A 57671-nucleotide genomic window follows, 5' to 3' on the forward strand; every position below is an offset into this window, starting at 1 on the left:
CCGGTCCGATCACGGTCGTCACGTTCCTCATCGTGGGCCTGTCCCTGATGGGGCTGACGTTCGGTCCGATGGGGGCCCTGCTGCCGGAGCTCTTCCCGACGAACGTCCGCTACACCGGTTCGGCGATCGCGTACAACGTCGCGTCGATCCTCGGTGCCTCGCTCGCGCCGACGATCGCCCTGGCCCTGTGGAAGCCGGACGGGAACATCTTCCTCGTCGGCCTGTACCTCTCCATCGCCGCGGTGGTGACGCTCGTCGCTCTCCTGTTCATGCGGGAGACCAAGAGCGCCGCCCTCGACGAGGCGGACCGGTCCGGCGCGCCGGACGCTGCCCCCGCGGACGTCCGCGGCTAGGCAGGTCACGCCGGACGGGAGGCACGGTGCCAGCTGGCACCGTGCCTCCCGTCCGTCATGCGTCACCCACCGCACGTTCCTGCCCATCGCACCCGACCTGGGTTGCCGTTTCGCGCGTAGGGGGCCGGAAGATCCGACCTCCTACGCGCGATTCGTCATCCGATGCGCGATTCGTCATCCCACGCGCGGATCGGCCCCGCCCACCCTGTCCGTCAACTCAGGTTGACACTTGTCGGTGCGTCAATGTAGGTTGACAGCCATGGATCGACCGACCATCACGAGCCTCGCCGCGGGAGCCTCCGGAGACGATCCGTTCTCCGCCCTCGCCAGTGTGCGCGAGCTCCGACGTGAGCTCGAACGGACCGAGGAACTCGCTGCCCGCCGCGCCCGGAACGCCGGCGCCTCGTGGCAGGAGATCGCGACGCTCCTCGGCGTCAGCCGACAGGCAGTGCACAAGAAGTACGGCAGAAACTAGGACCACGATGAGCTCCCCCTTCGCACGACCCAAGAAGACCGACGGCCCCCGCGCCAGCTTCGGCCGACTGCTGGGCTACCTGTTCGAGAACAAGCCGGCGATGGTCGTGATCATCGTGCTGAGCATCCTCGGCGCGGGTGCGTCCCTCGCCCAACCGCTCCTCGTGAACCAGGTGGTCACCGCGGTGCAGCACGGCAACACGCTGAGCATGCTCGTGTGGGCCCTCGTCGCCCTCGTGCTCGTCTCCGGGGTGCTCAACGGCGTCCAGCACTTCCTGCTCCAGCGTGCGGGTGAGGGTGTGGTCCTCTCCACGCGCCGCAAGCTCATCGCACGCATCCTCAACCTGCCGATCTCCGAGTTCGACACGCGTCGCACCGGCGACCTGGTGTCCCGCGTCGGCAGCGACACCACGCTGCTCCGCGCAGTGCTCACGCAGGGGCTCATCGAGTCGATCGGCGGTGCGCTCACCTTCATCGGCGCGGTCATCGCGATGGCGATCATCGACCCGCTCCTGCTCGGCATCACCGTCGTCATCGTGCTCGTCGCCATCGTCGTCGTCGGCGGCCTGAGCCGACGCATCCGCATCGCGTCGAAGAAGGCGCAGGAGAAGGTCGGCGACCTGACCGCAGCGGTCGAGCGCGGCATCGGTGCCGTTCGGACGATCCGCGCGGCCGGCGCCACCGAACGCGAGGTGCGCGAGGTCGACTCGCACGCGACCGAGGCGTACAAGCGCGGCCTCGACATCGCCAAGATGTCGGCGTTCGTCGTGCCGGTCGCGAGCATCGTCATGCAGGTGGCGTTCATCGCCGTGCTCGGCGTCGGTGGCGCGCAGGTCGCCGCGGGCACGATCACGATCGCGACGCTCATCACGTTCATCCTGCTGCTGTTCATGATGATCATGCCGCTCGGCCAGGCCATGGGTGCGGTCGTCGCCGTCGCCCAGGCGCTCGGTGCCCTCGGGCGCATCGAGGAGATCCTGCACCTGCCGACCGAGGCCCAGGACGACGGTGCGGTCCGTGTCGCCGCCGCCGTCGAGACCGACGACGCCATCACCTTCGAGCACGTGTCGTTCCACTACCGCGGTTCCGCAGACGCCTCCGGCCCCGACGGCGCGGTCGCGTCCGCCGAGACGACGGGCCAGCCAGGAGGCACGACTCGCCTTCCCGACGCCGCCGCCGACGAGCAGGCGGTCCTGCACGACGTCTCCTTCCGGGTGCCGCGCGGCTCGCGGGTCGCCCTGGTGGGCCCGTCGGGCGCCGGCAAGTCCACGACCCTCGCGCTCATCGAACGCTTCTACGACCCGACCGACGGGGTGATCCGGCTCGGTGGCGTCGACGTCCGCGGGCTCGACCGCGCCGAGCTCCGCGCCCAGATCGGGTACGTCGAGCAGGACGCCCCGGTGCTGGCCGGCACGATCCGCGCGAACCTGCTGCTCGGGTCGCCGAACGCCACCGAGGACGACTGCACCCGTGTGCTCGAGGCGGTGAACCTCGGCGAGGTCCTGCACCGCGACCCGCGTGGGCTCGACGCGCAGGTCGGCGAGGACGGCGTGATGCTGTCCGGTGGCGAGCGCCAGCGTCTGGCGATCGCCCGCGCACTGCTCGCGGCACCCCCGATCCTGCTGCTGGACGAGTCGACGTCCTCGCTCGACGGGGTGAACGAGCAGAAGATGCGGCTCGCGATCGACGCCGTCGCCGAGGACCGGACGCTCCTCGTCATCGCGCACCGGCTCTCCACCGTGGTGGACTCGGACGTCATCGTCGTGCTCGAGCACGGGCGGGTCGTCGGGGTCGGGACCCACTCCGAGCTCGTCGAGTCGACGCCGCTGTACCGCGACCTGGCGAAGCACCAGCTGCTCGTCTGACCGGCAGGAGCCCTACGCGGCGAAGGGGTCCGGGGTCAGGACGTAGACGGTCTCGAGGTACTCCTCGATGCCCTCGTGCGAGCCCTCACGGCCGAGCCCGGAGGACTTCACGCCGCCGAAGGGGAACGCCGCGTTCGACACGACCCCGGTGTTCAGGCCGAGCATCCCCGTCTCGAGGCGCTCCGCCAACCGCTGACCCCGGGCGAAGTCCGTCGTGTACGCGTACGCGATGAGCCCGAACTCGGTGTCGTTCGCGAGCCGGATGCCCGCTTCTTCGGTGTCGAACCGGGTGATCGAGACGACCGGCCCGAAGATCTCCGTGGTGAGGATGTCCGAACCCGGCTGCACGTCGTCGAGCACCGTCGGCGCGTAGTACGTGCCGGGCCGGTCCACGCGCTGCCCACCGGTGACGAGCCGGGCACCGCGGCTGACGGCGTCGTCGACGAGCCGTTCGGCCTTGTCCACCGCGCGGTCGTCGATGAGCGGCCCCATCGTGGTGCCGTCCTCGCTCCCCCGGCCGATGCGCAGTTCCTCGACCTTCGCGGTGAGCGCCGCGGTGAAGGCGTCCGCGATGCCCTCCTGCACGAAGAACCGGTTCGCGGCGGTGCAGGCCTCGCCCACGTTCCGGAACTTCGCGAGCATCGCGGCCGCGACCGCGGTGTCGAGGTCGGCGTCGTCGAAGACCAGGAGCGGGGCGTTGCCGCCGAGTTCCATGCTCGTCTTCAGGACGTTGTCCGCGGCTTGCTTGAGGAGCGCCGACCCGACCGGGGTCGAGCCCGTGAAGGTCAGCTTCCGCAGCCGTCGGTCGGTGATGATCGGTTCGGACAGGCCCTTCGCGTCGAGCGACGGCACGACGTTGAGGACGCCGTCGGGCAGCCCGGCGCGACGGAAGAGCTCGACCAGGAAGAGGGTCGTCAGCGGGGTGAGCTCGGCGGGCTTCACGACGACCGTGCACCCGGCGGCCAGTGCCGGGCCGATCTTCCGGGTCGCCATCGCCAGCGGGAAGTTCCACGGCGTGATCGCGTAGACCGGGCCGACCGGGCGCTTCAGGACGATGGCGCGGCCGGTGCCCTCCGGGTTCGTGCGGTAGTCCCCGTGGATGCGCACGGCTTCTTCCGAGAACCAGCGGAGGAACTCGCCGCCGTAGGTGACCTCGCCGCGGGCCTCGGCGAGCGGCTTCCCCATCTCGAGCGTCATGAGCGCCGCGAGGTCGTCGGCGTGCTCCCGGACCAGGTCGAACGCCCGGCGCAGCAGGTCGGAGCGCTGCCGGGGCGGGGTCGCCGCCCAGTCGTCCTGCGCGGCGACCGCGGCGTCGAGGGCCGCGATGCCGTCCTCGGGGGTGGCGTCGGCGACCTCGGCGAGGACCTCGCCCGTGGAGGGGTCCCGCACCGGGAACGTCCCGCCACCGGAGGCCGCTCGCCAGCTGCCGCCGATGAACAACCCGGTCGGCACCCCGGCGACGGAGACGTTGTCGTCCGCGACGATGGTGGTCGGTCCGGTGGTCGCGGCGTCCGTCGTGCTGGTGTCGGTCACAGGACTGCTCCTCCGGGGTTCGCGAGCCCCTCGTCCATGTCGCTCGTGCCGATGTGCCCGCCGGCCGTCCGCACCTCGTCGAGGGCGTGCTCGCTGCGCTCCGGGTCCACACCGGCGACCAGGTCGTCGAGGACCTCGACGGCGTACCCGGCGGTGAGTGCGTCGAGCGCCGAGGCGCGCACGCAGTGGTCGGTCGCGAGGCCCACGACGTCGACGGACGTCACGTGGTGCTCGTCGAGGACGTCGGGCAGCGGCACGCCGCCCTCGGTCCGGCCCTGGAAGGCCGAGTAGTCCGGCGTGCCCTGCCCCTTGAAGACGTGCACGTCGATCGGCGCGGTGTCGAGGTCGGGGTGGTAGTCCGCCCCGGGCGTGCCGGCGACGCAGTGCACCGGCCACGTCGTCACGAAGTCCGGCGCAGCGGCACCGGCGAAGTGGCCACCGTTGTCGTCGTCGCCGTGGTGCCAGTCGCGCGACGCGACGATGAGGTCGTACTCGTCGGCGTGCCGGCCGAGGAACGCGGAGATGCGCCGCGCGATCGCCGCTCCCCCGGTGACGGGGAGGGCACCGCCTTCGGTGAAGTCGTTCTGGACGTCGACGATGAGGAGTGCCCTGGCCATGGGGCCATCCAACACCCCGCGGATCAGGACCCGGTGAGCTTGCTCCCGCACGAGTAGGTCGCCGCGGTCACCCGGTCGAGTGCCGGCAGCGCGGCGGCCCGCGGGGACCCGATGGCGTAGAACGCGAACGTCAGACGTGAGCCGTCGGCGGCGTCGATGTAGCCGCCGAGCGTGTTCGCGCTGTCGATCCACCCGGTCTTCGCGTGCACCTTCCCGCGCGCGACCGCGTTCGCCCCGGTGAAGCGGCTGGCGAGCGTGCCGGACTGCCCGGACACGGGGAGCGCGTTCGCGAGCGTGCCGAGGCCCTTCGCGCCCGCGGCGACCTGCACCATGAGGTGGGCGACGAAGTTCGGCGACACCGCGTTCGCGGCGCTCTCGCCCGAACCGTCCTTGATGACGATGCCGGCCGGGTCGACCCCGTACGAGCCGAGCGCCTTCTGGTACACCGACGTCAGCGAGGCGGCGGACCCGTCCGAGCCGGACTGCTTCGACGACAGCCGGGCGAGCATCTCGGCGAGGGTGTTGTCGGAGTTCGGGATCATCTGGCCGATGAGCGTCGACACCGGCTGCGACGACACGGTCGCGATGGTGTCCGAGCTCGTCGTGGCGCGCTTGACGATCTGCGCGTTCGCGGCCCCGGCGACACCGGCGTTCGCCAGTGCCGTGCGGAAGAGGCTGCCCGCACGACCGACCGGGTCGGTGGAGCGCGGCGAGGTGGCGGCACCGGGGTTCGCCCGGTCGCCGTCGACCATCAGCGCGGTGACGTTCGGCTGGTACCCGATCGTCCGCTCGCTGACGGGCCAGGTCGGGTCCCAGGCGTCCGCGTCGTTCCAGTACGTGTCGTCCGTGACGATCGTGGTGACCGGGGTGTCACCGAGCTTCGCCTTCACCTGTTGGGCGAGCTGGCCGAGCGTGGGTGCGCCCGGGTAGACCGTGGCCCCGCCGGCCGAGAGCGTGGCGTCCCCGTGGCCGACGAGCGCGATCGCACCCCCGGACTCCTTCGTCACCGTGGTCGGGATCCGGTACCCGCCGCCGACGACGGCCAACGCCGTCGCCGTCGTCAGGGTCTTCATGACGCTGCCGGTCTGCGCGGCCTTGTCACCGTTCCGCGAGAACAGCACCTGGCCCGTCTTCGCGTTCATCACGTAGCCCTCGAAGGCCCCGAGGCCGCTGGCCGAAGCGGCGGCGTCGATCGTGCACGTGCGGAGGGCTGACGGCCCGGCGGCGTTCTCCGGCACCGCGCGTCCGCTCGGGGTCGGCGTGCTCGACGGCGTCGCGGTGGTCGGCGACGCGCTCGGGCGCACCGACCGGGTCGGGTCGGCGACCGCCGAGGCGGACGACCGGGGCGCGGGCATCGTCGCCGCGGCCACCGCGACGGCACCGCCGGAACCGAGCACGAGCACGGTGGCGAGGCCACCGGCGATCCACGGCACCGGACGACGGGCGGCGGAGGCACGGACGGCGGCGAGCGCGTGGCGGACGCGGTCCGCGACGGAGCGCGACGGAGGCTGGTGGTCGGACATCGCGAACGATCCTACGGAACTGCGGGAGGAGCCTCCAGGCCGTCTTCCTGATCCGTCGTGACGGGACGCTCGTCGGCGGCGTACCGCACGCCCACCTGACGACGTGCCTCGTCCATGAGCGCCATGATCGCGATGGTCTCCTCCGGGTCCATCGGCCCGCCCTCGTGGTTGCCGGACGTCACCATCGACTCGAACGCGCGGACCTCGTGCGCGTAGCCGGTCAGCTCCTCGCGGCCGTCGTACTCCTCCACCACGACGCCGTCCCGGTCGCGGACCCGCCACGTCGTCGGCGTGTACCAGGTCGCGTCGAGGTCGATGCGCCCGTCCTCGCCGATCACCGACGCGGTGTTCGGGCTGCGCAGGTCGAGCCCGAAGTGGATCATCGACTGCGAGCCGCCCGGGTGGGTGAGGACCAGGCCCATCTGGGTGTCCACGCCCTGGTCGCTCAGCGTGCCGGCGGCGAGGACCGACGTCGGCACGCCGAGCACGTCGACCGCGAACGAGATCGGGTAGACGCCGAGGTCGAGGATCGCGCCGCCGCCGAGCGCCGGGTCGTTGAGCCGGTGGTGCGGGTCGGCGGGCAACGCCTGGTGGTGGGTGGCCTCGACGACACGAACGCGTCCGATGCGGCCCTCGGCGACGAGCTCGCGGATCATCGACATCTGCGGGAGGAAGCGGGTCCACATCGCCTCCATCACGGCGACGTCCGCCCGGCGGGCCGCGTCGACCACCCGCCGTGCCTCGTCGGCCGTGATCGTGAACGCCTTCTCGACGAGGACGTGCTTGCCGGCCTCGATCGCGAGCAGGGCGTCGTCGGCGTGACGGGAGTGCGGGGTCGCGACGTAGACCGCGTCGACCTCCGGATCGGCGACGAGCTCCTCGTACGAGCCGTACGACCGAGGGATGCCGAACTCGGCGGCGAACGCCTGTGCCCGGTCGGCCGTGCGGCTGCCGACCGCGACGAACTCCACCCCGGCGGGGACGCAGTCGCCCACGAAGGAGCGTGCGATGCCGCCCGTGCCGATGACTCCCCAGCGAACCGTCATGCGTCCTGTCTACCAGTGCCGCGAGCAGCCACGCCGCTGTCCTCCTGCAGCACTTTGGTATGGACTCCACGGACGATTGCCAGCTAGCGTGCTCCCAGGTCCCCCGAACAGGGGTGACCGTTCCCCCGAGATCCGCCCAGCAGAAAGCGATCAGGTCTCCATGCGCCGATCCGTCCTGTCCGTCGTCGCCACGAGCGCGGCGATCGTCCTCACCTCCACCCTCGTCGGCGTGAGCCCGGCGAACGCACACGGATGGGGCGCACCGGGTCACTCCCCCGGCCACTCCGCCGATGCCCGTCTGACGCCGCGGACGCACTTCACGATGGCGGCCGACGGCTCCTCGGGTGCGACGCAGGGCGGGGAGGGCATCCCGAACATCGACTCCGTGAAGAAGACCATCGCCACCTACTACGGCGACCCCGGCACCGGACTCGCGAACCGCACCGACTCCCCCTACATCCGTGAGATGCGCTCGATCGTCGCCCGGCAGTCCGCCGGCCTGCAGCGCATCCACGACCAGGCCGTCCGGCACGGCGAGAAGCCCGCCATCGTCCTCGACGCCGACGACACCACGCTGTGGACGTACGACATGGAGGTCGCGGACATGCACTTCGTCTTCGACCCCGCCCGCCAGGACGAATGGGTGCAGGACGAACGCTTCCCCGCGACCCCGTCGATGGTGGGCTTCGTCAACCGGGCTCAGGCGATGGGCTTCACGGTCTTCGGCCTCACCGGCCGGAACGACGACCAGAAGGCGGCCACCGTTCAGAACCTGACGAAGGTCGGGTACACCGCCTTCACGCAGGACCGCTTCTTCACGAAGTGGACCGGGGTCGGCGCGTCCCAGCAGCCGTCGTACATCACCTGCGCCACGGCGAAGTGCACCACCGTCGAGTACAAGGCACTGACCCGGAAGCACATCGAGCAGGACCTCGGCTATGACATCACGCTCAACATCGGTGACCAGTGGAGCGACCTGCAGGGCGGGTACGCCGACCGGTCCCTGAAGCTGCCGAACCCCACCTACTACCTGCCCTCCGCGGACCTGCCCGGCGTCTCCGAGCCCCGGCTGTCCCCGCGGACGCAGTTCACGATGGCGGCCGACGGTTCGTCCGGCGCGACCCAGAGCGGTGAGGGCATCCCGAACATCGACTCCGTGAAGTCGACCATCGCGACCTACTACGGCGACCCCGGCACCGGTCTCGCGAACCGCACCGACTCCCCGTACATCCGCGAGATGCGCTCGATCGTGTCGCGCCAGGCGCCCGTCATCGCCGCGCAGTGCGCCGTCGGACGGAAGCTCCACCGCAACCCGGCGATCGTCCTCGACGCCGACGACACCACCCTGTGGACGTACGACATGGAGGTCGCGGACATGCACTTCGTCTTCGACCCTGCCCGCCAGGACGAATGGGTGCAGGACCAGCGCTTCCCCGCCACCCCGTCGATGACCTCGCTCGTGTCCGTCGCCCAGCGCTCCGGCTGCACCGTCATCGGGCTCACCGGCCGCAACGACGACCAGAAGACCGCCACGATCGCGAACCTCGTCAAGGTCGGGTACCCGCAGTTCACCGCGACGAAGAACGGCACCCAGACGTACTACACGAAGTGGACCGGGGTCGGCGCATCGCAACAGCCGTCGTACATCACCTGCGCCACCGCGAAGTGCACCACCGTCGAGTACAAGTCGCAGACCCGCGCACACATCGAGTCCCGCTCGGGTGGCCGGTACGACGTGGTCGCGAACGTCGGCGACCAGTTCAGCGACCTGCTCGGTGGGTCGGCGGACCGCAGCATCAAGCTGCCGAACCCGACGTACTACCTGCCCTGAGCGGCCGGCTCCGGCCCGAACGGGAAACGGCCCCGATGCCCACACTGGTGGGGATCGGGGCCGTTCGCGGAGCCGCCTGTCGGAATCGAACCGACGACCTATTCATTACGAGTGAATCGCTCTACCGACTGAGCTAAGGCGGCGGACGCCCCGGTCAGACCGGAGCGGCACGGGTCACGACTATACAGGTTCAGACGAGAGAACGCGAAACGAGCGCGTCGAGGTCGGCGAAGGACCGCTCGAGCTCGTCGACCAGGTGCGTGTCGCTGTCACCGTCCGACCACTCCCACCACGCGTGCCGCAACGTCGCGAGGGCGACGAGGGACGCGAGCCGCGCGCGACGGCGCAGCGTGGTCGGGTCGGTCCCGAGCACCGGGTCCGTCCCGAGCACCGGTTCGGCGTCCGGTCCGGACAGGCGTTCCACCACGGCCCGTTCGACCTCGGCCTGGAACTCCTTCATCGACTCCATCCGACGGCTGAACAGCTCCGGCGCCGCACGGAGCACCTGCTGCCGCTCCTCGATGAGCCCGCGTTCCTCGATGAGTTCGCGGGTCGAGTGGACGAGCAGCGTACCGAGGTCCGCGAGGAGGTCGCCCTTCGGTCCCCCGGCCACGAACGCCGCACGGGCGGCGTCGTCGGGCAGGGTCGGGTCCTCGCCGAGGATCGCGCCCTCCTTGTTCGGGAAGTAGTTGAAGAACGTGCGCGGGGACACGTCGGCGCGGCGCGAGATCTCGTCGACCGTCACGGCCTGCAGGCCGTCCTCGATCGCGATGCGGAGCGCCGCCTGCTGGATCGCGAGTCGGGTGGCGCGGCGCTTCCGCTCGCGCAGGCCGGGTTCTGCGTCGGACATGTCGCGATTGTCCCACGCGGAGCCGCGGATCGGCGGGCGTCGCGCCTGCCGATGACCAGGCCTGGAGGCGCGGGTCGGCTCCGGAACGCACGCTCGGTCACGACGTGGTGGCGACCAGGGCGTCGGTGCGGCCGAGCCGGGCGTCACCGGCGCGCGGTCAGCGGCTCGCGCGGGCGACCGTGACGAGCAGCGCCTCGAGCGCGAGGAGCGCCGCCACGTTCGCCGCGATCCGCTGACGGGCGAGGGCGATCGCATCGAGGACCTCGAGCGCGGCCGCCGGCGTCACCGACTGCAGCGCGTGGTCGAGGTGCTCCCGCATGGCGAGGTTGACCGGTTCGGCCGGTGCGCCGAGCCCGAGCAGCAGCAGGTCGCGGTACAGCGAGGAGACGTCGACCAGGATGCGGTCGAGGCCGTCCCGCAGACTCCGCGTCGCCCGGCGCTTCTGGTCGTCCTCGAGGGCACGGAGCTGCGACCGGAGTGCCGGTGGGACCGTGCCGCCCGGCTCCACCCCGAGGGACCGCAGTGCCGCGTCGCGCTCTTCGGAGTCGCGCTGCTCGGTGATGGCCTTGGCGTCCTCGTCGGCGACGGCGAGCAGGTCGGCGGCAGCCATCACGGCATCGCCCACGGTGCGCACGCCGAGCACGGTCGTCAGGGTCCGGCGCCGGCGATCGCGGGCGTCCGGGCTGGTGGCGAGGCGCTGGGCCATGCCGATGTGGCTCTGCGCCTGCCGTGCGGCGTCCATCGCGAGGACCCGGTCGACCCCGGTGCGGGCGACCAGCAGGTCGGCGACGGACTCGATGCCCGGCACCCGGAGGCGCACGGAACGGACGCGGGACCGGATCGTCGGCAGCAGGTCCGCCTCGCTCGGAGCGCAGAGGATCCACACCGTGCGCTCCGGCGGTTCCTCGAGCGCCTTGAGCAACAGGTTCGAGGTGCGCTCGGTCATCCGGTCGGCGTCCTCGATGACGACGACGCGGTACCGGCCCACCGAGGGCGAGAAGTGCGACGAGGTCACGAGCTGCCGGATCTCGTCGATGGTGATGATGACCCGCTGCGTCGTGAGGACCGACACGTCCGGGTGGGTCTTCGCGGTGATCTGCCGCAGCGTGTGGTCGTCGTCCGGTCCGCTGCCGACCAGGGCCGCCGCGAACGCCGACGCGACGTTCGACCGACCGGAGCCGGGCGGGCCGGTGATGAGCCACGAGTGGGTCATGCCGCCGGTGCCGTCCGGGGACTCGGCGGCGTGCCGCAGCGACGCCACCGCTTCCTCTTGCCCGGTCAGGCCGTCCCACACGCTCACGGAGCCATCCTGTCAGCCGCCACCGTCATCCCGCGTCGATCCCGACGAGCGGGCCGACCGCGTCACGGATGGCGCGCTGGACCTCGGCCGCCGGGGCGTCGGCGTCGACGACGAGGAAGCGCTCCGGCTCGGCGGCCGCCATGTCCAGGAAGGCGTGCCGGACGGTCTCGTGGAACGCCGCTGCCTCGGACTCGAGCCGGTCGAAGGTGTCCCCCCGGGCCGCCGCGACCCGGGCGCGGCCGACGGTCACGTCGAGGTCGAGCAGGATCGTGAGGTCCGGCACGAGCCCGTCGGCAGCCCACTCCGAGACCGATCGGACGTGCTCGGCGCCGAGGTCCCGCGCGACGCCCTGGTACGCCACCGACGAGTCGATGTAGCGGTCCTGCAGCACGACGTCCCCGCGGGCGATCGCCGGTCGCACCAGCGTCTCGACGTGGTGCGCCCGGTCGGCCGCGTAGAGCAGCGCTTCCGCACGCGGCGCGACGTGCCCGCGTTCGTGCAGCACGATCTCGCGGATCCGGACGCCCAGTTCGGTGCCGCCGGGCTCGCGGGTGCGCACGACCGTGCGGCCGTGCTCCTCGAGCCAGGCGGTCAGGAGCTCCGCCTGCGTGGTCTTCCCCGCACCGTCGCCGCCCTCGAGCGTGATGAAGCGGCCGGTCACTTCTTCTTGGCCGCCGGCTTCCGCGCCGGTGCCTTCTTCTTCACCGGGCCCTTGGCGCGCTTGTCCGCGATGAGCTGGACCGCGCGGGCGTGGTCCACCGCCTCGACGTCCTCGCCGCGCGGGATGGTGGCGTTCGTCTCGCCGTCGGTGACGTACGGGCCGAAGCGGCCGTCCTTCATCTTGATCGGCTTGCCGGACACCGGGTCGGCGTCGAACTCCTTGAGCGCGGCGCTGGCGGCACGGCGTCCGCCGTACTTCGGCTGCGCGAAGAGCTCGAGTGCGCCGGGCAGGTCGACGTCGAAGATGGCGTCCTCGCTCGGCAGGGTCCGGGTGTCGGTGCCCTTCTTGAGGTAGGGGCCGTAGCGACCGTTCTGCGCGGTGATCTCGTCGCCGGACTCCGGGTCCTTGCCCACGGTGCGGGGCAGGTCGAGCAGCTTCAGGGCCGTCTCGAGGTCGACGGTCTGCGGGTCCATCGACTTGAAGAGCGACGCGGTGCGTTCCTTCGGCGCCGCGGCCTTCTTCGTCGTCTTCTTCGCGGGCGCCTTCTTCGCGGCGGTCTTCGTCGCCGTCGCGCCGGCCTCGGCCGGTGCGGGCTCGGCGGCCGTGGTCGTGCCGGCGGTCGTCGCGGCAGCCGTGGTCGCGTCGAGCACCTCGCCCGTCGCGGGGTCCACTGCGGGCTCCGGCTCGGGGGTGCGCTCGGTCACGTAGGGGCCGAAGCGGCCGTCCTTCGCGAGGACTTCCTTGCCGGACTCCGGGTTGATGCCGACGACACGGTCGCCGAGCACCGGGGCGTCCACGAGCTCGCGGGCCTTCTCGGTCGTGAGCTCGTCGGGCGCGAGGTCCTCCGGCACGTTGACGCGACGGGGCTTCTCGGGGTCGTCGCTCGGCACCTCGATGTAGGGGCCGTAGCGACCGATGCGCAGGGTCAGGCCGGGCGCGAGCTCGACCGAGTTGATCTCGCGTGCGTCGATCTCGCCGAGGTTGTCGATGACGGTCCGGAGGCCGCGCTGGTCGCCGCCGCCGAAGTAGAACTCCTTGAGCCAGTCGACCCGGTCCTCGTCGCCGCTCGCGATGCGGTCGAGGTCCTCTTCCATGCCCGCGGTGAAGTCGTACTGCACCAGGTCGCCGAAGTGGTCCTCGAGCAGCCGGACCACGCTGAACGCGATCCAGTTCGGCACGAGGGCGCTGCCGCGCTGCGTGACGTACCCGCGGTCCATGATCGTCGAGATGATCGCGGCGTAGGTCGACGGGCGCCCGATCCCGAGCTCTTCCAGCGTCTTCACCAGGCTGGCCTCGGTGTACCGCGGCGGGGCCGAGGTGTCGTGGCCCTTCGCCTCGACGTCGGTGACCGCGAGGTGGTCGCCCTCGGCCATCTGCGGCAGCTTCGCGTCGTCGCCGCCGCTGCCCTCGCCCGAGGCGCCGTGGCGGTCTTCGTCGCGGCCTTCCTCGTACGCGTTGAGGAAGCCACGGAAGGTGATGACGGTGCCGGACGCGGTGAACTCCACGTCGGTGCCGGACGCCGTGGACGCGAGGCCCTCGACCGACTCGGTCGACGTGACGCCGAGCACGACCGAGGCCGTCGAGCCCTTCGCGTCGGCCATCTGGGACGCGACGGTGCGCTTCCAGATCAGGTCGTACAGGCGCCAGTCGTTGCCGCGGAGCACGCCCTCCATCTCGGACGGCGTGCGGAAGGTGTCACCGGCGGGGCGGATCGCCTCGTGCGCCTCTTGCGCGTTCTTGCTCTTGCCGACGTAGCTGCGGGGCTTGTCCGGGATCGTCTCGGCGCCGTACAGCGACGCGGCCTGCTTGCGTGCCGCGGTGATCGCCTGCTGCGAGAGCGAGGACGAGTCGGTACGCATGTAGGTGATGTGCCCGTTCTCGTAGAGCGACTGCGCGACGCTCATCGTCTGGCGGGCGGAGAACCGGAGCTTGCGGGCGGCCTCCTGCTGGAGGGTCGACGTGGTGAACGGTGCGGCCGGGCGACGGGTGTACGGCTTCGAGTCGACGCTGCGGACGGTGGCGTCACCTGCACGCTCGAGCACGGCGGTCAGCGCTGCGGCGGCGGCCTCGTCGAGGCGGACGATGTCGCCCTTCAGCGCACCGCGGTCGTCGAAGTCGCGGCCGGAGGCGACCCGGGTGCCGTGGATGCGTGCGAGCCGAGCGGTGAAGGCGGTGTCGCCCTGCTTCTCGAAGCGCGCGCTGAGGTCCCAGTAGTTGGCGGAGACGAACGCCAGGCGCTCGCGCTCACGGTCGACCACGAGACGGGTGGCGGCGGACTGCACGCGGCCGGCGGAGAGACCGGGGCCGATCTTCCGCCAGAGCACCGGCGAGACCTCGTACCCGTAGAGACGGTCGAGGATGCGGCGGGTCTCCTGCGCGTCGACCAGGGCGGTGTCGAGCTCACGGGTGGCCTCCTGCGCGCGCTGGATCGCCTCCTTCGTGATCTCGTGGAAGACCATGCGCTTCACCGGCACCTTGGGCTTCAGCACCTGGAGGAGGTGCCACGCGATGGCCTCGCCCTCGCGGTCCTCATCAGTTGCGAGGTAGAGCTCGTCGGCGTCCTTCAGTGCCCGCTTGAGCTCGGAGACCGTCTTCTTCTTCGCGTCGGAGACGACGTAGTACGGCTCGAAGCCGTTGTCGACGTCGACCGAGAACTTGCCGAGGGAGCCCTTCTTGAGCTCCGCGGGCAGGTTCTTGGGCTCGACGAGGTCGCGGATGTGTCCGACGGACGCCTGGACCTCGTATCCGTCCCCGAGGTATTGCGCGATCGTCTTCGCCTTCGCGGGGCTCTCGACGATGACGAGCTTCTTCGTGCCTGGCACGTGTCTCCTTGATCGATGGTGCGCGTCGGCCCTGGACGACGAACGCGTCCGGGTCGACCGGGGCACCGGTGACCGGGGGCCGACAGGCACACCATACACATAGTGTTCGGGCTGGTCGTCCGCCGGACCGGCGACCGCGACTGCGCCCACGGCGAACGGTCCGCCGTCGACGACGACGCCGACACGGGCGCTCGCAGCGGCGGTCGAACAGGCCTCGACGGCGGCGCCGTTGGCATGGGCGACGGTCTCGGCGAGCTGGCACGGATCCCCCGGGACGAGGCCCACGAGCGCGGACGCCGCGGCGAGCGCCGATGCGTCCGCCGCGGCCTGTGCGCGGACCGTCCCGACGCGGACGCCGGCGCCGGCGAGCGCGGCGGACACGGCCACGAGCGCGACCGCGACGACGGCCGTGACGAGCAGCGTGGCCGACCCCCGGTCCCCCGCCGTCCCCTCCGGCACAGTCCGGTCCGGCACAGTCCGGTCCGGCACCCTCCGGTCCACCACGCTCACCGGCCGCCCTCGGCAGCGCACGCCGTCGCACGCAACGGCACGGCCGCGAACGGTCCGGCCCCACCCCGCGACGCCTCGACGCACACGACGTCTCCCCCGCGCTGCACGGTGACGGACGCCCCCGGCGCGATCCGCTCCACGGCTGCTCGTCCACCGCCGTCGTCACCCCGCCCGATCGACCGTGCGGCCGTCGCGGCGGCCAGTTGCAGCCGACCCACCCCGTCGACGACGACGACCGCGGCGACGAGCGACGTCAGCACCAGGGCGACGACCGGGAGCACGACCGCGAACTCGACGGTCACCGTGCCGCGCTCCCCGGCCGCCGTGTCACGCCCGTGCCGGCGCCGGTCAGAGGGAGAGCGCACCGCGGACGAGTTCGGTGAGGATGCCCTGCACCTCGCCGGAGCGCATCACCGCGACGAGCACCCCGGCGAAGGCCACCGCGGCGAGGATCACGACGGCGTACTCCGCGGTGGCCGAACCGCGGTCGTCACGGAGTCGGCGCCGGAGTCCGGCACCGACGCCGGTTCGGATGCGAGAGCGGGAGCGAGCGCGAGCGCGGGTGCGGGCGCGGTGCGGGGTGGATGTCGTGCTGGTCGGTGTGTCGGTCATGGTCCGTCCTTCCTGAAGGGGTGTCCCCAGCCTCGCGTCCGGCGCCGGCCGAGCCGCCCGGTCGCGGCGATCTGTGGACGGTTCACGTGCCGGCGACGACGGTGGAGGAGAGGACGCCGACCACCACGGGCACGACCCCCACGAGGACGAAGGCCGGCAGCACGCAGACCCCGAGCGGCAGCACGAGCCGGACCGCCAGGCGTTCGGCGGCCGCGAGGCCCGCGGCGGCAGCGTCGTCACGGACGTCCTCGGCGGCGGCACGCAGCAGCGTGGCGGCGGGCACCCCGGCGCGCTGGGCGAGCTGGAGGACCTCACGCAGGCGATCGCCCTCGGCGTCCTGCGCTCCGCGGGCAGCGGGTGCCACGACCCCGTCGAACGCCTCCCGCACGGCTGCACCGCTCGTCGCCCACGACCCACCGCCGGACACCGCGACGGCCCACGCGTCGAGCAGCACGCCGGGCACGTGCCCGTCCGGGGTGGCCGCACGGACGAGTCGAGCCGTCCACGTCCGGCCGGCACCGACCAGGGCGGCGGCCACGGCACAGCAGGTCCACCCGACCGGCGTGGTGAGGAGCACCTCGACGGCACCCGCGCCCCAGGTCGAGCCGAGGGCGAGCCCGAGGGCCGGCAGAGCGAGGACGACCCGGGCGCTGGCCCGCGGCCCGGCGAGCGCCACCCGCACCGCCCGGTCCGAGGCGGCCGATCGGCGGAGCGCCCCGGCGAGCGCCCGGAGCGCGACCGCGGCGGGTGCGCCGGTGTGCGACGCGACGCGGAGCACGGCGGCGACGTCCTGCCAGGCGGGCTCGTCACCCCCGGGGAGCCCGCCGACCAGTTCCCAGGCGCGTGGCGGCGGCACGCCGGCGCCGACCAGGGTCGCGACGCGGTCCAGCGTCCGGGCGGCCGCCGCGGCGCCGTCGGCAGCCTGCAGCCGGGGGCGACCGCGACCAGGCCGCCCCTGCCCGCCGCCCGGCCGCCCCTGCTCACCGCCCGGGCGGGCCGCGCCCCGGCGAGCCGAGGGGCGCGGTGGAGCCGGCCGCCCCGTCACCGCAGCCGGTCCACCGGGCGCACCTCGAGCCTCCCGTCCGCCCCGACGCGGAACGTGCCCACACCGCTCAGCCGTCGTCGCCCACCGCGCCGCTCCACGTGCAGGACCGAGTGGAAGGCGCTGACCGCCTGGCGGGCGAGCGCCTCGGGCCCGAGTCCGGCGAGCGCGCCGAGTGCCTCGAGCCGTGCCGCCACGTCGTCGAGGCCGTTCGCGTGCACGGTGCCGGCGCCGCCGTCGTGGCCGGTGTTGAGCGCCGAGAGGAGCTCGCGGACCTCCGCTCCCCGGCACTCCCCCACGACGATCCGGTCCGGACGCATCCGCAGGGCCTCACGGACGAGGCGGTCGAGGCCGAGCGCGCCGGCCCCCTCGGCGTTCGCCTGTCGGGCTTCGAGCGAGACGACGTGCGGGTGGTCGATCCGGAGTTCGGCGAGGTCCTCGACGGTGACGATCCGTTCGGTGCGCGGGACCGCACCGAGCATCGCGGCGAGCAGCGTCGTCTTCCCGCTGCCGGTGGCCCCGGTGACGAGGACGTTCCGGCGTTCGTCGACGACCCGTTGGACGACCGACCGCGGCACCCGCGCGAACGCGCCGAGCCGCTCCAGCGCGGCGAGGGTCGGGAGCTCCGGGCGCGGCAGCCGGATCGACACGGCGGTACCGCTGACCGAGACCGGAGCGAGCACGACGTGCACCCGGATCCCGTCGCCGTGCCGGACGTCGGCGCAGGGTGTGGTCTCGTCGACGTGCCGACCGCCCCGGGCGACGAGTTCGGTCGCCAGGTCGCGCACGCGGCGTTCGGGAAGGTCCGGCGGGACGCGTTCGAGCCCGCGCCCGCGGTCGACCCAGGTGCCGTGTCCACCGAGGACGAGGACGTCGGTGACGGTCGCGTCGCCGACGAGGGCGGCGAGTTCCTCGAAGTCGGCTGCGGCCAGCTCGCGCCGGCGGGCGGGGTGGGGTGTGCCGGGCAGGAAGGGCGTGTCAGCACGGTGTCGGCGCATGCCCCAGAACGTACGAGGGGACGACGGGCGAACGGCGACGGTGGCGGTCTCGGTGGAGAAGCGACCAGACCCCACAGCAGTGAACAGATTTGTACCCCGAAGCAGATTGCCGTACCCCACTCGGTGTCACCGGGTCGGGTGCGCTCCCGCCACCCCGAACGGTGTCCCCACAGGGTTGCCGACGACAACAGAACGCGGTGCAACCGACGACGAGGTCGATGCAAGAGCATGGACAGGTCTGTCCACGCTTCCGCTTGTCCATGCGGATCGGGCACGCACGGAGGCCTCGGGGGCCGACTGTTCGAGCGGTACGCGTCCCGGAAAACAGAAGAGGCGGCACCGGTTGGGGGGAACAGGTGCCGCCTGGACATCGGTGGATTGGGGGGAATCCGAACCGTTGCCGCCGGAAACGAGTCCAGCGAGAACTACTGTACCCCATGAACCGCCCCACCGGGCAACCCCCGATCCGACTTCCGGGCGCGCCGGGCCCGCTCGGCGCACGACGCCGCCGATGCACGATGCGCGATGAACCGCCGGCCGCGCTCGGCCACACCACACGCGCCCCGGAGCGAGCCCGACTCCGACCGAGGGGTAGTCTCCGACTGCACCACCCGGCCGCAACGACGCGAAAGGACATCGATGTCCACTCCGACCCAGACCGATCCCCGCCACGACGACGATGCCGCGACCTTCCCGCCACCCCCGGAGTTCGTCGCCGACGCGGTCGCGCACGAGGACCTGCACGAAGCAGCCGCCGCCGACCGTGAGGCGTTCTGGGCCGAGCAGTCCCGCACCCTGCTGGACTGGCGCACCCCCTTCACGCAGACCCTCGACTGGTCGGGCGCACCGTTCGCGAAGTGGTTCGCCGACGGCACGCTCAACGTCGCCGAGAACTGCCTCGACCGGCACGTCCGCGCCGGCAACGGGGACCGGGTCGCGATCCACTTCGAGGGTGCCCCCGGCGACACCCGCCGGATCACGTACGCCGAGCTCACCGCCGAGGTGCAGCGCGCCGCGAACATGCTCACCGACCTCGGTGTCGGGCGCGGCGACCGCGTCGTCGTCTACCTCCCCCTCATCCCCGAGGCGGTCGTCACGATGCTCGCCGTCGCCCGCATCGGCGCCGTGCACTCGGTCGTCTTCGGCGGCTTCAGCGCGGAGAGCCTGCGGGCCCGCATCGAGGACGCCGGCGCGAAGCTCGTCGTGACCGCGGACGGTGGCTGGCGCCGCGGAGCGGTGTCGGCGCTCAAGCCCGCGGTCGACGAAGCGCTCGAGGGCGAGGGCACCGACAGCGTCGAGCACGTGCTGGTCGTCAAGCGCGGCGGGAACGAGATCGCCTGGAACGACCGCGACCTGTGGTGGCACGACGAACTCGCGAAGGCCGCCCCGGACCACGCCGCCGAGGCGTTCCCGGCCGAGAACCCGCTCTTCATCCTCTACACGTCGGGGACCACCGGGAAGCCGAAGGGCATCGTGCACACCTCCGGCGGGTACCTGACGCAGGCCGCGTACACGCACAAGAACGTGTTCGACATGCACCCGGAGAAGGACGTCTACTGGTGCACCGCCGACATCGGGTGGATCACCGGCCACTCGTACGTCGTCTACGGCCCGCTCGCGAACGGCGTCACGCAGGTCCTCTACGAGGGCACCCCGGACGAGCCGAAGCCCGGCCGCTGGTGGGACCTCGTCGACGCGTACGGCGTGACGGTCCTCTACACGGCGCCGACCGCGGTGCGCGCGGCCATGAAGGCCGGCCGCGAGATCCCCGAGGCCCGCAGCCTCGAGACCCTCCGCCTGCTCGGCAGCGTCGGTGAACCGATCAACCCCGAGGCGTGGAACTGGTACCGCCAGGTGATCGGGCACGACCGGACCCCGATCGTCGACACGTGGTGGCAGACCGAGACGGGCGCGATCATGATCTCCGCCCTGCCCGGCGTCACGAAGCTCAAGCCCGGCGCCGCGCAGACGCCGCTGCCCGGCATCGTCGCCGAGATCGTCGACGACGACGGCAACCGCGCCGACCCGGGCGAGAGCGGCTACCTCACGATCACGGAGCCCTGGCCGTCGATGGCGCGCGGCATCTGGAACGACCCGGACCGCTTCGTCGAGACGTACTGGTCGCGGTTCCCCGGCCGGTACTTCGCGGGCGACGGCGCTCGGCTCGACGGCCAGGGCGACATCTGGATCCAGGGCCGCGTCGACGACGTCATGAACGTCTCCGGGCACCGCCTGTCGACGGCCGAGATCGAGTCCGCCCTGGTCGGGCACGAGGGCGTGGCCGAGGCCGCCGTCGTCGGTGCCGCCGACGAGACGACCGGACAGGCGGTCGTCGCCTACGTCATCCTCACCGCCGAGGCCGCCGCCGACGTCGACCGGGAAGCCGCGGCGACGGAGCTCCGCAACTGGGTGGGCAAGCGCATCGGCGCGATCGCGAAGCCCCGGCAGGTGGTGATCGTGCCCGACCTGCCGAAGACGCGCTCCGGCAAGATCATGCGGCGTCTCCTCCGCGACGCGGCCGAGGGCCGCCGCATCGGTGACACGACGACGCTGGCCGACCCGACGATCATGGCGACCATCGCGGAACTCATGTGAGTCCGCACACGTGAGCCGCGCCTCCAGTCCGGATCCGACTGGAGGCGCGGCTCAGGTGACGTGCGCTGCTGACGGTCCGTCAGTCGGTGAGTTCCACCACCAGCTCGACCTCCACCGGCGCGTCCAGCGGCAGGACCGCGACGCCCACCGCGCTCCGCGCGTGGACGCCGGCGTCGCCGAAGACCTCGCCGACCAGGGTCGAGGCGCCGTTGGCGACTCCGGGCTGGCCCGTGAAGGACGGTTCCGACGCGACGAACACCGTGACCTTGACGACCCGGGCGACACGGTCGAGCGAGCCGGCGACCGACTCGACGGCGGCGAGGGCGTTGAGCGCTGCCACGCGCGCCTGCGCGGTGGCGGTCTCGGCGTCGACCGAAGCCCCGACCTTGCCGGTGACGGGCAGTGCGCCGTCGACGAACGGCAGCTGGCCGGCGGTGTAGACGTACCGGCCGGTGACGACCGCGGGGACGTACGCCGCAACGGGTGCGGCGACCGGCGGGAGCGTCAGGCCGAGCTCGGCGAGGCGGTCCGCGACGCTCATGCGTCGGCCTTCGGGCGCTTCAGGTACGCGACGAGACCGCCCTCGGGACCGGTGACGATCTGGACCAGCTCCCAGCCCTCGTCCCCGTAGTTGTTGAGGATCGCGGTGGTGTTGTGGATCATCAGGGGCGTGGTGAAGTACTCCCAGCGAGTCATGCGGTTCCTTGCCAGCCTTTCAGTCGGGGGTGTCGTTTAGGCTGCATCCTATGTCTGCCCAGAAGACGTCTGCCTCGCGGACCAAGCCCGTCTCTGCAGTCGGCGCCTTCGTCGGTTTCGTCGGTTTCAGCGTGCTCGCCGGCCTGCTCGTCACGATCGGTGTCACCCCGGCGATCGCGGTCGCCGGTGTCACGACCACCTCGACGATCGGCGTGTTCGAGTCCCTGCCGGAGTACATCGAGATCGGTGACCTCCCGCAGCGCAACGAGCTGTACGCGTACTCGAACGGCAAGCCCGTCAAGCTCGCGACGGTCTACGACCAGAACCGCGAAGAGCTGAAGTTCGACCAGATCAGCGACCAGCTGAAGAACGCGGCGATCGACGGCGAGGACAAGCGCTTCTACGACCACGGCGGCGTCGACGTGACCTCGCTCGTCCGCGCGGGCGTCGGTTCGCTCGCCGGCGGGCTCGGCGAGTCCGGCGGTGGCTCGACCCTGACGATGCAGCTCGTCCGCAACATCAAGATGAACCAGGCGCTCGAGCTCCCCACGCAGGAAGAGCGTCTCAAGGCGTACAACGACGCCGTCGAGCAGACCATCCCCCGCAAGCTCGAGGAGATGAAGCTCGCGATCGGCCTCGCGAAGAAGTACACCCACAAGGAGATCCTGACCGGGTACCTCAACATCGCGTACTTCGGCGACCAGACCTACGGCGTGCAGGCCGCCGCGCAGCACTACTACAACAAGAGCGCCACCGACCTCACCCCGGCCGAGGCAGCCTCGATCCTGGCGATCGTGCAGTCCCCGAACACGCGCAACCTGTCGAACCCGAAGTACTACGAGGCCAACGTCGCGCGACGCAACGTCATCCTCAAGTCGATGTACGCGCAGAAGCACCTGACGAAGGCCGACTACGACAAGGCCGTCGCGTCGAGCCCGAAGGACTACGTCCACCTCACCGAGCCGAAGCAGGGCTGCCAGTCGGCGGCCGGCAACGGCGCGCAGTTCTTCTGCGACTACGCGGTGAAGGTCGTCAAGCAGATGTCCCAGCTGGGCAGCTCCGACAAGGCCCGCGCCACCGCGTGGCGCAACGGTGGCTACAAGATCCAGACCACCCTCGACATCAACCTGAACGGGCAGCAGAAGGACCTGCTGAACACCTACGACCCGAAGACGGAGACCCGCCTGCAGCTCGGCGGTGCCCTCAACTCGGTCGAGACGACGACCGGGCGCATCCTCACGATGGCCCAGAACAAGGACTACGACCAGTCCCTGCAGTCGCCGCCGAGCTCCACCTCGATCAACTACAGCGTGGACAAGGAGTACGGCGGGTCCATCGGTTTCCAGGTGGGATCGACGTACAAGGTGTTCACCCTGCTCGACTGGCTGAAGGCCGGCCACGGGCTCAGCGAGAGCGTCAACGGGACACCGCACAACACCTCGCAGTGGACGCAGTGCAAGGAGACGATCAACTCGGCCTGGGCGCCGAAGAACGACTCCGCGGGTGAGAACGGCATGTTCACCGTGGCCCGTGCCACCGCGCTCTCCGTGAACGCGGCGTTCGCGTCGATGGCGGCGAAGCTCGACCTGTGCGACATCCGGCAGACCGCGCAGGACCTCGGCGTCCACTCGGCCGACGAGAAGACCGAGCTGAACGCGTACCCGTCCTCGATCCTCGGCACGAACAACATCGCGCCGCTGACGATGGCCTCCGCCTACGCGACCATCGCGAACAACGGCACGTACTGCTCGCCGATCGCGATCGACAAGATCACCAACGCCGCCGGCAAGGACCTCGGCGGTCAGCCGAAGCAGTGCAAGCAGGTGCTCGACCCGAGCGTCGCGGCGACCGCCGCGTACGCCCTGCGCGGCACCATCCAGTACGGCACCGCGGTCGGCGCCCAGACCGCCGACGGCACGCAGCTGTTCGCGAAGACGGGTACCACCGACGACGCCGACCAGATCTGGCTCGTCGGTGCCAGCTCCAAGGTCGCCACGGCGTACTGGCAGGGCAACACGGACGGCGCCAAGACCAACCTCCGGCACTACTACTCCGGAGCGGGCTACGGCTCGTACGCCTCGCAGCGTGCGCACGTCTGGCAGCAGGCGATGACCCCGATCAACCAGCTCCACCCGGCGGACCCGTTCCCGACCCCGTCGTCGACCGCGCTCCGCGGCAACAGCGTCAACGTCCCCTCGGTCGCCGGCAAGACGACGGACGAGGCACGCTCGGTGCTCGCGGGTGCCGGCTTCACCTACGTCGACGGCGGGACCCAGCCGGGCGGCGGCGCTGCCGGCACGGTGTCGTCGACCTCGCCGGCAGCCGGTGCGCTGCTGTCGACCGGCTCGAGCGTCACGGTGTACACCTCCGACGGATCCCAGGCGACCGTGCCCGCGGTGACCGGCAAGAGCGTGCAGGACGCCCGCAAGGACATCGGTGCCGCCGGCTTCACGAAGATCGCCGTCGCCGATTCGTTCCAGAAGGGCAACGGCGACAACCAGTGCACCGTCGCCTCGGTCGACCCGGGCGCCGGGACGAACACGAGCAAGGACACCACGGTGTCGGTCACGCTGTTCGGCGACAAGAACGGCAAGGCGCCCAAGGACTGCAAGTGACCCGCGGTCGCGCCGCGCTCGGCATCGTCGCAGCGGGCGCGGCCGTGGGCGCCGCGACGGCTGCCTGGGGCACGCTCGTCGAACGGCGTCGCTTCGGCATCCGGTGGGAGACCGTCCCGGTCCTCCCGCCGGGGTCGCGCGACGTGACGGTCCTGCACCTCTCGGACATCCACATGGCGCCGTGGCAGGCGGACAAGCAGCAGTGGCTCCGCGACCTGAGCCTCGTCGAGCCGGACTTCGTCGTGAACACCGGGGACAACCTCGGACACCCGACGGCCAACGCCGCGGTCGAGTACGCACTCGAGCCGTTCCGCGGTGTCCCGGGAGCGTTCGCGTACGGCTCGAACGACTTCTACGGCCCGACGCCGCGGAACCCGTTCAAGTACTTCTCCGGCCCGAGCCGGCACCACCCCGGTCACCGCGCGGTCGAGCTCGACATCGACCGCCAGACCGCGTTCTTCGAGTCGCTGGGGTGGCTCGACGTGAACGACCAGGCGCACGCGATCGAGCTCCGCGGATCGCGGTTCGAGCTGTTCGGCACCTCGGACGCCCACCGTGACTGGGACCGGCTCGACCTGCTGCCCACGAACGTCGACGAGATGCGCAGCGACGTGCCGTGGTCGGAGGACGAGGACGGCCCCTCCCCCGTCGCGATCGGCATCACGCACGCGCCCTACCGCCGGGTGCTCGACGCCTTCGTCACCCAGGGTGCCGACATCGTGTTCGCCGGACACACCCACGGCGGACAGGTGCAGGTGCCGGGCGTCGGTGCCCTCGTGACCAACTGCGACCTGCCGCGACGGTACGTCAGCGGCCTGCACAAGTGGCAGCACCGCGGGCAGTGGTCGTGGCTCGAGGTCTCGGCGGGCCTCGGCACGTCGATCTACGCGCCCGTCCGGTTCGCCTGCCGTCCCGAAGCCGTGGTCGTCACCCTGACGGCGCGGACCGACTGAGGCACCCCGGTACGACGCGCCCGGGAGTTCGCCCGATGGTCACGACCACACCGGATCATCGGATAGACTTCTGGGGTTGCTCCGGTACGGAGTGACCACACCGCGGGGTGTGGCGCAGCTTGGTAGCGCGCCTCGTTCGGGACGAGGAGGTCGCAGGTTCAAATCCTGTCACCCCGACACTGTGTTGAGACAGTACGAAGTAGGCCCTGGTTCTCCGGAACCAGGGCCTACTGCTTTGTGCCCCGGTTCCCATGCCGTCGTGTGCCCGTGGACACATGCGGTCGTCGTCCACACTGGGGAGCGACCGGGCCGGGATACGCTCGGGACGCCATGGAGATCCCCGCACCGCTGACCGCCGTCCTGACGCAGATCGGCGCCCGGTTCCCCGAGCTCGCCCACGACCCGGTCCTCGCGCAGAACCTGCTCGAGAACGTCACGTCGATGGTCGCCGAGGCGCACGAGCGGTACGCGGACGGTGCCGACGGCAGTGTCGTCAGCGACCGCTACCTCGACCCTGCCCACCTCGCGACGGGCGCACTGCACGCCGAGCACGCGCAGCACCCGGCCGGTGCGATGCTCGCGGCAGAGGTCCTCTACGACGCCTACCTGCCGGTGTTCGTCGACGAGGTGCACGCCACCACCACGGACGAGGTCCTCCGCGCCACCCGGGCCCTCCACGCCGCGATCTGGAGCCGCTTCCCCGCCGGGGCGATCGCGTACACCGAGGCCCTCCGGCAGCGCGTGACGACCGCGAACCTCGACTCCCGTACCCGGATCGCGCGGGACCTGCACGACCGCGTCGCCCACGGCGTGCTGGCCGGTCTGCAGCGGCTCGACCTGGTGCTGCTGACCGATCCACCCGCCGACGACCGCACGGAGCAGCTGGAGGCCGCAGGACGGCTGCTCCGCGGTGCCCTCGCCGATGTGCAGGACCTCGCCGTCGCCCTGCACGCCCGCGTCGGTGACGACCTGCTCGACGACGCCGTCCGCCGGCACGTCGCCGATCTGTTCCCCGACGACGAGCGGCTGACGGTCACGACCACGGGGTCCCCGGCGACGCTGCCGAACTGGAAGTCCGAAGAGGCCCTGACCATCGTGCTCGAGGCGCTCACCAACCGCCGGAAGCACGCCCGGGGCTCCCGGTGCCGGGTGGAGTTCACCTGGTCCGACGTCGACGTGGTCGTCTCCGTCGTCGACGACGGTCCCGGGTTCGACGCGAGCCGTCGTCCGGACGGCCGCCTCGGTCAGCACACGATGCGTGAACGCGCCGCGGTCATCGGCGCCGTGCTCGACGTCGAGAGCGCTCCCGGTGCCGGCACGACCGTCCGCCTCACCGTCCCGAAGGGCTCGATGTGACCACCGACAGCGCCACCGCCGGCACCACCGCCGGCGCCACCGTCCAGGCCACCGGGGCCACCGGGGCCGCGAGGGTGACCACCGTCACGCACGTCGCGATCGTCGACGACCACCGGCTCTTCCGCGAGGGGCTCGCGACGATCCTGTCCGCCGTGCCCACCATCCGCGTGGTCGCGCACGGGGAGCGCCCGTCCGACGTGCTCGACTCCCCCGAGGCCGCGGCGATCGACGTCCTGCTCCTGGATGTCGAGCTCGACGGACCGCCGGCGCGCACCACGATCGCGACGGTGCGACGGAACCACCCTGGACTTGCCGTCGTGGTGCTCACCATGCACCGTGACGCCGTGCTGCGTCGGGCCCTGCTCGACGCCGGCGCGGTGGACTTCGTGACGAAGGACACCCCGAGCCGCGAACTCGTCGACCGGATCGTCCGGGCCACCAGCGCGGACGCGGCGCCGGTCACGTTCCCGATCGACCTCGTCACCGAGGCGCGGGCGGGCACGCCGCTGAGTGATCGCGAACTCGAGGTCCTGCGCCTCGTGGCGGCCGCGCGCTCGAACGCCGAGATCGCTACGGACCTCGGGCTGGCGATCGGCACGGTGAAGCGCCACGTGTACAACGTGTTCCGGAAGCTCGACGTGGGCTCCCGCGTGGCCGCGGTCGCCGCCGCGACCCGCCTCGGCCTGCTGGCGTAGCCAGCCGCCGGCCGGCGGCCGGCGGGCCGCCCGGCCGCCGGCCGCGGACCGCCCCGCGGGCGGCCGACGGTCCGCACAACGGAAGTCTTCCCGAGCCGTGCGTTGCCGCGGTTCGGCGCGACTTCGGTTGTGCGAACGCCAACGGAACCGCGCCGGCGGGCGCGAGCGAGCCCCGCGCGGGCACCGCGACGCCGCCCGGCGGACCGCCCCGCGGGCGGCCGACCGCCCGCACAACCGAAGTCATCCCGAACCGCGCGCTGCCGCGGTTCGGCGCGACTTCGGTTGTGCGAACGCCAACGGAGCCGCGCCGGCAGGCGCGAGCGAGCGCCGCGAGCCAGCGCCGCGCGCGAGCGCGCCGCCGCCGCCCCCGCCCCGCTAGACCGCGGCGCCCGCCCCCGCGGGCACGAGCCGCCCGGCGGCGTGCAGCCCCGCGACGACGTCGAGCGCCTGGTGCCGGTAGCGCGCCTGCGCAGCACCCGGCGCCACGATCACGCCGTCGGCCCCCGTGGAGGCCACGAGGGCGTTGATCTTGTCCGCGACCTCGTCGGCGGAGCCGTACGCCTGCCGCTCGGTGCGGGCCGCGATGAACCGCCGCTCGAGGTCCGAGAACTCGTACGCCCGCGCCTCCTCCATCGAGACCGGCTCGGGCTTCGCGCCCTGCCGCATCCGGATGAACGAGATCATGCCCGGAGCCGACTGCTCCTCGATCACGGCGGGGTCCTCGTCGGTGACGACCTGCACGCCGATCAGTGCGTTCGGCGTCTGGCGGAAGCGCGAGGGCCGGAACGAGTCGCGGTACAGCGCGAGCGCCGCCTCGGTGTTGTCCGAGGCGAAGTGGTGCGCGAAGGCGAAGGAGACGCCGAGCGCCCCGGCGACCTGTGCGCTGTACCCGGAGGACCCGAGCAGCCAGAACTCCGGCACGTCGCCGTAGCCCGGCACCGCGCGGATGCCCGACAACGGGTTGTCCGAGGACATGCCGGTGAAGAACCCGATCAGGTCGGCGAGACGGTCCGGGAAGTCGTCGACGTCGAGGCGGTCGGTGCGGCGGAGCGCCATCGCGGTCGCGCCGTCGGTGCCGGGTGCACGTCCGAGCCCCAGGTCGACGCGGTCGCCGTAGAGCGCCCGGAGCGTGCCGAACTGCTCCGCGATCACGAGCGGTGCGTGGTTCGGCAGCATGACGCCGCCGGACCCGATCCGGATCGTGGACGTCGCGGCTCCGACGGCGCTGAGGAGCACCGCCGGCGCGGAGGACGTGATGCCCGGCATGCCGTGGTGCTCGGCGACCCAGAAGCGTTCGTAGCCGAGCTTCTCGGCGTGCACCGCCATGTCGATGGAGCCCTGCAGGGCCTCGGTGTTGGACTGGCCGTACTCGCGCGTCGCGAGGTCGAGGACGGACAAGTGCACGGATGCGTCGCTCATGTGGTCACCAACACCCACCGGCGCACCGTCATTCCGGACCGCCTGACGGACTGGAGGCGCGTGGCGGCCCCGCACCGCGCCTCCAGGCCGTCAGACGGTCGCGTCTGCACAGCGCGACCCACGGGGCGACCTGCGTCGACCGGACGGGGCGTCAGTCGCCGTCGAGGCGGCCGCCGGACTCCGTCAGGTAGCAGTTCGCGCAGAGGGACTCGTACGTGACGTCGACGCCGTCGATGGCGACCTGGGAGCCGTCGAAGACGAACCGCCCGTCCACCTTGCGGGCGTTGAACACGGCCTTGCGGCCGCACCGGCAGATCGTCTTGAGCTCCTCGAGGGAGTGCGCGACCTCGAGCAGGCGGGCACTGCCGGGGAACGCCTCGGTGCGGAAGTCGGTGCGGATGCCGTAGGTGATCACCGGGACCTCGTCGAGGACGGCGATCCGGAGCAAGTCGTCCACCTGACGGGGCGTCAGGAACTGCGCCTCGTCGACGAGCACGCAGCTCACCGGACGGACCATGCCGTCGAGCCGCTCGGACTCGGGGTCGGTCGCGCCGGCCTCGGTGACCGCGGCGCGGACGTCGGCGTCGGGGCCGAACACGATGTCGACCGTCCGGGTCACCCCGAGCCGCGAGACGATCTCACGGTCGCCCTTGGTGTCCACCGAGGGCTTCGCGAGCAGGACCCGGTGGCCCCGCTCCTCGTAGTTGTAGGCAGCCTGCAGGAGCCCCGTGCTCTTGCCGCTGTTCATCGCGCCGTAGCGAAAGTAGAGCTTCGCCACTACGCGAGGAACCCGTCCTCAGCGGCACGACGGATGAGGTCGGACTTCTTCGACGCCGGACGCCCGACCTTGCTGTACTTCTCGCGCACGCGACGCAGGTAGGTCTTCGCGGTCTCGTACTGCACGTTCATCTGCGCGGCGACCTCGTTCGTCGAGTAGCCGGACACGTACAGGCGCAGCGCCTCTTCCTCGCCGTGGCTGAGCTTCGGCCGCTGGTGCGCGTTCGCCCCGGTCGGCAGCGGGCGCCAGTCGCGCTGCGGCGGGGTCTCGCGGGCGACGCCCATGATCTCGCGGGCGACGTCCATGACCTCGCGCATCGGCAGCGACTTCGACAGGAACGCGGCGGCGCCGGCGGCCAGTGCGCGGTCGCGGGACTCACGGCTGTCGACGCTCGACAGGACGATCACCTTCGCGCCGGCGGCACGGCAGGTGCGCACGCGGGCCTCGATCGAGACGGGCTCCTTGAGCTGGAAGTCGAGGAAGACGAGGTCGGTCGGGAAGTTCTCGCTGTGCACCATCTCGAGCCACGTGTGGGCGGTCAGGGCCAGGTCGAAGTCGAAGGCGTTCACCGCGATCCAGCTCGACAGGCTGTCCAACAGCACTTCGTGGTCGTCCAGGATCGCCAGCCGCACGCGTCGTGTCCCCGGGTTCGGCAGGGCGGGCGTGCCCTCCGTGATCCGGCTCGGGTCAGTGCTGGTCATAGGAGAACCTTAATGCGAGGGCGGAGGGTCGCACGGCGACGTCCAGATCGGGGAACGTCACGCGGAGGACCGCGAAGTACGGGTCGAAGGTGCGGTGGATGCCGACGTCGGAGGCGGCGACGGCCAGGTCGATGGCGACCGCGACGCGGCGGCTGGCGTCGGTGTCGTCGGTGTCGTCGGTGTCGCGTGGGGTGCCGTCGGCCCCGGCCGGGCGGATCGTGGCGCGGAAGCCTGCCGGGTCCACGGCGGGGGCCCGGAGCGCGGCACGGACGAACGTCCGGAGCACCGTCCGCTGGTCGACGTCCAGCGTGGCGATGAGGCCGTCCGGGTCGTCGACCTGGGCCTTGCCGCCCCCGTCGACGGTCACGGCCTGCTCGAACCAGGTGCGGTCGGCGTCGGCGACCATCGAGCGGCGGATGCCGTCCGCGATCGCCCGTGCCCGCGCGCGGTCCGCGTCGGTGATGACGTCCTTCGTGCGGAGCTCGGCGAAGAACGGAGCGACGTCGCGCGCGAGGATCGTCGACCGGTCGTGCTGCACGCTCGCCGCGATGCCGTCCCGCTCGGCGCGCTCGACCGAGTACGACCCGGCACGGATCTGCACCCGTTCGGCGAGGCCCGCGAACGTCCACGCGAACACCGCGGACGCGGCGGTCAGCACGAGCGTCGGGGCCGCGGCGAGGAACGCGGCGACGGCGACCGGCACGTGGTGCGGGAACGCCGACGCCGCCGCACCCGCGGTCACGCCGGCGACGACCGCGAGCACGAGCCCGCCCACCGCCAGGTCGACCCACGGCCGGTAGGGGGCCGTCATCACGATGCCGGTCGCCGCGAGCAGCGTCATGAAGTCGTTGAGGGCGCTCCGGTCCGGGCCCCACTGCGCCGCGACGCTCGCCACGGTCGCCGCGGCCAGGAGCGCCACGTGCAGGACGAACGCCCACCGCGGGAACGGCGCACGGAACGGGCTCGAGGCGACGAACACGACGGCTCCGGAGGCGGCCACGAGCAGCACCGTCAGGGCGCTCAGCGTCGGGCTGCCGACGACGTCGCGGCTGAACACCGACACCAGGAGCGCCCACAGGACCCCGCCCGCGCCGAGGACGATCGCGAGCGGGCGCGACCCCATCGCGCCGAGCGGGTCGTACTGCTGGGCCGTGCGGGTCACCGGTCGGCCTCGCTCCGGTCGTCGCCGATGGGAGGCACCGCGGGGACGGCCCCGGTGAGCGCGCCGTAGGGCACCGACATCATGACGCTCGTGCCGGACCCCGGCGACGACCACACCTGGACGTCGCCACCCACACGAGCGATGCGCTCCCGCACGGACCCACGGAGCCCCATCCGGTCCGGACTCGTCGCGGACTCGACGAACCCGCGCCCGTCGTCCACCACCATCACCGTGCACGCGACGCCGTCGTCGAACACGCTGACCTCGGCCGCGTCCACGCCTGCGTGCTTGTGGACGTTCGCCAGACACTGCGACACGGCACGGAGCACCGCGGTCATCGCGGGCTGGTCGAGCCGGGTGAACGCCGCGGGGTCACCGGTGACGGTCACGTCGAGCCCGGCGGCCCGGTGCTCGTCGACCATGCGCTCGAACGCTTGCACCGCGGCGCCTGGCCGGGACCGCGCCGGCGGGGTCTCCGGAGCGAGCCACTCCTTTCCGGTGAGCATCGCGACGTCCGCCTCGACGGTGCGCGCGAGCTGCGGGTCCATCGGTCCGGCCGGTGCGAGCGCGATGGAGCCGAGGTGGTTGAGCACCGTGTCGTGCAGGATCGCCGCCGCCTCGGCCTCGACCCCGGCGCGGTAGGCCGAGACGTGCTCCTCACGCGCGGAACGCAGGAGCTCGGGCTGCACGCGCTCTGAGCGTGCGGTGTTCCGGCTGGTGAAGAGCACCAGGGCGATGACGAACGCGAGCGTGATCCACGCGAGCACCAGCGGGTGGGAGGGGCCGCCCTCCTGCGCGATGGCGATCGCCGTCGCCACGCGGCCGACCAGGAACCCGGCGACGGACCACAGCACCACCCGGCCGGCGACCGCCCCGGCGCCGCCGACCAGCACGAGCGGGATGACCGTCAGCGACAGCAGGTACGAGCCGACCCAGCCGGCCGGCACCTCACGCTGCACCACGACCGCGAACCACCAGGAGCAGACGCCGCCGACGACCAGGAACGCGACGGCGGACCGCCACGTGCCGAACTGCACGTGGACCGCGATCATGCCGAGCATCGGCACCAGGGCCAGCACGGCGCCGACGGCACGGACGTCCGGGTCGGCCAGACGGAAGAGCAGGAGGGTGATCGCCGCCGCGACCAGCGACCCGATCGCCGCCGCGTGGAAGGCCCGCACGGTCGACCACGCGTTGACCCGCGGAGCGAGATGCGTGGGGATGCCGAGCACGAGTGGAGGGTCCTTCCGGACGGTTGGGAACGCCGCCCACGATCCAACCACCGTTGGCGCGATCGTGTACCCCGAATGACTCGGCGATCGGCGACCCGCTCGATGATACCGGCAGTGCGACGTTACAGCTGTCCCCCGAACGCGGACCGGTGGGTGCTCAGAAGAGTCGCGGCGAACCCACGGTCGCCGGCTGCTCGCGACGCCGGTCGAAGCCCGGGTCGGCGCGCTTCAGCGGGGACGTGCCCGGCACCGACTGCTCGACGAGCTGGTCCGGTCGTCCGTCCCGCCCGTCGCCGGCGCCGGTGCCCACGCGTGTGCCCGCGCCTGTGCGTGTGCCTGTGCCTGTGCCTGTGCCTGCACCCGCAGTCGCACCCGCCGGCACGCTCGGACGGTCGCCGGCGCGGTTCGAGAAGCCCATCGAGCCCGTCGCCGGGTCGACCCGGCCGAGACCGAGGCCGTGCGCGCGCAGGATCGGCCGGATCCGCTCGGTGAGCCAGCGCCGGTAATCCGCCGGAGCGTAGGTGTTGTCGAGGTACATCGACCGGTACCGTGCGACGAGGTCGGGCCGGGTCTGCTGGAGCCACGCGAACCACCACGGCTTCACCCCGGGCCGCAGGTGCAGGGCGGAGTACATGACGCTCGACGCCCCGGCAGCCGCAGCCCGACCGACGGCGTCGTCGAGGTGCGCCCGGGTGTCCGTGATGTACGGCAGGACCGGCATGAGGAACACCGAGCAGTCGAGCCCGGCATCGCGGATCGCCCGCACCGTCGCCAGCCGCGCGGCCGTCGTCGGGGTGCCGGGCTCGACCTGCTGCTGGAGCTCGTCGTCGTACACGGCGATCGACATCGCCAGGTCGACCGGCACGGACTTCGCGGCCTCGACCAGCAGGGGCAGGTCTCGGCGGAGCAGGGTGCCCTTCGTCAGGATGCTGAACGGCGTGCCGGACTCGGCGAGGGCCCGGATCACGCCGGGCATCAGGCGGTACCGGCCCTCGGCGCGCTGGTACGGGTCGGTGTTGGTGCCGAGTGCGACCGGGTGCCGATCCCAGGTCGGCTTCGTGAGCTCGCGGTGCAGGACGTCGGCCACGTTCGTCTTCACGACGATCTGCTGGTCGAAGTCCGCTCCCCCGTCGAACTCGAGATAGGTGTGCGTCGGGCGGGCGAAGCAGTACACGCACGCGTGACTGCACCCGCGGTACGGGTTGATCGTCCACCCGTAGGTGCCGCTGCCGTCGGCCGCGGGCACCCGGTTCAGGGCGCTCTTCGCCAGGACCTCGTGGAAGGTGACGTCCGCGAACTCCGGCGTCGTCACACTGCGGACGAACCCGCTGTTCGACTCCATCCCGGGGAGCGCATCGCTCCGCGACGCATCGATCGCCTGACCACTCCACCGCATGCCGTCATTCGAACACATGTTCGAACGACGCGCAAGGCGACAGCGGCCTCAGTGGTGCAGGCCGAGCACCTTCGCCGTGCGCTCGAGCGTCTCGTCCGCGAGCTCCGGGTCGCTGCCGAGGTCCTGCCCGTAGGTCGGCACCATGACGCGCACCGCCGACTCCCAGCGGTCCCAGCGGTCCGGGAAGCACTTCTGCAGCATGCTCAGCATGATCGGCACGGCGGTCGAGGCCCCCGGGCTGGCACCGAGGAGGCCGGCGATCGACCCGTCTGCCGAGGTGATGACCTCGGTGCCGAACTGCAGCACGCCGCCCTTCGCCTTGTCCGGCTTGATGACCTGCACGCGCTGCCCCGCCGTGATCCGGTGCCAGTTCTCCGGCTCGGCGCTCGGCATGAAGTCGCGCAGGGCGTCGAACTTCGTCTGCTTCGACGCGAGCAGCTGTCCGATGAGGTACCGGACGAGGTCGAAGTTCGAGAACGCGACGCTCAGCATCGGCCGGAGGTTGTGCGGCCGGATCGACTTGACCAGGTCGAGGATCGACCCCTGCTTGAGGAACTTCGGGCTGAACCCGGCGTACGGGCCGAACATCAGCGACGCGTTGCCGTCGACGATGCGGGTGTCGAGGTGCGGCACGGACATCGGCGGTGCACCGACGCTCGCTTTGCCGTACACCTTCGCCGAGTGCTTCTGCACGACCTCGGGGTCGTCGGTGCGGAGGAACTCGCCGGACACCGGGAACCCGCCGTACCCGCGGATCTCCGGGATGCCGGACTTCTGCAGCAGGTGCAGCGCCCCACCACCGGCGCCGACGAAGACGAACTTCGCGGCGATGCGCTGTGTGGAGCGACCCACGTCGTTCCGGACGTCGAGGACCCAGCCCTCGCTGACCTTCGACCGGGTGAGCTTCGTCACCTGGTGCGACGGCTCGAACTCGACGCCGTCGATCTCGAGCTGGTCGAACAGCTGCCGGGTGAGCGAGCCGAAGTCGACGTCGGAACCGGCCGCCGAGTACGTCGCCGCGATGGGCTGGTCCTTCTTGCGACCGGGGATGAGCGCGGGTGCCCACTGCCGGATCTGCACCGGGTCGTCGGAGAACTCGATGCCCGCGAACAGCGGGTGGTCCCGCATCGCCTCGTACCGCTTGCGCATGTACTCGACGTTGTCGGCGCCCCAGACGAAGGAGATGTGCGGCGTCGGGTTGATGAAGTTCGTCGGCTCGGGCAACGCACCGGTCTCGACGAGGTGCGCCCAGAACTGCCGGGAGACCTGGAACTGCTCGTTGACCGTGACGGCCTTCGCGATGTCGACGCGGCCGTCGGGCAGCTCGGGCGTGTAGTTCAGCTCGCAGAGCGCGGAGTGGCCGGTACCCGCGTTGTTCCACGGGTTCGAGCTCTCCTGCGCGACGCTGCCGAGACGCTCGTACACGCGGATCTTCCAGCTGGGCTCCAGCCGGTGGATGATCGCGCCGAGCGTGGCGCTCATGATCCCTCCCCCGACCAGGACGACGTCGATCGGGTCCACCTGCTTCACTGCCACCCGTCGATCCTAGCGGCGCGGGCTGACAAGGCTGCCACCAGACGGACTGGAGGCGCGGTGCCAGCTGGCACCGCGCCTCCAGTCCGGTGGGGGGTCGCGCTGGTGCGCTCGCTAGACGGCGACCGTCCGGCGCGCGACGATCGCCTCGGCGATCTGCACCGCGTTCAGCGCGGCGCCCTTGCGGAGGTTGTCGTTGCTGACGAAGAGCGCCAGGCCGTGGCCCTCGGGGGCGGACTGGTCGGCCCGGATCCGGCCGACGAAGGTCGGGTCCTGCCCGGCGGCCTGCAGCGGCGTCGGGACCTCGGACAGCTCCACGCCCGGCGCGTCGGCGAGGATCTCGGTGGCCCGCGCCGGCGTCAGCGGCCGGTCGAACTCGGCGTTGATGGAGATCGAGTGTCCGGTGAAGACGGGCACGCGCACGCACGTGCCCGCGACCAGCAGGTCGGGGAGCTCGAGGATCTTGCGGCTCTCGTTGCGGAGTTTCTTCTCCTCGTCGGTCTCGCCCAGCCCGTCGTCGACGATGCTGCCCGCGAGCGGCACGACGTCGAAGGCGATCGGCCGGACGTACTTGACCGGCTCGGGGAAGGTCACGGCCGAGCCGTCGTGGGTCAGCGCCGCAGTGTCCTGCTCGAGCGCGGCCCGCGCCTGGCCGAGGAGTTCCTCGACCCCGGCCAGCCCCGAGCCCGAGACGGCCTGGTACGTGGTCGCGACCAGTCGACGCAGCCCGGCCTCGGCGTCGAGGACCTTCAGGACCGGCATGATCGCCATCGTCGTGCAGTTCGGGTTCGCGATGATGCCCTTCGGCGCCTGGTCGATGGCGTGCGGGTTCACCTCGCTCACGACGAGCGGGACCTCGGGGTCCATGCGCCAGGCGCTGGAGTTGTCGACGACCAGTGCACCGGCCGCGGCGAACTTCGGTGCGAGGGCACGCGACGCGGTCGCACCGGCCGAGAACAGCGCGATGTCGATGCCGGACGGGTCGGCGAGCTCGGAGTCCTCGACGACGATCTCCTCGCCGCGGAACGGCAGGGTCGTGCCGGCGGACCGGGCGCTCGCGAAGAACCGGACGCGGTCCGCGGGGAACGCGCGCTCCTCGAGGAGACGACGCATCACGGCGCCGACCTGACCGGTGGCGCCGACGACGGCGACGGTGAGGGTGCTCATGGACTGCTCCTGCTCGTTCAGCGGCCGGTGCCGGCGTAGACGACGGCCTCGGAGTCGGCGTCGAGACCGAACGCGTTGTGGACGACGCGCATCGCCTCGTTGAGGGTGTCGGCTCGGGTGACGACCGAGATGCGGATCTCCGACGTGGAGATCATCTCGATGTTGATCGACGCCTCGTGCAGGGCACGGAAGAGCGCCGCCGAGACACCGGCGTTGGTGCGCATGCCGGCACCGACCAGCGCCAGCTTGCCGATCTGGTCGTCGTACTGGATGCCCTCGTACCCGATGTCGGCCTTCGCCACCTCGAGCGCGGTGAGGACGCCCTGCCCCTGGTCCTTCGGCAGCGTGAAGGAGATGTCCGTGCGACCGGTCACGGCCTCGGACACGTTCTGCACGATCATGTCGATGTTCGCGCCGGCGCGGGCGACGATCGTGAAGATCTCGGCCGCCTTGCCGGGGGTGTCGGGCACGCCGACGACGGTGATCTTGCCCTCGGAGAGGTCTCCGGCGATCCCGGTGATGATCGGTTCTTCCACGGTTTCCCCCTCTGCAGGGTTGTAGACGATGGTTCCCTCGGCGTTGCTGAAGGACGAGCGGACGTGCAGGGTGACGCCGTGCCGGCGGGCGTACTCGACGGCGCGGATGTACAGGACCTTCGCACCCGAGGCTGCGAGTTCCAGCATCTCCTCGCTGGTGATGCGGTCGACCTTCTGCGCCTTCGGCACCACACGGGGGTCGGCGGTGAAGATGCCGTCGACGTCGGTGTAGATCTCGCAGATGTCGGCGTCGAGCGCGGCCGCGAGCGCGACGGCGGTCGTGTCCGAGCCACCGCGCCCGAGCGTGGTGATCTCGCCGGTGGTGCGGTTGAAGCCCTGGAACCCGGCGACGATCGCGACGTGCCCGGCGTCGAGCGCCTCGCGCACGCGCTTCGGGGTGACGTCGACGATGCGAGCCTTGCCGTGCTGGGCGTCGGTGAGCATGCCGGCCTGGCTGCCGGTGTACGAGGACGCTTCGACCCCGAGGCTCTTGATGGCCATCGCGAGGAGCGCCATCGAGATGCGCTCCCCCGCCGTCAGCAGCATGTCGAGCTCACGACCGGCGGGGATCGGCGTCACGGAGTGCGCGAGGTCGACGAGTTCGTCGGTGGTGTCGCCCATCGCCGAGACGGCCACGACGACGTCGTTGCCGGCCTTCTTCGTCTGGACGATCCGCTTCGCCACGCGCTTGATGCTCTCGGCGTCCGCGACGGACGATCCACCGAACTTCTGCACGATCAGGGCCACTGGCTGGTACTCCCGGGGACGACGGTTCCGCGAGGGTGACGCGGTCTGACAATGGTAGTCGGTGTTTCGCGGATGTTGCGTCAGAGCGGGTGCAGACGCAACGATCCTGCGTGGGTCCCGACGCCCGATGACGCTCGGCCAGGGGCCCGGACGGGGTCCGGCGGGTCAGCCGCCGACGACCCGGCGGCCCTCGAAGGCGCGCCCGAGGGTGACCTCGTCGGCGTACTCCAGGTCGCCGCCGACCGGTAGTCCGGACGCCAGTCGGGTCGTCCGGATGCCCATCGGGACGAGCAGCCGGCTGAGGTACGTCGCCGTGGCCTCGCCCTCGAGGTTGGGGTCGGTCGCGATGATCACCTCGTCCACCGTGCCGTCGGCCAGGCGCGTCATGAGCTGCTGGATGCGGAGGTCGTCCGGGCCGATGCCGTCGATGGGGCTGATCGCGCCGCCGAGCACGTGGTACAGCCCGCGGAACTCGCGGGTGCGCTCGATCGCCGCGACGTCCTTCGCCTCCTCGACGACGCAGATCACCGCCGGTGACCGACGCGGGTCGCGGCAGATGCTGCACTGCACGTTCTCGGTGACGTTGCCGCAGATCTCGCAGAAGCGGACCCGCTCCTTGACGTCCGACAGGAGCTCGGACAACCGGGTCGGGTCGAACGACTCGGTCTGGAGGATGTGGAACGCGATGCGCTGCGCCGACTTCGGGCCGATGCCGGGGAGGCGACCGAACTCGTCGATGAGGTCCTGCACGATGCCGTCGTACATCAGGCGCCTTCCTCGTGGAGGGAGGTCTCCTCGATGAACTGGGCGTTCAGGATCTCACGGACGACGGCCTCGCCGTACCGTCCGGCCACCGGCGTGCGGCGGACCTGGTGCGGCGCCTGGCGCTGGGGTGCTGCCTGCTGCGGCGCTGGCTGCTGGGCCGCTGCCTGCTGCGGCGCCGGAGCCGTCGCCCGGGGCGCGGCGTCGGCGGCGGGTGCGGTCGGCCCGGCGGCGGGCGCACTCGGCGCGTTCGGCGTGTCCGGGTAGGGGTCGCCGTCGCCGTACGGGTCGTCGTCGAGCGGGTAGTCGTCGACCGGCACGTCATCGGTCGGCGGTCCGGCCGGCGACACGGCACCCGAGGTCGACGCCGGCTGCGGTGCGGCGTCCGCGCTGGCGGCACCAGTGGTCGGTGCTGCCGTCGGTGCTGCCGTCGGTGCTGCGGTCGCTGCTGCCGCCGGCGCTGCTGCGGCCAGTGAGGACGCCGGACGGAGCTGTGCCGCGAGGGCTGCGTCGACCGCGGGGTCGGACACCGTCGGCGCCGGGGCGACCGGTTCGCCGGTGTCGGTCGTGCCGAAGGGGGCCGACCACGAGGGTTCGCCGTTCCCGGACGCCGCGCCGGCGGTCGGGTCGGTCGCGGGGATCGCCGCGACGGCCCACTCGGTCACCGGAGCACCCGTGGGTTCGGTGGACGCCGGCTTCGCCGCGGCGGCCGGTGCATCGGGGGCGGACTGCCGCGGAGCCGACTGCTGCGGTGCGGACTGCTGCGCGGTGGACCGCTGCGGCGTGGACTGCTGCGGAGCCGACCGTTCCGGACCCGACTGCTGCGGTGCGGACTGCGCGGGAGCGGGCCGCTCCGGTGCGGACCGCTCCGGTAGCGACTGCTGGGTGGCCTGCTGCTGGGGAGCCGGCTGCTGCGCGGCCGGCTGGGACGTCGGCGCTGCTTGCGGCGGAGTCGACGGCGCCGCCGACTCCGGTGCACGGTCCTGCTGCGGCGCCTGTGTCGGCGCCTGGGGCTGTGCGGGACGCTGCTGGCCCGGACCACCCGGGCCGCGCGCCACGAACTTCACGCGGAGCCCGAGGACGTCGACGATCGCCGCGCGCAGGAGCTCGCTGACGCTCGTGGCCGGGTCGGACATCTCCTTGAACGAGGCGACGTCCTGCTGGCTCGGGAACGTCAGGGTGAGCACGTCCTCGCGCAGGGCCGTCACCTGCGCGGTGACCACGACGGACCACGCCGAACGCTTCGCGCGCTGGACGTGCTCGACGATCTGCGGCCACGAGTCGCGGAGCTGCTGGAAGCCGACGGCCGCGACGGGCCGGACGGCGGGCTCGTCCCCGGCCGTGGCACCCTGCCCCGTCGACGATGCGTTCGCCGTGCCGGACGGCGCAGACGGACCAGTCGGCGCAGTGACACCCGTCGGCGCGGCACCCGTCGGCGCAGGCGTACTGGTCGGCGCAGCGCTCGGAGCGGCATCCGTCGGCGCCTCGGGAGCGCTCGGGACAGCGGCGGCCCACGAGGCTGCCGCATCGCGAGCGGCGGTTCCGGAGTCGGTCGGCGGCGTCGCGGTGGTCGGTGTCGCGGTGGTCGTGGGCTCCGGCGCCGCGGTCGTCGCGGTAGACGGAGCCTCGGCAACGGGGCGCTCGGGCGCGGGCGTCGCGACCGGCGTCGGCCGCACGGGCGCAGCTGCAACGGGCGCTGACGACACGGGTGCAGACGACACGGGTGCAGAAGAAACGGACGCGGCCGCCGCCGGCATGGTCTCCGGCCCGGCCTGGTGCCCACCGGCGTCCCCGACACCGACCCGGCGCTCGAGCCGCTCGACGCGGGCGAGGGCACCGCGCTGGGTGTCGTCGGCCTCGGGCACGAGCATGCGTGCCGTCATCAGCTCGAGGTGGAGCCGCGGCGACGTCGCGCCGGTCATGTCGGTGAGCGCCCGGTTCGCGATGTCCGCCGCCCGCGACAGCCCCGTCGCGCCGAAGACCCCGGCCTGGCGGGACATGGTGTCGAGCTCTTCCGGCGAGACCCCGCGCAGCACGGCCGCGGCGCTCTCGTTCGTCGCCGCGACGACGATGAGGTCACGGAGCCGCTCGAGCAGGTCCTCGACGAAGCGCCGCGGGTCCTGCCCGGTCTGCACGACGCGGTCGATCGCCGCGAAGGCCGACGCCGGATCGGCGACGGCGAGCGCGTCGACGACGTCGTCGAGCAGCGCGGCATCGGTGTACCCGAGCAGTGCGACGGCCCGCTCGTAGGCGATGGCACCGTCCTCACTGCCCGCCATGAGCTGGTCGAGCAGGGACAGGGTGTCGCGGACCGAGCCGCCCCCGGCCCGGACGACCAGCGGCAGCACGCCGGGAGCGACCGTCACGGACTCCTGCGTGCAGAGCTGCTCGACGTACTCGAGCATCGCGGCCGGCGGGACCAGGCGGAACGGGTAGTGGTGGGTGCGCGACCGGATGGTGCCGATGACCTTCTCGGGCTCGGTCGTCGCGAAGATGAACTTGACGTGCTCCGGCGGTTCCTCGACCAGCTTGAGGAGCGCGTTGAAGCCCTGCGGCGTCACCATGTGCGCCTCGTCGAGGATGAAGATCTTGTAGCGGTCGCGAGCGGGAGCGAACACGGCCCGGTCGCGGAGGTCACGGGCGTCGTCGACACCGTTGTGGCTGGCGGCGTCGATCTCGATCACGTCGAGCGATCCGCCGCCGCCGCGCGCGAGCTCGACGCAGCTCGGGCAGACGCCGCACGGGGTGTCCGTGGGGCCCTCGGCGCAGTTCAGGCAGCGTGCCAGGATCCGGGCGGAGGTCGTCTTGCCGCAGCCGCGCGGGCCGCTGAAGAGGTACGCGTGGTTGACCCGGTTCGTGCGCAGGGCCGTCCGGAGCGGATCGGTGACCTGCGACTGACCGATCAGCTCGGCGAAGTTCTCGGGCCGGTAACGGCGATACAGGGCGGTGACCACGCCCCAAGGGTAGCCGGGACGACCGACACCCCGTGGCCCGACGTGACCACCTGTGGGGAGTGGGCCGTGCGCACGGACGGCACCGCGCCTCCCGTCCGTGCAGATGACGGACGAGAGGCGCGGTGCGTGCGGTGCGTGCGGTGTCAGGCGCGGCGGCGACGGCGGAGGCCGCGCGCCAGGCGGGACAGGCCCAGCAGGAGGAACCCGAGCACCACCAGGCCGCCGGCGGCACCCGCGAGCGGGGCCACGTCGGCACCGGTGAAGGCGAGCCCACCCGAGCCGGACCCGACGCCCGGACCGGAGCCGCTGCCCGTGCCGGTACCCGAACCCGAGCCGATGCCGGCACCGGACCCGGTGCCGGGTGCACCCGGCAGACCGGGCGTCCCGGGGGTGCCCGGCGTCCCCGGCGTCCCGGGGTCACCCGGGTCGCCCGGCGTGCCCGGGCCGTCCGCAGCGTCGACCACCACGGCGACCGACTGCACGGCCGAGGTCGCACCGTCGACGGTCTGGGTGACCCGGATCGTGTGCGGCCCGACGCCGAGTCGGAGCACGACCGACCACGCGCCGGTGTCGTCCGCTGTGGTGGTGACGGGCGTCCCGTCGTCCGCCACCACGGTCACGGTCGCACCCGGCTCCGCGGTGCCCGCCACACGCCAGTCGACGGTGCCGGCGGCCGAGGCGGTCCGGTGCGCGCCCGCGGTGGGCGAGGTGACCGCCAGCGGGTCGACGTCGGCGACCACGATCGGCACCGGCTGCGCCGCGCTCGTCGTGCCGTTGACCGACTGCGACGCGGTGATCGTCCAGTCGCCCTCGGGCACCCGGTCGAACCGGACGCTCCAGTTGCCGTTCGCGTCCGCGGTGGTGACCCGGACCTGACCGTTCGACAGTCGGACGGTCACCGTGGCACCCGGCGTGGCGTGGCCGGTCACCGTGAAGGAACCGGTGTCACCGGTGCCGTCCGCGGGGAACAGCTGGCCCGGCTGCGGGTTCGTGATGCTGACGTCGCCCGGCTGCGCGACGACGACGCGGATGCTGCTGGTCACCGGGTCGGAGGTCCGTCCGCCGACCGTCTCCGTGACGGACAGCGGGTGGGTCCCCGGCGGGACGTCCCCGACGGTCGCGGTCCACGAGCCGTCCTGACCGGCGGTCGTCGAGACCGTCCGGCCACCCACGGACACGGTCACCGTGGCCCCGGGCTCGGCCGTGCCGCTCACCGGGATCGACGTCGTGGTGCCCGTGATCGGGAACACCTGTCCGTCGGTCGGGCTGGTGACCCGGACCGGCGTCGCGGCGGCGACCGAGATGCCGACCTGCGGAGCGGCGCTGGTGTCCCCGTCGACCGTCTGCGAGGCGACGATGGTGTGCGTGCCGGTGCCGACACCGGGGACGGTCACCGCCCACGCACCGTCGTCGTCCGCCGTCGTGGTGACCGGGGTCCCGCCGTCGATCCGCACCGAGATCGCGGCGTTCGGTGCGGAGACGCCCTCGACGCGGACGTCGGTGGAGCCGCCGATGACGCGGTACGCGGTGCCGTTCGCCGGGGACGTGACCACGATCGCGTCCGCCGGGGCGACCTCGATCGTCACGTCGCGCTCGATCGGCGACGACGTGGTGCCGTTCACGACCTGCGTGACGACGATCGTGTGGTCGCCCTCGTCGAGGCCGGTGAGCACCGTCGACCACCGGCCGTCGGGGCCGACCGGCACCACGACGGGCGTGCCGCCGTCTGTCACGATGCGGACCGTGCCGCCGGCCTGCCCCTGCCCGTTGACCGGGACGGTCGCGCCGGTGGTGCCGGACGGGACGGTGACGGTGTCGCCGTCCGCGGGGGTGTCCACGGTGAGCGCCGTGCCCGGGGCGACCGTGAAGGTGCTGCTGACCGGAGCGGACGTCGAGCCGTCGACGGTCTGGGTGGCGCGGACGGCGTGCTCGCCGACCCCCAGGCCCTCGAGGTCGAGCGACCACGTGCCGCCGTCCGTCGCGGTCACGGTCACCGGGTCGCCCCCGTCGACCGAGACGCGCACGGCGGCACCGGCCTCGGCGGCGCCGTTCGCGGTGACGGTCGCGACCGAGTCGCGCTGGGCGACCCGGACCGTGGAGCCGTCGGCCGGGGTGGCGATGGTGATCGGGTCGGCGACGAGCACCCGGATGCCGACCGTGACCGGCGCGGAGACGGTGTCACCGATCCGCTGCGTCACGCTGACCGTCGGGGTCCCCGCGGGCACGTCCGGCACCGAGACGCTCCAGGCGCCGCTGCCGTTCGCCGTCGTCGACTCGCTGCGTCCGCCACCGAGGTCGACGACGACGGTCGCGCCGGGCTCAGCGGTGCCGCTGACGGCGACCGTGGTGGTCGCGCCCTCGCCGGCGACGGTGTACTCCTGGTCGGCCGTCGGCTCGTCGATCCGGACGGGCGCGCCCGCCTCGATCTCGAACGTGGTCTCGACCGGGGTGGTCGAGGTGGACCCGTCGACGGTCTGCGTGACGCTGACGTCGTGCGTGCCGACGCCGAGGTCCTCGACGTCGAGCGTCCAGGTCCCGTCGTCGCCGACGGGGACCTCGACCGGGTCGCGGTCGTCGACGGTGACCGTCACGGTGGCGCCCGGCTGGGCGTCGCCCGCGATCGTCACGGTGGTCGTGGCGTCACCGTCCGCGACGGTGATCGGGTCGTCGCCCGGCTGGCGGATCGTCAGGTCGGCGGCCGCGACCACGGACACCGGGCGTTCCACCGCGGCGCTCGTCGTCCCGTTGACCGCCTGCGTCACCGCTGCCGTGTACGAGCCGGTCGGCACGTCCTCGACGGTGGTGGACCACTTTCCGTCCTGCCCGACGGGCGCCGTCGCGGTGCCGCCCGCTCCGAGGTCGACCGTGACGGTCGCCCCCGGCTGACCGGTGCCGGCGAACGCGACGTCGGTCGTCGCGTCGTCGTCGGCGACGGTGACGGACGTCGCCCCGACGGGCGCGGTCACCGTGAGCGGTGCACCGGCCCGGACGGAGACCCCGGCGCTGACCGGTGCCGACGTCTGGCCCTCGACGACCTGGGTCGCGCGGACCCGGTAGTCGCCGACGGGGACGTCCTCGAAGGTGGTCGCCCACGAGCCGTCCGTCGCGGCGGTGACCGCGTCGGACTCGCCGTTCGACAGGGTCACGGTGACCGTGGCCCCGCCCTGGGCGCGGCCCGTGACGCGCACGTCGGCCGTGCCGGCCGCGTCCGCGACGGTCAGGACGTCGCCGTCCTCCGGTGCCGTCAGCGTCAGCGCGGTCGCGGCGCGGACGGTCACGGTCTGCTCCGGACTGGAGGCAGTGGTCCCGTTCACCGTCTGGCTCGCGGTGAGCGTCGGGGTGCCGACACCGACCTCGCCGAACGTCACGGTCCAGTCGCCGTCACCGTCCGCGGTCGTGGTCAGCTCGGCGGCGCCGAGCCGCACCGTGACCGGGGCGCCCGGCTCCGCCGTGCCCGTCACCGTGACGTCACGCGTGGCGTCGGCGTCCGGCACGAGGAGCACGTCGCCGGTGCCCGGCGCGGTGACGGTCACCGGGTCGGCCGCCTCGATCGTGACGGTCCGGGTGACCGGGTCGGACGTCGCCGGCTCGGAGACCGAGCCGGGCAGCGTCTGCGTCACCGAGACCGGGTGCGTCCCGACCGCGAGGTCCGGGAACGTGACCGACCAGGTGCCGTCGGGAGCGACGGTCGCCTGCTGGTCGTCGGCGTCGGCCGTGGTGGCGGTCACGGAGGCGCCGGGCTGGCCGGTCCCCGTGACCGTCACGTCACGCACGACGTCCTCGCCGGCGACCGGGATCGCCGCCGTGGTCGGGGCGGTGATCGCGAGCGGGTTCGCGGTGACCACCTGGAACGTCGTCGGGATCGCCGACGTCACGGTGCCGGCGACGCTCTGGCTGGCGTTCACCGTGTAGGTGCCGGTCGGTGCGAGGCCCGTGGCCTGGACAGTCCACGCGCCGGTGCCGGTCGCCGTCGTCGTGAAGGTGGTGTCCGGGCCCAGCGAGACGGTGACGTCGGCGTTCGGCTCGGACGAGCCCGAGATCGTCGCCGTCGCGGTGGCGTCCCCGTCGACCACGACGAAGCGCGAGCCGACGGCCGGCGCCTCGATCGTGATGGCCGTCCCCGGCACGACGGTGAAGTCGCGCGTGACGGTCGGACCGGTCGTGCCGTTCACCGTCTGCACCGCGGTGACGGTGTGGTCGCCGACGGCGAGGTCGACCGCGTCGGTCTCCCAGTTGCCCGAGGCGTCCGCGACGACGTCGACGGGGTCGCCGTCGTCGACCGTGACGGCGACGGTCGCGCCGGGCTCCGCGGTGCCCCGCACCACGACGCCGACCTGACCGCCCGCGCCGGCCGGGACCTGCTGCGCGTCGGTGGGCGACTCGATGACGAGGGCGTCGCCGGCCGCGATCGTGAAGTCACGGTCGACGGGTGCGGAGGTCGCCCCGCCCACGGTCTGCGTGACCGCTGCGGTGTGGTCGCCGGTGTCGACGCCCGGCAGGGTGACGGTCCACGTGCCGTCGGTGCCCGCGGTCGTCGTGACGGGGTCACCGTCGCCGTCGAGGACGACGCTGACGTCGGCGCCCGGCTGCGCCGTGCCCGAGACCCTGACGTCGATGGTCGAGTCGTCGGTCGCGACCGCGGTGGTGCTCCCCTGCGTCGGCGTCGACACGACGAGACCGGCACCGGCGGCGACGGTGATCGTCTGCCGGACGGCCGGCGAGGTGGTGCCGTTCACGGTCTGCGTGGCGGAGATCGTGTAGCGGCCGACCGGGACGTCCTGGACGGTGGCGGTCCAGTCGCCGTCGTCGTTGGCCGTGGTCGTCGCGGTCAGTCCGCCGCCGAGCGACACCGCCACGTCCGCGCCGGGCTCGGCGGTGCCGGTCAGGTCGAGGTCCGTCGTGGTGCCCGCGTCGAGGACCGTCACGGTGGCGCCGGACGCCGGGGCCGTGATGGCGATCGGAGCACCCGCGGCCACGGTGAAGTCCGTGCTGACCGGACCCGAGGTCGTGCCGGCCACGGTCTGCCGTGCGGTGGCGGTGCGGTCGCCGACGGGGACGCCCTGGAAGGTGGCCTCCCAGTCGCCGTCGTCGTCGGCCGCCACCGTGGCGGTGAAGGAGCCGCCGATGCCCACCGTGACCTGCGCGTTCGGTGCTGCGGAGCCGGACACCGTCACGGGCGTCGTCGACGTGGCGTCGGCGACGGTGATGGTGCTGCCGTCCTCCGGGGCGTCGATCGTCAGGGCCGGGGCCGCGGTGACGGTGAAGTCACGCGTGACCGGGGCGCTCGTCGAGGACCCGACGGTCTGGGTCACGGTCGACGTGTACTCGCCGGCGGGGACGCCGGTGATCGTCGTCGACCAGGTACCACCGGCGTTCGCGGTGGTCGTCGCGGTCCGGTCGCCCCCGTTCACCGAGACGTCGACGCGGGCACCGGGCTGCGCGGAACCGGAGAACGGCACGTCACGGGTGGTGCCCGCGAGCGGGAAGTCCTGGTCCTGCGTCGGGGTGTCGACGGTCAGGCCGGCAGCCGCCACGACGCGGAACCCACGGGTGACCGGGGCCGAGGTGCTGTCGCCCACGGTCTGCGTGACGCTCGCGGTCTGGTTGCCCACCGGGACCTCCGGCACGGTGACGCTCCACGCGCCGGTGCCGTTCGCGGTGCCGGTCGCGGTGAGTCCGCCGCCGAGGTCGACGTCGATGCGGGCGTTCGGGGTCGCGGTGCCGGTGAGGGTCACCGGAGCGGTGGTGCCGGTCGTGGTGAAGGCCTGTCCGGCCGTCGGCGTCGTGATCGTCAGCGCCTGCTGCGCGACCACGGAGAACTGCTGCGTGGCCGTGCCCGCCGCGGTCCCGCCGACGGTCTGCGTCGCGGTCGCGGTGTACTCGCCGGTCGGGACGGTCGCGATGGTCGTCGTCCACGTGCCGTTCGCGGCGACCGTCGCGGTCCCGGTGCGGCCGCCGCCGAGGCCCACGGCGATCGTGGCGCCGGGCTCGCCGACACCACTGACGGTGATGCTGCGGGTCGAGCTGGACGTCGGCACGCTGAACACCTGGTTCGCGGTCGGGGCGGTGATGGTCGGTGCGACGAACGCGGTGGCACGGACCGTCGAGGTCGCCAGGTCCACCGTCGCCGCGTTGACGCCGGGCAGGACCGACAGGCGCAGGGCGTGCACGCTCCGCGACCCCGGGTCGTAGCCGCGTGCGTCGCGGAACCCGGTGGTGGTGTCCTGCGCGTTGACGGTCAGGTCGATCACCTGACGGAGGAGCAGCACGACCGGGGAGAGCACAGTCGACACCGCCGTCGTCGTGTTCGTCAGCGTGGTGCCGAGGGCGGTCAGGGCGGTGCCGCCGACCAGGGGCCGGACGAGCGTCTGGACCGCCGGGAGCACGATGCCGTTCACCGCCGGGGCGAGCAGCGCGCCGAGGACGTTCAGTCCGAGCGGGCCGCCGGTGGCGGTCACGGTCGCGGTGGCCGGAGCCGTCCCGGCGAGTGCACCGAGGGTGGTGTCCGCCCGGAGCGCCAGGGCCGCGAGCGGCAGGGTGGCGACGTTGAGGTTGGCGGTGACGTTGATCGCGACCGCCGTGGAGTTGATCGTGTTCACGACCGCGGTCTGCAGCGCCGTGGGCAGCTGCGTCCCGAGGATCGTCGCGATGCTCTGGTTGATCGTGTTCACCGCGACGGCCGTGAGCACCGGCGTGTTCGCCGGCTGCCCGTTCAACGCGGTGAGCTTGTCGAGGTCGACCGTGATGGCCCCGGTTGCCGGGGTGATCGTCACGGCGCCGTCGGTGAGCGGCTGCTGGAGGACCTGCTCGAGCGTGCCGTCGAGGTTGAGGTTCACGGTCGCGGTGACCGTCGTCCCGTTGACGTTCACGAGCCCGAGCGCGGTGGTGCGGAGCAGTCGCTGGATCTCCGCGGTGAGCGCCGTGGTCGTGCCGGACAGCGCGCCGTTCGCCCCGAGCGTGGAGTTCACCGAACTCGACACGGTCCGCAGCTGCGTGCGGAGGGACGTGGTCAGCCCGGCGACCGCCGGGCTGGTGAGGTTCAGGTTCGCCCCGGCGATCCGGTAGTCGCTCGAGGTCGTGACGGTAGACCCGCGGGTCGCCGACAGCCGCGAGGCGAGGGCCCCGACCTGCAGCTGCGCGTTCGAGAGCACCGTCGTGTCGGCGCCCACCCGCGAGAACAGCGGGTTGAGGTCCAGCGTCGCCGCGCCGGTGCCCGACCCGGTGCCGACACCGATGCCGCCGTCGTTGGTCAGGAGCCCCGAGGACGCCGTCGCCCCGTTCGCCGAGGTCGTGGCGTACTGGCCGTCGACCCCGAGGGTGAGGATGCCGTTCGGTCCGAGCAGGTCGACGTCGTTGCCGAGGTCCACCCCGACCGCGTTGAGTGCCGTCAGGTTGAGCGGCTGGTTCGTCGTGCCGCCGCCGGTGGTCGCGCCGCGCGCGGAGTACGCACCACCGAGCTGCGCGATGCTGTCCACGTTGACGATGCCCGAGCCGCTGAGCAGGACGCCCTCGGCCTCGGCGACGTCGGTCTGGGCGGCCGCAGCGGGTTGGATCGCCACGGTGGCGGCGATCAGCGCCGTCACCGTGGCGATGACGCCGCCGCGCAGGAGGAGACGCCGGTCGTCCGACGCTCGTCGTCGAGCTCGGCCGCCAGCAGCGATGATCCGTCGTGTCCAGTCGTGCGCTGTCGTGGGTACAGGGGTACCCCGAAGCGACGCGTGCCTGCGCATGCGTGTCTCTTTTCCTGGCGGGCGAACCCACCACCTGATCCGGAACTCCCCGCTGGTGAGGCGGAGGAGGTGCAGGAACCCTGGTTGGGAGTCCCTGAGGGTGATCTTGACACACGATCAGGTTGCTGTCCGCTCCCCGTTACGAAATGGACACCATCCGTGTCGGGCACGCCGGTAGAGCCGCAGAGAACACTGCGCAGGAAACAAGCACCACGCAGGAGACAAGCACTCCGCAGGGAACGCAAAGACTCCCCACGCACCCGCCAGAGCCCGGTTACCCTTGCTGCGTTTCCGCCCTGGGGGAGTTGGCCTGGATGGCGTCACGTGAGGAGCCTCCGGAAGTCTACCGGACGGAACGGGCAGACTCGGACACATGAAGATCGCCATCGCCGGAGGACACGGCAAGATCGCACTCCACCTCGCCCGCCTCGTCACCGACGCCGGCCACGACGCCGTCGCCATCGTCCGGAACCCCGCCCACGTCACCGACGTGGAGCAGCAGGGTGCCCGGGCGATCGTCGCCGACCTCGAACAGCTCGACGACGACGAGCTCGCGCTCCGCCTGCGCGGGGTCGACGCCGTCGTCTTCGCCGCGGGGGCCGGACCGGGCAGCGGCGCCGAGCGGAAGCTCTCGCTCGACCGGGACGGCGCGATCCTGCTCGCGGACGCCGCCGAGCGGGTCGGGATCCGTCGGTACGTGATGATCTCGGCGATGGCGGCGGACTCGTACGACCCCGAGCGCGCCGCGGTGCCCGCGCGGAGCGAGGACGACGTGTTCCAGGTCTACCTGCGCGCGAAGGCCGAGGCAGACGCGAACCTCCGGGCGCGCAGCCTGCGCTGGACGATCGTGCGGCCGGGCGGCCTCCTCGACACGCCGCCGCAGGGCACGGTCGACGTCGGCCGGACGGTGCCGCGCGGCTCGATCCCGCGCGCCGACGTCGCCGCGGTGGTGCTGCACGCGCTCCTCGACGACACCGCGGTGGGCGTGCAGTTCGAGGTGACGAGCGGCGACACCCCGATCCCCGCTGCCCTGGCCGCGCTCGGCTGACGCGCGGGCGCGGCCCCGCCCCTACAGGGCGACCGCAGCCGACTGCCGGGCGATCTCGAGCTCCTCGTTCGTCGGGATGACGAGCACCGCGACACGGGACGCGTCCGTGGAGATGAGCCGCGCCTCCCGGGATGCCAGCTCGTTGCGGTCCGGATCGATCTCGATGCCGAGGTGCCCGAGCCCGGCGAGCACGCGCCGGCGCAGCAGCGCGTTGTTCTCCCCCACGCCCGCCGTGAAGACGACCGCGTCGAGCCCGCCGAGCTGCGCCGTGTAGGCGCCGACGTAGCGGCGGATGCGGTGCCGGTACACGGCGAGCGCCGCCTCGGCCTCGTCGTCACCGTTGAGGGCGGCGTCCTGCACGTCGCGCATGTCACCGTTGCCGGTCAGGCCGAGCAGTCCGGACTCCTTGTTGAGCATGGTGTCGAGCTCGTCGAAGGACAGCCCGGCCTCGCGGTGGAGGTGGATGAGGACGGCCGGGTCGAGGTCGCCGGAGCGGGTCCCCATCACGAGGCCCTCGAGCGGGGTGAGCCCCATCGAGGTCTCGATCGACCGGCCGCCGTCGATGGCCGCCGCGGACGCCCCGTTGCCGAGGTGCAGCACGATCGTCTTCAGCTCGCCGAGGGGACGGCCGAGGAAGTCCGCGGCCTGCTCGGAGACGTACTTGTGGCTCGTGCCGTGCATGCCGTAGCGGCGGATCCGGTACTGCTCCGCGAGGTCGGCCGGGATCGCGTAGGTGTAGGCGTGCGGCGGCATCGTCTGGTGGAACGCGGTGTCGAACACGGCGACCTGCGGCACGTCGGTGAAGACCTGCTTGGCGGCACGGATGCCCTCGAGGTTCGCGGGGTTGTGGAGCGGCGCGAGGCTGCTGAGGTCCTCGATCTCACGCTCGACGTCGTCCGTGACGACGGTCGCCCGGTCGAAGCTCGTGCCCCCGTGCACGACGCGGTGGCCGACGACGGCCGGCGGGTGTTCGTCGAACGAGGGACCGACCTTCGCGAACGCGTCGATCATCGCCTGGAACCCGGCGGCGTGGTCCGGCACGGCAGCCGAGTCGTTCGACGAGGACTCGCCGGTGAGCGCGTTGGTGTGCTTCCACGCGCCGGTCGACTCGCCGATGCGCTCGACCAGCCCGGAGGCGAGCGTCCGCTCCCCCTCGAGCTCGATGAGCTGGTACTTGAACGAACTCGAGCCGGAGTTGACGACGAGGGCTGCGGTCACGGGGCGGTCGCTTTCTGTAGGGGCCTGGAGGCGCGGTGCGGGTCGGTCGGTCAGGCCGCGTCGGACGCGGTGCCGGCTTGGATCGCGGTGATCGCGACGGTGTTCACGATGTCGCCGACGAGCGCCCCGCGCGAGAGGTCGTTGATCGGCTTGCGCAGGCCCTGCAGCACCGGGCCGATGGCGACGGCGCCGGCCGAGCGCTGCACGGCCTTGTACGTGTTGTTGCCCGTGTTGAGGTCCGGGAAGATGAAGACCGTCGCCCGGCCGGCCACCGGGGAGTCGGGCATCTTGGTGCTCGCGACCGTCGGGTCCGCTGCGGCGTCGTACTGGATCGGTCCCTCGACGAGCAGGTCCGGGCGGCGCTCCCGCACGAACGCCGTGCCGGCGCGGACCTTGTCGACGTCCGCCCCGGTGCCGCTGTCGCCGGTGGAGTAGCTGAGCATCGCCACGCGCGGGTCGATCCCGAACTGCGTCGCGGTCTCGGCGGACGAGATCGCGATGTCGGCGAGCTGCTCGCTCGTCGGGTCCGGGATGACCGCGCAGTCGCCGTAGACGAGGACCCGGTCGGCGAGTGCCATCAGGAACACGCTCGACACGATCGAGGTGTCCGGTCGGGTCTTGATGATCTCGAAGGACGGCCGGATGGTGTGCGCCGTGGTGTGCTTCGCGCCGGAGACCATGCCGTCGGCCAAACCGAGCTGCACCATCATCGTGCCGAAGTACGAGACGTCGGTGACGGTGTCGCGGGCGAGCTCGATCGACATGCCCTTGTGGGCGCGGAGCCGCGCGTACTCCTCGGCGAAGCGCTCGCGGAGCTCGGGGTCGAACGGGCTGACGAGCTGGGCGGCGTCGAGGTCGAGGCCGAGCTCGGTCGCCCGGGTGCGGATCGCCGCCGGGTCGCCGAGGATCGTGAGCTCGCACACCTGGCGCTGCAGCAGTGTCGAGGCGGCACGGAGGACGCGGTCGTCGTCGCCCTCCGGCAGGACGATGCGCTTGCCGTAGCCGCGTGCGCGGTCGAGCAGCCCGTGCTCGAACATCAGCGGCGTGACGACACCGGACGGGGTGAGCTGCAGCCGGTCGCGCAGGGCGTCGGCGTCGACGTGCTGCTCGAACAGCGCCAGCGCCAGGTCGGCCTTCCGCGGGGAGTCCGCCGCGAGCCGCCCGCGCGTCTGGGTGATCCGGAGCGCCGTGTCGTACGTGCCGAGGTCGTTCTGCGCGATCGGCAGCGAGCTCGACAGCCCCTCGAGCAGCCGGGAGATCTGCGGGGCCGTCTCGAACCCGCCGTTGAGGATCACGCCGGCGAGGCTCGGGAAGGTCTCGGACTGGTTCGCGAGCAGGGTGGCGATGAGCACGTCGCTGCGGTCCCCCGGCACCACGACGATGCCGCCCTCGATCAGGCGGGGCAGCACGTTCTCCATGCTCATGCCGGCGACGACGGTGCCGAGCGCCTCGCGGTCGAGTAGGGCCTCGTCCCCGCGCACGAGCGTGGCCCCGGTCGCCTGGAGCAGGGCCCGCACGGTCGGGGCGACGAGGACGCGGTCCTCGGGGATCGCCCACACGGGCAGGTCCGGGTGGTCGTCGCGGACGGCCTGCTCGACGCTCGAGACGATCGCGGCGAGGGCCTCCGGGTCGGCGCGGTTGACGACGATGCCGAACACCTGCGCGTGTGCCGCCCGCAGCTCGCTGGTCGTGACGTCGGCGACCTGCGCCATGTCCTCCGGGGTGCGGGCGCCGTGCTCGGCGGCGTCGCGGCCACCGAGGACGAGGAGGACGGGCGCGCCGAGGTTGGCGGCGACCTTCGCGTTGAACGACAGCTCGGTGGGGCTGCCGACGTCGGTGTAGTCCGACCCGAGGACCACGACCGCGTCGCACTGCCGCTCGACCTGGGCGAACCGGGTGATGATCGTGGCGAGGGCGGCGTCCGGGTCGGCGTGCACGTCGTCGTACGTCACACCCACGGCGTCGTCGTAGGAGATGCCGACCGCCGTGTGCTGGAGCAGGAGCTCGAGCACGTAGTCGGGTTCGTCCACCGACCGGGCGACCGGCCGGAACACGCCGACCCGTCCGACCGAGCGCGCGAGGGTCTCGAGGACACCGAGGGCGACGGTGCTCTTGCCCGTGTGTCCTTCTGCTGACGTGATGTAGATGCGGGTCGACACGCCCCCAGGGTAGCCGCGCCCTTGTCGTGACATCTGGGAGCGGGCGACCGTGGACCACCGTGGTCGTGCGCACCCCGGAAGACCTGTACCATTGGGTGTCGTCGTCGCGAGACGGCACCAGGAGAATTCGCCTAGTGGCCTATGGCGCACGCTTGGAAAGCGTGTTGGGTGCAAGCCCTCGGGGGTTCGAATCCCCCATTCTCCGCCACGACACCGAACACCCCGGACCGAATCGGTCCGGGGTGTTCAGCGTTCCGGGCTCCGCGGTCCGGGCTGTTCTGCGGTCCGGGCCTCCTGCGTTCCGGGTCGCCTGGTCCCCCACCCGGTGGACCGCACTGCCCCCCGTCCGCCATGGACTGGCCGCGAAACGAGGCTGTGGGGTGGAACGGGCTGTCCCCGATACCCGTCGGTCGCCTAGACTGCCCGGACGGACGACCCCGGGACGGGTCGGACACGGTGCACGGAGCGGCAGGGGCGTCACTCCACGGGCGGACGATCAGTGCTGCCCGGGCACCCGAGGGACGAGGAGTCCACGTGGGGGACCTGACGGCGCCGGCGACGACCCGCCCGCGCAGCACCGCCTACGACGTGGTCGTGCGACCGCGCCGCTCGCTGGTGCGGTCGACGATCCTCAGCGTCGTGTTCTCCGCGGTGCCCCTCGCCGTCGCACTGGTGTGGGTGTCGCTCCCCCTGCGTCTCTGGACCTTCGTCGCCACCGTGGTGATCGTCGTCGCCGTCCTGATCGGCATCGTGTTCGTCCGGCTCGGCACGGCGTTCGTCGGCATCGCCCCCTCGGGCGTCACCGTGCACGGCGTGGTCACCCCGAACCGCCGGATCCGTCGTGAGCGGGTGCACAGCCTGGTCCTCGCGACCACGTACGGCAGCACCGTCGAGCGGACCACCCGCGAGCTCGTCGCCTTCGACGCAGCGGGCGCACACCTGTTCCGGCTCCGGGCCGACGTGTGGGGCGATGACGGGATCGACCGCGTCGTCGAGGCACTCGGGGTCCGGGTCGCCGACGACGCCCGACCGGTGCCCGCGCGGGAGTTCGCCCGTCGGTACCCGGCCAGCCGCGCCTGGTACGAGCAGCGTGGGGCGTACGTCGTGGTCGGTGCCCTCGCGGTCGCCGCCGTCGCCGGGCTGCTCGTCGTCGAGACCTCCGGCCTCATCGGCGGCTGACGGCCCCGTCCGGGACCGCCACACAACGCCGCGGCGCCAGCCCACGCAACCGCCGTCGGGCCGGCCCGCTCAACGCCGCCGGCGCAGCGTCGAGAAGATCCCCTGCACGACCTCCTTGGCGATCGTGCCGCCGAGCCCCGACCCGAGCAGGTCGGACAGCGGGTCGTTCGCCTTCCGCGAGGCCGTCGTCCGCGTCGACGCCCGCGACGTCGTCCGCTTCGTCCGCCGGGCGTCGGCCGCGCGCTCGGCCCGCTCGAACTCCCGCTGTGCCCGCTCGTACTCCTTCTGCGCCGCGGCCCGCTCGCGTGCCTCCTGCTTCTCGACGGCGGCCGCTTCCTTCGCAGCAGCCGCGGTGGCACGCGCTGCGTCCCGCTCGGCCTCCGCCGCCCGGGTGGCCGCTTCCGCGTGCTCCTCCGCTGCAGCGGCCTCGGCTGCCGCCGCCTCCATCCGGCGCGCGAGCATCTCGTACGCAGAGTCCGGGTCGAGGCGGGTGCCGTAGGTCGCCAGGAGCGGTGACGCCTGCACGCGCGCCGTCATCTCGGCGGCGGGCATCGCGTCCATCGACCCCTCGGGGGCGCGGAGCCGGGTCCAGGCGACGGGTGTCGGTGCGCCCTTCTCGTTCATCACGGTGACGATCGCCTCGCCGGTGGCCAGGGAGGTGAGGACCTCCCCCAGGTCGTAGTCGCTGGTCGGGTACGTCGACACGGTGGCGCGGAGTGCCTTGGCGTCGTCGGGGGTGTGCGCGCGGAGCTGGTGCTGGATGCGGGACCCGAGCTGCGCGAGCACGTCGTTCGGCACGTCCTTCGGCGTCTGCGTCACGAAGAAGACACCGACGCCCTTCGACCGGATGAGCCGGACGGTCCGGATGATCTGGTCGGTGAAGTCCTTCGACGCCCCGTTGAACAGCAGGTGTGCCTCGTCGAAGAAGAAGACGAGCTTCGGCTTGTCCTGGTCGCCGACCTCCGGCAGCTCGTTGAACAGATCGGCGAGCAGCCACATCAGGAACGTGGAGAAGACCTCGGGCTGGTCCTGCACGCCGGGCACCTCGAGCAGGCTGACGATGCCGCGGCCGTCGGCGGCGGTCCGGAGGAACACCTGCGTGTCGATCTCGGGCTCGCCGAAGAACTGGTCGGCTCCGGCGTCGGCGAAGGTGATGAGTTCGCGGAGGATGACCCCGGCCGTCTGCTTCGACAGGCCGCCGAGCTCGGCGAGTTCGCCCTTGCCCGCGTCGCTCACGAGGAAGGTCAGCACGCTCCTGAGGTCGGACAGGTCGACGAGCGGCAGCCCGGCGCGTTCGGCGTAGTGGAACACGAGGCCGAGCGAGGACTCCTGCGTCTCGTTCAGGCCGAGCACCTTGGACAGCAGCAGCGGCCCGAACCCGGAGACGCTGGCCCGGATCGGCACGCCGGTCCCCTGCCCGCCGAGCGAGTAGAACTCGGCCTCGCTGGCCACACCCTGCCACGCCTGTCCGATGCCGGCCGTCCGGGCGGTGAGCTTGTCGTTCGCCTGCCCGGCCACCGCGAGGCCGGACAGGTCGCCCTTGACGTCGGCGGCGAACACGGGCACGCCGTTGGCCGCGATCTGCTCGGCCAGGACCTGCAGCGTGCGGGTCTTGCCGGTGCCGGTCGCCCCCGCGACGAGGCCGTGCCGGTTGAGCATGCCGAGCGGGATGCGGACCTGCACGTCGGGCAGCGCCTCCCCGTTCACCAGGGCGCCGAGCTGCAACGCGCTCCCCTCGATCGCGTACCCGTCGCGGATCGCGGTCACCGCCGCCGCGTCGAGCGGCCCGCCTGGAGGCACGGCGCCGGTCGACGGCACCGCCCCCGCCACCGACGTGGTCGCGTCGACGGCCGTGGTCGCGGCCGCCGCGGTCGGCGCGGGCTCCGCAGCGGGAGTCGGGGCTGCGGCGGCCTCGAGTGCGGCGGCGAGCTCCTCGGCCCGCGCGGCCGCCTCGTCGGCCAGTCGTCGTGCCTCGTCAGCGGCGGCCCGCGCCGCCGCTGCTGCCGCTCGGGCCTGGTCCACCGCGTCGCTCATGGCCTCAGCCTATGGACGCGAGGCCCGGGACGGAACGGATTCGTCCGTGCTCGACGGCCGAGACCCTCGGTGCTCGCGGACCCGGACCGTCAGTGCGTGAGGGCCGGGACGGTTCGCGGTCGGACGACTCCCCACAGGATCGCGATCGCGACCGCCGACGTGCACGCCATCACGGCGGCCATCGGTGTGGCGGTCGTGATGCCGATCCAGCCGACGATCGGCGAGATGATGCCGGCGACGCCGAAGTTCAGCGCACCGAGCACCGACGCGGCGGTCCCCGCTTCCTTGCCGTGGGCCGCGAGGCCGATGACCTGCACGAGCGGGAACGAGAACCCGCACGCCGCGATGAAGAACCAGAGCGGCACGAGCACCCCGACGAGACCGGCTCCGGCCTGGTCGAGCACCATGATCGCCACCGCGGCCAGGAGCAGGGTCGCGGTCGAGCACGCCAGGATCCACTGCGGACCGACGCGCTGCGCCAACCGCGCCGACACCTGCACCCCGACCACGACGCCGACCGAGTTCACCGCGAAGAGCAGCCCGTACTGCTGCGCGTCGAGTCCGTAGAGGCCCTGGAACAGGAACGGCGACGCGCTGAGGTACGAGAACAGACCGCTGAACACCATCGCGCCGATCAGGGCGACCCCCACGAAGATGCGGTCCGAGAAGAGCGCCTTGTAGCGCTGGCGCATCGTGGAGTGGCCGGACTCGTGCCGACGGGCCGGCGGGAGCGTCTCGACGATGAGGAGCACCGCGGCGAGGACGACGGCGGCGCCGTAGCAGGCGAGGAACACGAAGACGCCGTGCCAGCTCACGAATCGGAGCATCTGCGACCCGATGAGCGGCGCGAGGATCGGTGCGAGGCCGTTCACCATCGCCAGGCGCGACAGCATGCGCACGAGCGGCTTGCCGCCGAAGAGGTCGCGGACGGTCGCCATCGCGACGACACCACCGGCGGACGCCCCCATC

The 57671-nt window shown here is 72.3% G+C and carries 41 protein-coding genes, 3 tRNA genes and 1 other RNA gene (2 of these 45 cut by a window edge); 13 read left to right on the forward strand and 32 right to left on the reverse strand.

Annotated elements, in window-relative coordinates; genetic code table 11:
* From EDF64_RS03505 to EDF64_RS03515, 3 genes are all read left to right on the forward strand, one after another.
* A protein-coding gene (locus EDF64_RS03505) for an MFS transporter (RefSeq protein WP_133518710.1) crosses the window boundary here: on the forward strand, positions 1–353 show its 3' portion. 1060 nt of this gene lie to the left of the window's left edge; the window shows 353 of its 1413 coding nt (coding positions 1061–1413); its start codon lies beyond the left edge, outside the window; it ends in the stop codon at positions 351–353.
* 259 nt (positions 354–612) lie between these two features.
* Positions 613–828 carry a helix-turn-helix domain-containing protein gene (locus EDF64_RS03510; RefSeq protein ID WP_071290646.1) on the forward strand — a complete coding sequence of 72 codons (216 nt, stop codon included), beginning with the start codon at positions 613–615 and terminating at the stop codon, positions 826–828.
* 7 nt (positions 829–835) lie between these two features.
* The gene (locus EDF64_RS03515; RefSeq protein ID WP_133518711.1) at positions 836–2692 is read left to right on the forward strand and encodes an ABC transporter ATP-binding protein; all 1857 of its coding nucleotides are present in this window, start codon (positions 836–838) and stop codon (positions 2690–2692) included.
* 12 nt (positions 2693–2704) lie between these two features.
* On the opposite strand, the gene EDF64_RS03520 is transcribed toward EDF64_RS03515, so the two are convergent.
* From EDF64_RS03520 to EDF64_RS03535, 4 genes are read right to left on the reverse strand one after another with little or no spacing between them, the layout of a single operon-like run.
* A complete protein-coding gene (locus EDF64_RS03520; RefSeq protein ID WP_133518930.1) occupies positions 2705–4177 on the reverse strand; it encodes an NAD-dependent succinate-semialdehyde dehydrogenase in 1473 nt (490 codons plus the stop codon).
* A gap of 44 nt (positions 4178–4221) precedes the next feature.
* The gene (locus EDF64_RS03525; protein WP_133518712.1) at positions 4222–4842 is read right to left on the reverse strand and encodes an isochorismatase family protein; all 621 of its coding nucleotides are present in this window, start codon (positions 4840–4842) and stop codon (positions 4222–4224) included.
* A gap of 23 nt (positions 4843–4865) precedes the next feature.
* On the reverse strand, positions 4866–6365 hold the full coding sequence (dacB, locus tag EDF64_RS03530; protein ID WP_133518713.1) for a D-alanyl-D-alanine carboxypeptidase/D-alanyl-D-alanine endopeptidase: 1500 nt from the start codon (positions 6363–6365) through the stop codon (positions 4866–4868).
* A gap of 11 nt (positions 6366–6376) precedes the next feature.
* Positions 6377–7411 (reverse strand): Gfo/Idh/MocA family protein, encoded by a 1035-nt coding sequence (locus EDF64_RS03535; protein WP_133518714.1) that lies wholly within the window; start codon positions 7409–7411, stop codon positions 6377–6379.
* A 160-nt stretch (positions 7412–7571) separates the two neighbouring features.
* Here EDF64_RS03535 and EDF64_RS03540 point away from each other — a divergent pair, with 160 nt between their 5' ends.
* Entirely contained in the window at positions 7572–9242 is a 1671-nt protein-coding gene (locus EDF64_RS03540) for an HAD family acid phosphatase (protein ID WP_133518715.1), read from the forward strand.
* 70 nt (positions 9243–9312) lie between these two features.
* Here the strand turns inward: EDF64_RS03540 and EDF64_RS03545 are convergent.
* From EDF64_RS03545 to EDF64_RS03585, 9 genes are all read right to left on the reverse strand, one after another.
* A tRNA-Thr gene (locus tag EDF64_RS03545) sits at positions 9313–9385 on the reverse strand.
* Positions 9386–9432: 47 nt separating this feature from the next.
* Positions 9433–10092 carry a TetR/AcrR family transcriptional regulator gene (locus EDF64_RS03550; protein ID WP_133518716.1) on the reverse strand — a complete coding sequence of 220 codons (660 nt, stop codon included), beginning with the start codon at positions 10090–10092 and terminating at the stop codon, positions 9433–9435.
* Between the two features lie 157 nt (positions 10093–10249).
* Entirely contained in the window at positions 10250–11392 is a 1143-nt protein-coding gene (locus tag EDF64_RS03555) for a DNA polymerase III subunit delta' (RefSeq protein ID WP_133518717.1), read from the reverse strand.
* Between the two features lie 25 nt (positions 11393–11417).
* A complete protein-coding gene (gene tmk / locus EDF64_RS03560; RefSeq protein WP_133518718.1) occupies positions 11418–12053 on the reverse strand; it encodes a dTMP kinase in 636 nt (211 codons plus the stop codon).
* Positions 12050–14875, reverse strand: coding sequence for a type I DNA topoisomerase (topA, locus tag EDF64_RS03565; protein WP_133518931.1), 2826 nt, complete (start codon positions 14873–14875; stop codon positions 12050–12052). The genes tmk and topA overlap by 4 nt, the downstream gene beginning before the upstream one ends.
* A 506-nt stretch (positions 14876–15381) precedes the next feature.
* Complete coding sequence (locus EDF64_RS03570; RefSeq protein ID WP_166645586.1) at positions 15382–15687, reverse strand: TadE family type IV pilus minor pilin; 306 nt, start codon at positions 15685–15687, stop codon at positions 15382–15384.
* 46 nt (positions 15688–15733) lie between these two features.
* The gene (locus EDF64_RS03575) at positions 15734–15997 is read right to left on the reverse strand and encodes a DUF4244 domain-containing protein (RefSeq protein ID WP_432207011.1); all 264 of its coding nucleotides are present in this window, start codon (positions 15995–15997) and stop codon (positions 15734–15736) included.
* An 82-nt stretch (positions 15998–16079) separates the two neighbouring features.
* Positions 16080–17042 (reverse strand): type II secretion system F family protein, encoded by a 963-nt coding sequence (locus EDF64_RS03580; RefSeq protein WP_133518720.1) that lies wholly within the window; start codon positions 17040–17042, stop codon positions 16080–16082.
* Positions 17039–18037 carry a TadA family conjugal transfer-associated ATPase gene (locus tag EDF64_RS03585; RefSeq protein WP_133518721.1) on the reverse strand — a complete coding sequence of 333 codons (999 nt, stop codon included), beginning with the start codon at positions 18035–18037 and terminating at the stop codon, positions 17039–17041. Before EDF64_RS03585 ends, EDF64_RS03580 begins: the two co-directional genes overlap by 4 nt.
* A 639-nt stretch (positions 18038–18676) precedes the next feature.
* Here EDF64_RS03585 and acs point away from each other — a divergent pair.
* A complete protein-coding gene (gene acs / locus EDF64_RS03590) occupies positions 18677–20632 on the forward strand; it encodes an acetate--CoA ligase (protein ID WP_133518722.1) in 1956 nt (651 codons plus the stop codon).
* A gap of 79 nt (positions 20633–20711) precedes the next feature.
* On the opposite strand, the gene EDF64_RS03595 is transcribed toward acs, so the two are convergent.
* Positions 20712–21173, reverse strand: coding sequence for a RidA family protein (locus tag EDF64_RS03595; protein WP_133518723.1), 462 nt, complete (start codon positions 21171–21173; stop codon positions 20712–20714).
* A complete protein-coding gene (locus EDF64_RS03600; RefSeq protein WP_017888699.1) occupies positions 21170–21328 on the reverse strand; it encodes a DUF4177 domain-containing protein in 159 nt (52 codons plus the stop codon). Before EDF64_RS03600 ends, EDF64_RS03595 begins: the two co-directional genes overlap by 4 nt.
* 50 nt (positions 21329–21378) lie before the next feature.
* Between EDF64_RS03600 and EDF64_RS03605 the strand changes: the two genes are divergently transcribed.
* From EDF64_RS03605 to EDF64_RS03625, 5 genes are all read left to right on the forward strand, one after another.
* The gene (locus EDF64_RS03605) at positions 21379–23943 is read left to right on the forward strand and encodes a transglycosylase domain-containing protein (RefSeq protein WP_133518724.1); all 2565 of its coding nucleotides are present in this window, start codon (positions 21379–21381) and stop codon (positions 23941–23943) included.
* A complete protein-coding gene (locus EDF64_RS03610) occupies positions 23940–24896 on the forward strand; it encodes a metallophosphoesterase (protein WP_133518725.1) in 957 nt (318 codons plus the stop codon). The genes EDF64_RS03605 and EDF64_RS03610 overlap by 4 nt, the downstream gene beginning before the upstream one ends.
* 103 nt (positions 24897–24999) lie before the next feature.
* Positions 25000–25073, forward strand: a tRNA-Pro gene (locus tag EDF64_RS03615).
* 153 nt (positions 25074–25226) lie between these two features.
* Complete coding sequence (locus tag EDF64_RS03620; protein ID WP_133518726.1) at positions 25227–26252, forward strand: sensor histidine kinase; 1026 nt, start codon at positions 25227–25229, stop codon at positions 26250–26252.
* Positions 26249–26947, forward strand: coding sequence for a response regulator transcription factor (locus EDF64_RS03625; RefSeq protein WP_133518727.1), 699 nt, complete (start codon positions 26249–26251; stop codon positions 26945–26947). The genes EDF64_RS03620 and EDF64_RS03625 overlap by 4 nt, the downstream gene beginning before the upstream one ends.
* A 375-nt stretch (positions 26948–27322) precedes the next feature.
* Here the strand turns inward: EDF64_RS03625 and EDF64_RS03630 are convergent, their stop codons facing one another.
* From EDF64_RS03630 to ffs, 13 genes are all read right to left on the reverse strand, one after another.
* Positions 27323–28366, reverse strand: coding sequence for an LLM class flavin-dependent oxidoreductase (locus EDF64_RS03630; RefSeq protein ID WP_133518728.1), 1044 nt, complete (start codon positions 28364–28366; stop codon positions 27323–27325).
* A gap of 151 nt (positions 28367–28517) precedes the next feature.
* Entirely contained in the window at positions 28518–29144 is a 627-nt protein-coding gene (locus EDF64_RS03635) for a thymidine kinase (RefSeq protein ID WP_133518729.1), read from the reverse strand.
* Positions 29144–29845, reverse strand: coding sequence for a response regulator transcription factor (locus EDF64_RS03640; RefSeq protein WP_071290664.1), 702 nt, complete (start codon positions 29843–29845; stop codon positions 29144–29146). Before EDF64_RS03640 ends, EDF64_RS03635 begins: the two co-directional genes overlap by 1 nt.
* Entirely contained in the window at positions 29832–31007 is a 1176-nt protein-coding gene (locus EDF64_RS03645) for a hypothetical protein (RefSeq protein ID WP_133518730.1), read from the reverse strand. The genes EDF64_RS03640 and EDF64_RS03645 overlap by 14 nt, the downstream gene beginning before the upstream one ends.
* Positions 31004–32239 carry a sensor histidine kinase gene (locus EDF64_RS03650; RefSeq protein ID WP_133518731.1) on the reverse strand — a complete coding sequence of 412 codons (1236 nt, stop codon included), beginning with the start codon at positions 32237–32239 and terminating at the stop codon, positions 31004–31006. The genes EDF64_RS03645 and EDF64_RS03650 overlap by 4 nt, the downstream gene beginning before the upstream one ends.
* Before the next feature lie 157 nt (positions 32240–32396).
* The gene (locus EDF64_RS03655; protein WP_133518732.1) at positions 32397–33635 is read right to left on the reverse strand and encodes an Rv2578c family radical SAM protein; all 1239 of its coding nucleotides are present in this window, start codon (positions 33633–33635) and stop codon (positions 32397–32399) included.
* A gap of 48 nt (positions 33636–33683) precedes the next feature.
* Positions 33684–35171 carry a malate:quinone oxidoreductase gene (locus tag EDF64_RS03660; protein WP_133518733.1) on the reverse strand — a complete coding sequence of 496 codons (1488 nt, stop codon included), beginning with the start codon at positions 35169–35171 and terminating at the stop codon, positions 33684–33686.
* Positions 35172–35282: 111 nt separating this feature from the next.
* Positions 35283–36335 carry an aspartate-semialdehyde dehydrogenase gene (locus EDF64_RS03665; RefSeq protein WP_133518734.1) on the reverse strand — a complete coding sequence of 351 codons (1053 nt, stop codon included), beginning with the start codon at positions 36333–36335 and terminating at the stop codon, positions 35283–35285.
* Positions 36336–36352: 17 nt separating this feature from the next.
* The gene (locus EDF64_RS03670; RefSeq protein ID WP_071290669.1) at positions 36353–37618 is read right to left on the reverse strand and encodes an aspartate kinase; all 1266 of its coding nucleotides are present in this window, start codon (positions 37616–37618) and stop codon (positions 36353–36355) included.
* 165 nt (positions 37619–37783) lie between these two features.
* The gene (gene recR / locus EDF64_RS03675; protein ID WP_133518735.1) at positions 37784–38383 is read right to left on the reverse strand and encodes a recombination mediator RecR; all 600 of its coding nucleotides are present in this window, start codon (positions 38381–38383) and stop codon (positions 37784–37786) included.
* Positions 38383–41334, reverse strand: a complete 2952-nt coding sequence (locus tag EDF64_RS03680) for a DNA polymerase III subunit gamma and tau (RefSeq protein ID WP_133518736.1) — start codon at positions 41332–41334, stop codon at positions 38383–38385. The genes recR and EDF64_RS03680 overlap by 1 nt, the downstream gene beginning before the upstream one ends.
* A 143-nt stretch (positions 41335–41477) precedes the next feature.
* On the reverse strand, positions 41478–49064 hold the full coding sequence (locus EDF64_RS03685; RefSeq protein WP_133518737.1) for a choice-of-anchor G family protein: 7587 nt from the start codon (positions 49062–49064) through the stop codon (positions 41478–41480).
* Positions 49065–49304: 240 nt separating this feature from the next.
* Positions 49305–49401, reverse strand: an RNA gene (gene ffs, locus EDF64_RS03690) — signal recognition particle sRNA small type.
* Positions 49402–49437: 36 nt separating this feature from the next.
* Between ffs and EDF64_RS03695 the strand changes: the two genes are divergently transcribed.
* Positions 49438–50112: an SDR family oxidoreductase gene (locus EDF64_RS03695; protein WP_133518738.1), complete on the forward strand. Its 675-nt coding sequence runs from the start codon at positions 49438–49440 to the stop codon at positions 50110–50112.
* 21 nt (positions 50113–50133) lie between these two features.
* On the opposite strand, the gene EDF64_RS03700 is transcribed toward EDF64_RS03695, so the two are convergent.
* Together EDF64_RS03700 and pta are read right to left on the reverse strand one after the other, a co-directional pair.
* A complete protein-coding gene (locus tag EDF64_RS03700; protein WP_133518739.1) occupies positions 50134–51330 on the reverse strand; it encodes an acetate/propionate family kinase in 1197 nt (398 codons plus the stop codon).
* Between the two features lie 50 nt (positions 51331–51380).
* Positions 51381–53489: a phosphate acetyltransferase gene (gene pta, locus EDF64_RS03705; protein WP_133518740.1), complete on the reverse strand. Its 2109-nt coding sequence runs from the start codon at positions 53487–53489 to the stop codon at positions 51381–51383.
* Positions 53490–53609: 120 nt separating this feature from the next.
* On the opposite strand from pta, the gene EDF64_RS03710 reads away from it, so the two are divergent.
* Together EDF64_RS03710 and EDF64_RS03715 are read left to right on the forward strand one after the other, a co-directional pair.
* Positions 53610–53697: transfer RNA gene (locus EDF64_RS03710), tRNA-Ser, on the forward strand.
* Positions 53698–54023: 326 nt separating this feature from the next.
* A complete protein-coding gene (locus EDF64_RS03715) occupies positions 54024–54668 on the forward strand; it encodes a hypothetical protein (RefSeq protein WP_133518741.1) in 645 nt (214 codons plus the stop codon).
* Positions 54669–54737: 69 nt separating this feature from the next.
* Here the strand turns inward: EDF64_RS03715 and EDF64_RS03720 are convergent, their stop codons facing one another.
* Together EDF64_RS03720 and EDF64_RS03725 are read right to left on the reverse strand one after the other, a co-directional pair.
* Complete coding sequence (locus tag EDF64_RS03720; protein ID WP_133518742.1) at positions 54738–56702, reverse strand: helicase HerA-like domain-containing protein; 1965 nt, start codon at positions 56700–56702, stop codon at positions 54738–54740.
* 89 nt (positions 56703–56791) lie between these two features.
* A protein-coding gene (locus tag EDF64_RS03725; protein ID WP_133518743.1) for a multidrug effflux MFS transporter crosses the window boundary here: on the reverse strand, positions 56792–57671 show its 3' portion. Its footprint extends 377 nt past the window's final position; the window shows 880 of its 1257 coding nt (coding positions 378–1257); its start codon lies off the right edge, out of view; the stop codon is at positions 56792–56794.

It is taken from the genome of Curtobacterium flaccumfaciens (assembly GCF_004361695.1).
Classification (GTDB): Bacteria; Actinomycetota; Actinomycetes; order Actinomycetales; family Microbacteriaceae; genus Curtobacterium; species Curtobacterium flaccumfaciens_B.

Bases quoted from the DNA above. Each gene is read 5' to 3' on its own strand.
- EDF64_RS03600 (WP_017888699.1), bottom strand. From the start codon at position 21,328: ATGACTCGCTGGGAGTACTTCACCACGCCCCTGATGATCCACAACACC.
- EDF64_RS03540 (WP_133518715.1), top strand. From the start codon at position 7,572: ATGCGCCGATCCGTCCTGTCCGTCGTCGCCACGAGCGCGGCGATCGTC.
- EDF64_RS03510 (WP_071290646.1), top strand. From the start codon at position 613: ATGGATCGACCGACCATCACGAGCCTCGCCGCGGGAGCCTCCGGAGAC.
- EDF64_RS03685 (WP_133518737.1), bottom strand. From the start codon at position 49,064: ATGCGCAGGCACGCGTCGCTTCGGGGTACCCCTGTACCCACGACAGCG.
- EDF64_RS03665 (WP_133518734.1), bottom strand. From the start codon at position 36,335: ATGAGCACCCTCACCGTCGCCGTCGTCGGCGCCACCGGTCAGGTCGGC.
- EDF64_RS03585 (WP_133518721.1), bottom strand. From the start codon at position 18,037: ATGCGCCGACACCGTGCTGACACGCCCTTCCTGCCCGGCACACCCCAC.
- EDF64_RS03640 (WP_071290664.1), bottom strand. From the start codon at position 29,845: ATGACCAGCACTGACCCGAGCCGGATCACGGAGGGCACGCCCGCCCTG.
- EDF64_RS03620 (WP_133518726.1), top strand. From the start codon at position 25,227: ATGGAGATCCCCGCACCGCTGACCGCCGTCCTGACGCAGATCGGCGCC.
- dacB (WP_133518713.1), bottom strand. From the start codon at position 6,365: ATGTCCGACCACCAGCCTCCGTCGCGCTCCGTCGCGGACCGCGTCCGC.
- acs (WP_133518722.1), top strand. From the start codon at position 18,677: ATGTCCACTCCGACCCAGACCGATCCCCGCCACGACGACGATGCCGCG.
- EDF64_RS03535 (WP_133518714.1), bottom strand. From the start codon at position 7,411: ATGACGGTTCGCTGGGGAGTCATCGGCACGGGCGGCATCGCACGCTCC.
- EDF64_RS03720 (WP_133518742.1), bottom strand. From the start codon at position 56,702: ATGAGCGACGCGGTGGACCAGGCCCGAGCGGCAGCAGCGGCGGCGCGG.
- EDF64_RS03595 (WP_133518723.1), bottom strand. From the start codon at position 21,173: ATGAGCGTCGCGGACCGCCTCGCCGAGCTCGGCCTGACGCTCCCGCCG.
- recR (WP_133518735.1), bottom strand. From the start codon at position 38,383: ATGTACGACGGCATCGTGCAGGACCTCATCGACGAGTTCGGTCGCCTC.
- EDF64_RS03515 (WP_133518711.1), top strand. From the start codon at position 836: ATGAGCTCCCCCTTCGCACGACCCAAGAAGACCGACGGCCCCCGCGCC.
- EDF64_RS03695 (WP_133518738.1), top strand. From the start codon at position 49,438: ATGAAGATCGCCATCGCCGGAGGACACGGCAAGATCGCACTCCACCTC.
- EDF64_RS03605 (WP_133518724.1), top strand. From the start codon at position 21,379: ATGTCTGCCCAGAAGACGTCTGCCTCGCGGACCAAGCCCGTCTCTGCA.
- EDF64_RS03550 (WP_133518716.1), bottom strand. From the start codon at position 10,092: ATGTCCGACGCAGAACCCGGCCTGCGCGAGCGGAAGCGCCGCGCCACC.
- EDF64_RS03630 (WP_133518728.1), bottom strand. From the start codon at position 28,366: ATGAGCGACGCATCCGTGCACTTGTCCGTCCTCGACCTCGCGACGCGC.
- EDF64_RS03655 (WP_133518732.1), bottom strand. From the start codon at position 33,635: ATGCGGTGGAGTGGTCAGGCGATCGATGCGTCGCGGAGCGATGCGCTC.
- EDF64_RS03575 (WP_432207011.1), bottom strand. From the start codon at position 15,997: ATGACCGACACACCGACCAGCACGACATCCACCCCGCACCGCGCCCGC.
- EDF64_RS03525 (WP_133518712.1), bottom strand. From the start codon at position 4,842: ATGGCCAGGGCACTCCTCATCGTCGACGTCCAGAACGACTTCACCGAA.